Source organism: Oerskovia gallyi (genome assembly GCF_014836745.1).
In the GTDB taxonomy this organism is placed as follows: Bacteria; Actinomycetota; Actinomycetes; order Actinomycetales; family Cellulomonadaceae; genus Oerskovia; species Oerskovia paurometabola.
Map to the genome: position 1 here is coordinate 36,024 of NZ_JACSQE010000009.1, position 57,279 is coordinate 93,302.

Sequence of the window (57,279 nt, forward strand, 5' to 3'; positions counted from 1 at the left end):
ACCGAGTCCGGCTCCGCCTCGCCCGGCAGCCGCGCGGAGGCGGCGAAGAGCCCGGCGGGCCGGGCCGCGGGGGGGGGGCCCCGGGGGGGCCGCCACGCAACCGCCGGGCCACCTGGCGTCCCGGCGCTCCCCCGGCGCACCGTGGCGCCCGGGCACCCCGCGAGAGCTCGTCCGACGAAGCCGCCCGCGCAGCCGACGCTAGGAGGCGCCACCGACACGGTCGGTGTGACCGAGCGAGAGCCCGGGGGCGACGCGGTCACGCACGATCCGCTTGAGGACCGGCACCTCGGGGAAGCCCTTCTTCTCCTTGCGGTCCCACACGAGCTCGTCGCCCACGTGGACCTGGAAGATCCCGCCCGTGCCGGGCACCAGGGCGACCTCGGTCAGCCTCGTGCCGAAGGTCGTCAGGAGCTCCTGCGCGAGCCAGGCGGCACGCAGCATCCAGTTGCACTGGGTGCAGTAGGTGACGGTCACGCGGGCCGGGGTCACGTCGGTCTGTTCGTCCACGGGCCCAGCGTGCCAGAGGCGGCGCCGACCTCGCGTCACCCGACCACGAGCATCACCGCGAGGACGGCCATGACGAGCGCGATCACGCCGTCGAGCACGCGCCACGCGACGGGTCGCGCGAAGACGGGTGCGAGCACGCGCGCCCCGAAGCCGAGCGCCGTGAACCACACGATGCTCGCGATCCCCGCCCCGACGCCGAAGACCCAGCGCCCGTCGTGGCCGTACCCGGCCGCCACCGAGCCGAGCAGCAGGACCGTGTCGAGGTAGACGTGCGGGTTGAGCCAGGTCAGGGCGAGGGCTGTCCCGACGGCGGCGCCCGCCGACATCCGCAAGCCCCCCTCGGCCGCTTCGAGGGTCGCGGGGCGCACCGCGCGCCGGGCCGCCTGCACCGCCAGGACCAGCAGGAACAGGGCCCCGCCCCACCGCACGACCGCGAGCAGCACGGGGGCGCGCGAGACCAGCAGCCCCAGGCCCGCGACCCCGGCCGCGATGAGCACGAGGTCGGAGAGCGCGCACACCAGCACCACGGGCAGGACGTGCTCGCGGCGCAGGCCCTGGCGCAGCACGAACGCGTTCTGCGAGCCGATCGCGACGATGAGGGACAGTCCGGTGCCGAGGCCGGCGAGAAGAGGAGCGAAGGAGAGCACGTCCTCCACGGTAGGCACGGCCTGGTGTTCAGTACAGCGAATGTTTCTGTCGAACCTTAAGATCTGCTCATGGTGGACCTCCAGCCCGACCAGCTCCGCGCGCTCGACGCGATCGCGACCACGGGCACCTTCGACGCCGCCGCTCAGCACCTCGGCGTGACCCCTTCGGCGGTCAGCCAGCGCATGCGCGCGCTCGAGACGGCCGTGGGCCAGGTGCTCGTCCGTCGGGGCCGGCCCGCGACGCTCACCGCGTCCGGTGAGGTGCTCGTCCGGCACGCGCGCCACCTCGCGCTCCAGCACACCGAGGTCCTGGCCGAGCTCGACCTGACCTCGGGCAGCACCCCCGAGCTCACGCTGGTCATCACGGGCGACGCCCTGACGACGTGGGCGCTGCCCGTGCTCGCCGAGGCGTCCGCGTGGGCGCGGCTGGAGATCCTGCGCGAGGACCAGGACCACTCGATCGACCTGCTGCGCGACGGGACGGCCGTCGCGGCGATCACGTCGGTCCCGACCGCCGTGCCGGGCTGCCGTTCGACCCCCCTCGGCCGCATGCGCTACCGCCCGACGGCGAGCCCCGCGTTCGTCGAACGGTGGTTCCCGGACGGTCCCACGACGGCTGCCCTCGCCGTCGCGCCCGTGCTCGTCTTCGACCGCAAGGACGACCTCCAGGACCGGTACCTGGGTCGCCGCCCGGGAGGCCCCCGACACCACGTCCCGGCCTCGCACGAGTTCCTGCGCGCGGTCGAGCTCGGTATGGGCTGGGGCATGCTGCCCGACCTCCAGAGCCACGACGCCGAGGTCGCCGGGCGTCTCGTCGGGTTCGACGACGCCGCGAGCCTGACCGTCCCGCAGTACTGGCAGCAGTGGCGCCTGCACTCCCCCACGCTCGACCGGGTGGCCGCCGCCGTCCGTGAGGCGGCGGCCACCCACCTGCGGTGACCTCTGGCCCCCACCCGGGGCCCCCCGCGCAGGGCAGACTTGTCCCGTGCCCCCTCTCCCCAGCGACGCCTCCCTGCCCGACGACGCCGCCCACCCCGACGCGTCGGCCGACCCTTCGCTCGCCGCCCGGGACGTCCTGCTCGCCGGGCTCGAGCGCTTCTCGCCCGACGCGCAGCCCGGCCCCGAGCACCGCACCGACGGCGCCACGCGTGACCCCGACCCGACGCTCGTCGCGGTCGACGCGACCGACCGCCTGCTGCTCGACGAGGGCGCGAGCGCCCTCGCGTCCGCCGGGACGGGCGAGGTCGTCGTGATCGACGACCGGTTCGGGGCGCTGACGCTGGGCGCCGCGGTGGCACATGGCCTGACGGGCGTCCGCGTGCACCAGGACGCCGTCACGGGCGAGGTCGCGCTCGACCGGAACGCCCGGGGGGCCGCACGCCGTGCCTTCCAGGGGCTGGACGCCACGTTCACGCACCTGCCGCTGGGCGAGGACCTGCTGCGCGGCGCGCGCGTCGTGCTGCTCCAGCTCCCGCGCTCGCTCGCGGCGCTGCGGGACGTCGCGGAGCACGTCGCGCGCTTCGCGGACCCTGACGTGGTCCTGCTCGCGGGGGGCCGGATCAAGCACATGACGACGGCCATGAACGACGTCCTGGCGGAGTCCTTCACGGACGTGCGGGCGAGCCTGGCACGGCAGAAGTCCCGCGTGCTCGTGGCCCGCGGTCCCCGCCCCGGCGTCGACCTCACCTACCCGGTCATGGAGCACCTGACCGAGCTGGACCTCGACGTCGTCGCGTACGGTGCGGCGTTCGCAGGTGCGAGCCTCGACCTCGGGACACGCTTCCTGCTGGGGTTCCTGGACCGGGTCCCGCCGGGGGCGCGCGAGGCCGTGGACCTGGGCTGCGGCACGGGCATCCTCGCCGTGTCCTTCGCCCGTGCGCGTCCGGACGCCGCGGTCGTCGCGACCGACCAGTCCGAGGCGGCCGTCCGCTCGGCCCGTGCCACCGCGATCGCAGCCGGTGTGGGTGAGCGGGTCCGGGTGGTGCGCGACGACGTCGGGTCCTCGCTCGCGGACCGCAGCGCCGACGTCGTGCTGTGCAACCCGCCCTTCCACCAGGGCGCCGCCCTGAGCACCGACGCGGCGCACCGCATGTTCGCGACCGCGGGCCGCGTGCTGCGGCCCGGCGGCGAGCTGTGGACCGTGTACAACTCGCACCTGCGCTACCGGCCCGCGCTCGAGCGCGCGGTCGGGCCCACGACGCAGGAGGGCCGGGACCCGAGGTTCACGGTGACGCGCAGCGTCGCCCGCTGAGAACCCGGGGCCCCGGCCCGTCAGGCGCGAGGGATCGAGGTCACTCGACCCCGACGACGTCCACCACGAAGACCAGCGTGTCCGTGCCGCCGATGCCCGCCTGCGGGACGCCGCGCATGCCGTAGCCGTGCTCCGGCGGGACCGAGAGCAGGATGCGCGAGCCGACGTTCTGGCCCACGAGGCCCTTGTCCCAGCCGCCGATGACCGCACCGGTCCCGATGGGGAAGCTGATCGTCTCGCCGCGGTCGTACGACGTGTCGAAGATGCCGCCGTCCCAGACCTGGCCCAGGTAGTGCACGACGATCGTGCGGCCGGCCATCACGACCGGGCCGCTGCCCTCCTCGAGGACCTGGACCTGGAGGCCGGCGGGAGCGCCGCCCTCGGGGAACGTCAGGACCGGCTTGTCGCCGAACGAGCCGGACGCGGTGGGGAGCTGCGTGCTCATGGTGCTACCTCTCGGTGGAGTGTCGGGGGTCGGGGACAAGCCTAAGCGCGAGCCGTGCGGCCGGCCCCGCCTGACAACCGCAGCGCGCGGGCGCACGCTGGACGGATGGACTCCTTGGACGACGAGGCCGACACCGCCCGCCCCGTCGACACGACCGACCTCGACGCACCCGTGACGCACGCGGGCGGGGCGCAGGTCCCCACGGGCAGGCGCTCGGCGTTCCCCGGGATCGCGGAGTACGCGTTCCTGTCGGACTGCGAGTGCAACGCGCTCGTCGCGCCGAGCGGCGCGATCGAGTGGATGTGCGTCCCGCGGCCCGACTCGCCCAGCATCTTCGCGGCCGTCCTCGACCGTGGCGCGGGTTCGTTCCGCGTCGGGCCGTACGGGGCGCGCGTGCCCGTGGCGCGGCGCTACATCCCCGGCACGCTCGTGCTCGAGACCACGTGGCAGACACCCACGGGCTGGCTCGTGGTGCGCGACGCGATGCTGATGGGGCCGTGGCACAACGTCGACGAGCGCTCCCAGACGCACCGCCGCACCCCCACGGACTTCGACGCCGAGCACATGCTGCTGCGCACGATCCTGTGCGTCAACGGGACGGTCGACGTCGAGGTCGTGTGCGAGCCGCTGCCCGACTACGGGCGCGAGGCCGCGCGGTGGGAGTACGACGGGCAGACGTACCAGAGCCTCGTGACGCGCGTCGCGCACGCCTCGACGCCCGACCTGCGCCTGAGCAGCAGCCTGCGCCTCGGCGTCGAGGACCGCCGCGCGCAGGGGCGCACGCGCATGGCCGCGGGCGACAAGGCGTTCGTCGCGCTGTCGTGGTCCGACCGCCCCGCGCCCACCACGTGGCCCGACGCCGCCGACGCCATGGGACGCACCGAGCAGTACTGGCGCGACTGGATCACCCAGGGCGTCTTCCCCGACCACCCGTGGCGCTCGTACCTCCAGCGCAGCGCCCTCACCCTCAAGGGCCTGACCTACGCCCCCACGGGAGCGCTGCTCGCCGCCGCGACCACCTCGCTGCCCGAGACCCCGCACGGCGAGCGCAACTGGGACTACCGGTACGCGTGGGTGCGCGACTCGACGTTCGCCCTCTGGGGGCTCTACACCCTGGGCCTCGACCGCGAGGCGAACGACTTCTTCGCGTTCGTGCACGACGTGTGCCGTGACGACCGCGAGCTGCAGATCATGTACGGCGTCGGCGGCGAGGACCGGCTCGAGGAGAGCACGCTCGACCACCTGTCGGGGCACGAGGGCGCCCGGCCCGTGCGCATCGGCAACGCCGCGTACGACCAGAAGCAGCACGACATGTGGGGCGCCGTCCTCGACTCGGTGTACCTGCACGCCCGGTCCCGCGAACAGCTCCCCGAGTCCCTGTGGCCCGTCCTCAAGGCGCAGGTCGAGGAGGCCGCGAGGCACTGGCACGAGCCCGACCGTGGCCTGTGGGAGGTCCGCGGGGAACCCCAGCACTTCACGTCGTCGAAGGTCATGTGCTGGGTCGCGCTCGACCGCGGTGCCCGCCTGGCCCGCATGTACGACGAGCAGGACTACGCCGACCAGTGGCAGAAGATCGCCGACGAGATCCGTGCCGACGTGCTGGAGCACGGCGTCGACTCCCGAGGCGTCTTCGTGCAGCGCTACGGCTCCGACGCGCTCGACGCCTCGCTCCTGCTCGTGCCGCTCCTGCGGTTCCTGCCCGCCGACGACCCGCGCGTCGCCGCGACGGTCGACGCGATCGCGCACGAGCTCACGGTCAACGGCCTCGTGCTGCGCTATCGCACCGACGAGACCGACGACGGGCTCTCGGGCGAGGAGGGGACGTTCACGATCTGCTCGTTCTGGCTCGTGTCCGCGCTCGTCGAGGTCGGGGAGCTCGACCGGGCGCGGGCACTGTGCGAGCGGCTTCTCTCCTTCGCGAGCGAGCTCAACCTGTACGCCGAGGAGATCGACCCGCACTCGGGGCGGCACCTGGGGAACTTCCCGCAGGCGTTCACGCACCTGGCGCTCATCAACGCGGTGGTGCACGTGGTGCGGGCCGAGGAGCGGCGGGACGGGACGGGTCACTTCGAGGCCGCCCACCGAGGTTGACCGACCCGCCCGCCGAGGGTGACGAGAACCCGTGCTCCGTCCCCCTTGCACACCCTGGCTAATGGTATTAGCCTTTGGGCTATGAACACTCGCCAGACCGTGGAGCTCCTCCCCCGTCCCGAGGGCCGCCTCGCCTACACCGTGACCGGCACCGGCCCTCTCGTCGTCGCCGTCCCCGGTATGGGCGACCTGCGCTCGACCTACCGCGACCTCGTCCCCCCGCTCGTCGAGGCCGGCTACCGCGTGGCCGTCATGGACCTGCGCGGGCACGGCGACAGCGACACGACCTTCCGCACGCACGGCGACGTCGCGACCGGCCAGGACCTCCTGGCCCTCGTCGAGCACCTGGGCGGTCCGGCCGTGCTGGTCGGGAACTCGATGGGGGCCGGCGCCGCTGCGTGGGCGGCCGCCGAGGCGCCCGACGCCGTCGCGGGCCTCGTCCTCCTCGGCCCCTTCCTGCGAGACCCCGCCACGGGGGCCGCGAAGGCCGCCGCGAGCAGGCTGCTCTACCGCGTCGCGCTCGCCCGTCCGTGGGGGGCCGCCGCGTGGGCGGGCTTCTACTCGACCCTGACCAAGGGCCGCAAGGCGCCCTGGCATGCCGAGCACGTCGCCGCGATCCGTTCCTCGATGCGCGAGCCGGGCCGTCTGCGGAGCTTCCGCGACCTGGCCCTGGCCCTGACGCACGCGCCCGTCGAGGCGCGCCTCCCCGAGGTCCACGCCCCGGCCGTCGCCTTCCTGGGTGCGCTCGACCCCGACTTCGCCGACCAGGGCGCGGAGCTCGCCTGGATCCAGGAGGCCGTCGGCGCCCAGGGACACCTGGTCCCCGGGGTCGGGCACTACCCGCAGCACCAGGCGCCCGACGTCGTCGTGCCCGCGACGCTCGCGTTCCTCGCCGGCCTGCGCGACGAGGCCCAGGGTTGGGACGCCCGTGGCTAGGGCCGGGTTGAGCCGCGAGGGCGTCACGGCCCTCGCCCTGCGCGTCGTGGACCACGGCGGAGCACAAGGGTTCGCCGACCTCACCCTCGCGAAGGTCGCGGCCGCCGCGGGGGTCGCGACCCCGAGCCTCTACAAGCACGTCGGCTCGCTCGCCGACCTGCGTCGGTCCGTCGCGCTCGTCGCGGTGAACGACCTGACGCGCGCGACCGCCGCGGCGACGATCGGGCGCTCGGGCCCGGACGCGCTGTCCGCGCTCGCGCGGGCCGTCCGCGACTTCGCGCGCGAGCACCCGGGCCGCTACGCCGCGATCCAGCTCTCGCCCGACCTCGGCGCCGCCGACGACGACCCGCTCTCGCTCGCGGGCGCCGAGACGATCGCCGTGATCGTCGCCGTGCTGCGCGGCTTCGACCTCCCGGAGGACCGCACGATCGACGCGATCCGCGCCGTGCGGTCCGCGGTCCACGGGTTCGTCTCGCTCGAGCTCCAGGGCGGCTTCGGCCTGCCCGACGACGTCGACCACAGCTTCGAGGTCCTCGTCCGTCTGCTCGTGGCCGGGATCGAGGACCTCGCCGACGTGTCAGAACCAGCATGACCCCCAGGCCTCGCTCGTCCTGACGACGAGCGGGCCGCACCCACCGAAGGAGAGCCGCCATGACCGCACCGTCGATCGACCGGACGCACCCCGACCTGGGCCTCGTCCGTCCCCGTACCGGAGCCGTCCTGCTCGCGGTCGCGGGAGCCCTCTTCCTCGCGTTCCCTCTCCTGCGCCCGTGGGTCCCCGAGGACGTCGCCACCCCGGAGCTCGCGGCGGCGTTCGCCTCGGGACGGTGGATCGCGGCGCACCTGTGCGGCGCGGCCGGGTTCTGGCTGCTCCCGGCCGCATTCCTCGCGCTGCGCGGACGGCTCGCCGGGACGCGGGGCCGGGCTCCGTCGTCGGGCGCGGTCGTCACGAGCTGGCTCGGCGCCGGGCTCGTCCTGCCCTACTTCGGAGCGGAGATCTTCGGTGTCCACGCGATCGCGCGCGGCGCCGTCACGACGGGCGCCCTCGACCTCCTGCCGGCGATCGACGCGGTCCGGACGCAGCCCGTAGCGATGACCCTGTTCGGCGCGGGGTTGCTCCTCGTGGGGGCGAGCGGGGTGCTCGCCGCCGTGGCGGCGTGGCGTGGCGGACTCGCCCCACGATGGGTGGGGATCCCGCTCGCCGCGGGCCTGGTGCTGTACCTGCCGCAGTTCTTCACGCCCCCGGCGGGGCGGATCGCGCACGGGGTGCTGCTGGCCGTGGGGTGCTGGCTCGTGGCGTGGTCCCTGCCCTCGAACGCCGAGGGCGACCGCCACCGACGCCGAGGGTGACATCTGGTGTCACCCTCGGCGGCCGGGCACGTCACCCTCGGCGGACCGTCGGACCGTCGGACCGAGGCACCCGAGGGGGCGTCAGTGCGCCAGGAAGCCCAGCAGGTCGTGGCGCGTGAGCACCCCGACCGGGTCGCCGTCGTCGATCACGAGCAGCGCGTCGGCGTCGTGCAGCGCGGCCCGGATGGCAGCGACGCCCTCACCTGCCCCGATGAGCGGGAACCGCGGCTCCATGTGCTTGTCCACGCGGTCGGCGAGAGATGCCCGCCCGGAGAACACGGCGTCGAGCAGCGTCCGCTCGCTCACGGCCCCGGCGACCTCGCCGATCTTGACGGGCGGCTCGGCCCCGACGACGGGCATCTGCGAGACGCCGTACTCGCGCAGGATCTCGATCGCGTCGCGCACGGTCTCGCCCGGGTGGGTGTGGACGAGGCTGGGGAGCTGCCCGCTCTTGGAGCGCAGCATGTCGCCCGCGGTCACGCCCTCCTCGGCGTCGAGGAACCCGTAGGACCGCATCCAGGAGTCGTTGAAGATCTTGGACAGGTAGCCACGTCCGCCGTCGGGCAGGATCACGACGATCACGGCGCGCGCCGCGGCCTCGGGGTCCTCGTCCTGGAGGCGGCGGGCCAGTCGCAGCGCCGCGACGACAGCCATGCCGCACGAGCCGCCGACGAGCAGGCCCTCCTCGCGGGCGAGCCGGCGGGTCATCTCGAACGAGTCGGCGTCGCTCACGGCGATGATCTCGTCGGGCACGGTCGGGTCGTACGCGGCAGGCCAGAAGTCCTCGCCCACGCCCTCGACGAGGTACGGACGACCGTCGCCGCCCGAGTAGACGGACCCGGCGGGGTCGGCGCCCACGACGTGCACCCGCCCACCGGCCGGACGCGACGCCGACACGTCCTTGAGGTACCGGCCGGTCCCGGTGATGGTGCCGCCCGTCCCGACCCCTGCGACGAGGTGCGTGACGCGGCCGTCGGTGTCGGTCCAGATCTCGGGGCCGGTGCTCTCGTAGTGGGACGCAGGGCCGTTCGGGTTGGCGTACTGGTTGGGCTTCCAGGCCCCGGGGATCTCGGCGACGAGCCGGTCCGAGACCGAGTAGTAGGAGTCGGGATGGTCGGGAGCCACGGCGGTAGGGGTGACGACGACGCGCGCGCCGTAGGCGGTCAGGACGTCGCGCTTGTCCTGGCTCACCTTGTCGGGGCAGACGAACACGCAGTCGTATCCCTTGCGCTGCGCCACGAGCGCGAGGCCGACCCCGGTGTTCCCCGAGGTCGGCTCGACGATCGTGCCGCCGGGCGCGAGCTCCCCGGAGGCTTCGGCCGCCTCGATCATCTTGAGCGCGATGCGGTCCTTCACGGACCCGCCAGGGTTGAGGTACTCGACCTTGGCGAGGATCGTCGCGGAGAGGCCGTCGGTCACCGATCCGAGCCGGACCAGGGGTGTCCCGCCGACGAGGTCAGAGATGTGGTGTGCGAACTTCATGCACCGATCATGCGCTGCCGAGGGCCATTCCGCCGAGCACGGCGCACAACGCGACGCTCACGCCGAGGATCACGACGAGCAACGGACGGTCCGCGGCGTCGCGTGCGAAGTACCGCCCGACGGCGGCGCTCAGCCCGCCCGCGACGGCCAGGTAGAGCACCGACGCCAGGGCGATCCCGCTCGTCGCGGTGGTCGGGTCGCCGGTGGCCGCGCCGAGCAGCGAGCCCAGCACCATGAAGCTCCAGATCCCGACCCCCAGGAACCCGAGGACGAAGAAGAGCGTGGTCGCCTTGCGGTCGTCCCACTCGCGCGAGATGCGGTGCCCGAGCCAGGCGAGCACCGCCCCGGCCGTGAGGGTCACGAGCAGGATGACGACGGCGGAGACCGTGACCCAGGCGACGGCGTTGGGGGCGCTGCCACCGACCAGGAGACCGTAGGGGACCTGGAGGACGAGCAGCGTGAAGGCGGCCAGGGCGAGGCCGGCGGCAAAGACCGGCACCCGCGTCGGAACGGGTTCCGATGCGGGTGCCGGGGACTTCTTCCGGGAGTCGGCCAAGGTCAGTCGCTGCTCTGCAGGATCGCGAACAGGCGCAGGAACTCGAGGTACAGCCAGATGAGCGTGACCATGAGCCCGAACGCGGCCGACCAGGCGAACTTGGCGGGCACGCCCGCCTCGACGCCACGCTTGATCGAGTCGAAGTCGACGATGAGCGACGCAGCCGCGAGACCGACGGCGATCAGGCCGATCGCGATGCCCCAGCCACCCCCACGGGCGCCCCAGCCGTCCAGCACGCCCGTCATGATGAGGACCATGTTGACGAGCGAGAAGGCCAGGTAGCCGACCATCGCGATGAGCAGCCAGCGCGTGAACTTGGGCGTGACCCGCACCTTGCCGGACTTGAAGAGGAACAGCGCCGCGGCGAAGGTCACGACGGTCGCGAGCACGGCCTGCAGGACCACGCCGTTGAGCTGGACGCCGTTGATGACCATGGAGTCGTAGTACTTGCTGATGCCGCCGAGGAACGCACCCTGCGCGACCGTGTAGGCGACGATGAGCGCGGGGCTCGGGTTCCGCTTGAACGCGTTGACCAGACCCAGGACGAGGCCGATGATCGCGCCGCCGATCCAGATGAACGGCATGGTGTCGACGAGCTGCCAGCTACCGGCCGCGACGACGACGAGCAGGGCGAGCAGCCCACCGGTCTTGATGATGACGTCGTCGTACGTGAGGCGCTTGGTGTCCGCGGTGGTAGCGGTCGGCGCGTTGTACATGGCGTCGAGCGTCGCGGCGTCGGCGGTCTGCGCGCCGTAGCTGCCGTACTGCGCCTGCTGGGGCGGGGTGCCGTACGCGGGGTTCTGCTGGACGGTGCCCGCAGCCCCCTGGCCGGTGCGCGCGCGCTTCGGCTCGCCGAAGATGGCGCTGTTGTTGAAGACGGGGTTGCTCATGCTTCCTCCTGGTCGCGGCGTCCAGTGCCCTCTGGCGAGGCGGGTGTCGCTGGCCGTGTTTCCATCCTATGCAACGAGCGGGTTCGCGCCGGTGTTCCCGGGGGTTTCATCCGACTTTTCCGGCCCTCGCGGGCCAAGATCGCTCGACCGGCCGACGGGCGTCATCCTTGCGGCGTACGGAGCCACGCCGAGAAGATCGACCGTGAGGGGGCATCGCGGGCAGGGCCTGGCTCTCTAGGCTGGGGAGGTACCCAGCCACCATCCGCAACCCACCCGAGGGGCGAGCATGATCGAAGCACGAGGCCTGACCAAGCGGTACGGGCCCAAGACCGCTGTCGACGGGATCTCCTTCACCGTCCAGCCCGGCCAGGTGACGGGCTTCCTGGGCCCGAACGGCGCCGGCAAGTCGACCACGATGCGCATGATCATGGGGCTGGACCGTCCCACGGCCGGTTCCGTGACCGTCAACGGCAAGCCGTACGTCGCGCACCGTTCACCCCTGACCGAGGTCGGGGCGCTCCTGGACGCGAAGGCCGTGCACACGGGCCGCAGCGCCTACAACCACCTTCTCGCGATGGCGGCCACGCACAACATCCCCAGGACCCGCGTGCAGGAGGTCATCGAGATGACCGGCCTGCAGTCGGTCGCGAAGAAGCGCGTCGGCGGCTTCTCGCTCGGCATGGGCCAGCGCCTGGGCATCGCGTCCGCGCTGCTGGGCGACCCCAAGACGCTGATCCTCGACGAGCCGGTCAACGGCCTCGACCCCGAGGGCGTCCTGTGGGTCCGCAACCTGGCGCGCTACCTCGCCTCGGAGGGCCGCACGGTCTTCCTGTCGAGCCACCTCATGAGCGAGGTCGCGCTGACCGCGGACCACATCATCGTGATCGGCAAGGGCCGGATCATCGCGGACGCCCCGGTCAAGGACATCGTCGACGGCGGCGCTCAGCACACCGTGCGCGTCCGGACCCCGCAGGCCACGCAGCTCGCCGAGCTGCTGACCCGCGACGGAGCGACCGTCACGTCCGACGAGCCGAGCCTGCTCCAGATCACGGGGGCCGAGGCCGCCGGGATCGGCGAGCTCGCCGCCGCCTCGGGCATCGTCCTGCACGAGCTCACGCCCGTCACCTCCACCCTGGAGGAGGCGTACATGCTCCTCACGGCCGACGCGGTCGAGTACCAGACCGAGTCCGCCGCCCAGCACATCGGCCACGGCGTGGACGTCGCGGCCGGCGCCCAGATCTCCGAAGGAGCCAAGCGATGACCGCCGCCACCGTCTCCGCCGCCCAGCCGACGGCGAAGCGCACCACGTCCGCCCGCCTCAGCGTGGGCGGGGTCCTGAAGTCCGAGTGGATCAAGTTTCGTTCGTTGCGCTCGACCTGGTGGACCGTGGGCTCGACCGTGGTCGTCATGGTGCTCATCAACCTGGCGACGGCCGCGTCGCTGAACTTCGCGGCGAGCCAGCCGGGCATGGCGGAGCAGATGGGCAACATCTCGACCGTGCAGGCGCTGGTGTCGGGCTACGTGTTCGCCCAGCTCGCGGTCGCGGTCCTGGGTGCGCTGATCATCACGGGTGAGTACTCGACGGGCATGATCCGTTCGACCCTGAGCGCCGTCCCGACCCGCCTGCCCGCGCTGTGGGCCAAGGTCGCGATCATCGGCGTCGTGACGTTCGTCGTCGGGCTCGTCGGTGTCGCCCTGTCGTACGTGGTGACGGCCCCCATCCTGTCGGGCAACGACCTCGTGCCGGACCTGGGCGACCCGGTGGCGCAGCGCGTCGTCCTCGCGTGCGCCGCGTACCTCACGCTCGTCGCGATCCTCGCGGTCGGCGTCGGCACGATCATGCGGCACTCGGCGGGGAGCATCTTCACGCTCGTCGCCCTGCTCTTCGTGCTGCCGCTCGTGACGGCCTTCCTCTCGCAGGACTGGGTCCAGGACATCGCGAGGTTCCTGCCGATGAACCTCGGCACCGCCATGATGGCGATCACGGAGGCCGACGCCGGTGGCGTCGACGTCCTCACCCCGGGCGGGGCGACGATCGCCATGGCGGCGTGGGCTGCGGTCTCGCTCGTCGCGGCCGCCGTCGTCCTCAAGCGTCGGGACGCCTGACCATCCCTCGCACCGCGCACAGCCCGGCGCCGGACCACGAGACCCGTGGTCCGGCGTCGGGCGCGGTGCGTCCTGAGGGGGACGACGTCCCGGGTGCCGCCGGCGGCACCCCGGCCGCGGCCCTCTCACCCCGGGCCCCCCTCCGGCCCCGGCCCGGCAGCGCCGCGGTGTTCACCGAGCTCGACGCCCGCAAGCTCGGGCCGGTACGCCGGTACTTCGTGCGCCACCCGGTCGTCATGGACTGGTTCGTCGCGGCCTGGTTCGCGGTCCCGGGCCTGCTGGTCGCCCTGCTGTACCCGGAGCCGCGCTACGGCGTCGCGGTCGCGACGCTCGCGGGTGGCGCGGCACTGCTGTGGCGCCGCCGCTACCCACTGTGGACCGCTGCAGCCATCGGTGCCCTCGCGATCCTGACGCTCGCGCTGACGGGAGACTCCGCAGGCTTCGAGCTCGCCACCGCGTTCGCCGTCTACGCGGTCGCGACGACCTACCGACCGGCCGTGGCGTGGAGCGTGCTGGGCGTCCTGGTCCTGACGGTCTGCACCGCGGAGATGCTCTGGTACGACTTCACGGTGAGCGAGACGGGCGCCGTGGTCCGCGCCGAGGTCGGCAGCGGCGAGCTCACGGGGCAGCGCGTCGCCACGATCGCGATCACGATCACGTTCGCCCTGCTGGGCATCGCGATCGGGTCGAGCGTGCGAGGTCGTCGCCTGCACGTCGCCGACCTCGTGGGCCGCGCGAACGCGATCGCACGCGACCGCGACCAGCAGGCGCAGCTCGCGGCCGCGGCCGAGCGCGCGCGCATCTCGCGCGAGATGCACGACGTCGTCGCGCACTCCCTGACCGTCATGGTCGCGCTCGCGGACGGGGCCAAGGCGCTCGGCGCGAAGGACCCCGAGCTCGCGGGGCAGGCCCTCGACGAGCTCACCGAGACCGGGCGCGCGGCCCTCGCCGACATGCGCCGCGTCCTGGGGGTCCTGCGCGACCCCGACGGCACGGTCGCCCCGCTGACCCCGACCGCGGACGTGCCGAGCATGGAGGACATCGCCGAGCGGTTCCGGCACGCGGGCCTGCCGGTGCGCCTGGTGCGCGTGGGCGTCCAGCCCGACCCGGACCCGGGGCTGCGCCAGGCGGCGCACCGGATCGTGCAGGAGTCGTTGACGAACGTCCTGCGGTACGCGCCGCTGACCCCCGTGGTCGTGGTCGAGATCGCCCGGCGTGACGCGGGCGCGCCCGACGGTGGAGACTGGCTCGAGATCACGGTCACGAACAAGGCGGGACGCGCCCCGGGCGGCACGGCCCGCGACGGGGCGGACGCCCGCCCGCTGCCTCCGGGCATCACGGGCGACCAGCCCATCGGCACAGGAAGAGGGATCATCGGGATGCGCGAACGTGCGGCCGTCTACGGGGGCACGGTCACGGCCGGGCCCACGGCCTCGGGGTGGGAGGTCGTCGCCCGGCTGCGCCTCGACGGCGCCACGCAGCCCCGGTCCGACGGCGGAGCCGGGGTCGCGCTGTGACCCTTCCCTACCCGGGCGACGCGGCGGGCGGCGCGACCGGTCATGACGGCTCGCCCCACGACGCCGCCCACCCGATCCGGGTCCTGCTCGTCGACGACCAGTCGCTGCTGCGCATGGGCTTCCGCATGATCCTGGCGGCCGAGGACGACATCGAGGTCGTGGGCGAGGCGAGCGACGGCGAGACCGCGTTCGCGCAGGCCACGGCGCTGCGTCCCGACGTGATCCTCATGGACGTGCGCATGCCGGGCGTCAACGGGATCGACGCGACCGAGCGGATCGTGTCCGCGCTGCCCGAGAGCCGGGTCATCATCCTCACGACGTTCGACCTCGACGAGTACGCGTTCGCGGCTCTGCGCGTGGGCGCGAGCGGGTTCCTCCTCAAGGACGCGCGGCCGGCCGACCTCGTCGGCGCGATCCGCAACGTGGCGAGCGGCGACGCGGCCGTCTCCCCGCGCATCACGCGCCGCATGCTCGAGATGTTCGCGGGCTACCTGCCGGAGAACTCGCAGAGCCAGGGCGCCGCGGCTCCGGGCCACGGGGTCGACGACCCGCGGCTGCGCGAGCTCACGGCCCGCGAGCTCGAGGTCTTCGCGGCGCTCGGCGAGGGACTGTCGAACGCCGAGATCGCGGCACGCTTCGTGGTCTCCGAGGCCACGGTCAAGACGCACGTCGGGCGCGTGCTCGGCAAGCTCGGCCTCCGGGACCGGGTCCAGGCCGTGGTGCTGGCCTACGAGACGGGCGTGGCGCGCCCGTCCTGAGCGGCGCCGTCGGGCCCCGAGTGGTGCGGGCCGCCGCCTGCGGGCATGGTCGTGGAGGGGAGCGTTCGGCTCCGTCGTCCACGACGCGGGAGGCAGCCACCATGCCCGACCACCACGACCCGTTCTCGACCGGCTTCTCCGGCGACCACGGGCGAGACTTCGAGATCCGCAGCGTCCTGGGCGGCGCGTACAGCGGCGCGGCTGACGTGGGCGAGGTCCTCGCGGCCGTCGCGCAGGTGCGCGACAAGGACCATCAAGGGTGGTTCGACGCGTGGCACTCGCTCGGCGACCGGGTGGCGCGGCTCGCTTCCGACGCCGCGGCGGCCGGGCACGGGACGAGCGCCGCGGCCGCCTACCTGCGGGCGTCCGCCTACTACGCGGCCGCGGTCAACGCGGTCGCCGCGCTCGAGGACGAGAGCCGGCTCGTGCCCACGTTCCACGAGCACCGCGCCGCGTGGGACCGGTGGGTCGACGCGAGCGGGCTCGTCGTCGAGCGCCTCGCGGTCCCGTACGAGGGGACGACCCTGCCGGGGTACTTCTTCAGCGCGTCCGACGCGGCGTCGACCGCCGCGATCGCGGCGGACCCCGGACAGGTCCGACCGCGGTCGACGCTCGTCGCCGTGAACGGCTCGGACGGCTCGCTGACGTCGATGTGGACCGCGTGCGTCGCGGGCGCGCTGCGCCGGGGGTATCACGCGTTCGTGTTCGACGGCCCCGGGCAGCAGTCGATGCTGTTCGACCAGGGCACACCGTTCCGGCACGACTTCGAGGCAGTCCTGACCCCTGTGCTCGACACGCTCGTCAGCCGCGGCGACGTGGACGAGGGACGCATCGCGGTGTACGGGTCGAGCCAGGCCGGGTACTGGGTGTCCCGCGCGCTCGCGTTCGAGCACCGGCCGGCTGCGGCCGTCGTCGACCCGGGGGTCGTCGACGTCTCGGCGTCATGGACGGGCTCGATGCCCAAGAGCCTGCTCAAGCTGCTGCAGGAGGGCAAGGACCACGCGTTCGACCGCGACATGGAGCTGGGCCTGCGCCTGTCGAAGGCCACCGCGGCCACGTGGCGCTTCCGTGCCCGCCCGTACGGGACCGACGGCTACGCCGCGACGCTCCGCGAGGTCCAGAGGTACGACGCGCGGGACGTCGTCGGGCAGGTCACCACTCCCCTGCTCGTCACGTCGCCCGAGGGCGAGCAGTTCTGGCCCGGCCAGTCCGAAGAGCTCGTGCGGCTCACGCCCGGCGTGTCGACCCTGGTGCGGTTCACCGCCGCCGAGGGCGCGAACCTCCACTGCCAGCCCCTCGGGCGAGCCCTGACCGAGCAGCGCGTGTTCGACTGGCTCGACGAGACGCTCGCACCCCGGCTCGTCGGGGACGACGACTGAGCCTGCCCCGGACGCGGGAGGCCCGCCCGTTCGTCGAACGGCCGGGCCTCTCTCGTCCCGGAGCGGGTCGGGTCAGCTGCGCGCGGCAGGTTCCGCCGAGGTCTCCGCGGCGTGTCGGCCCACGAGCTCGGCGGCCTTCGCCTCGTGCTTCGCCTCGCGGCGGGCCGCCCGCTTCTCGCCCGCACGCTCGGCGAGCGTGTAGAGCACGGGCACCACGACGAGCGTGAGCAGCGTCGAGGACAGGAGCCCGCCGATCACGACGAGCGCGAGCGGCTGCGAGATGAACGAGCCGCCGCCCGTGATCCCGATCGCCATGGGCGTGAGCGCGAAGATCGTCGCCGCGGCCGTCATGACGATGGGTCGCAGCCGCTTGCGCGAGCCCTCCATCACGGCGTCGTCCAGGCCGCGCCCCTGCGCACGGTACTGGTTGATGAGGTCGATCAGGACGATCGCGTTCGAGACCACGATCCCGACGAGCATGAGCATGCCGATCAGGGCGGGCACCCCGAGCGGCGTGCCGGTCGCGAGCAGCAGGAGCAGCGCACCGGTCGCGGCGAACGGGATCGACACGAGCAGGATGAACGGCTGCAGCAGGCTGCGGAACGTCGCGACCATGACGAGGTAGACGATCGCGATCGCGACCAGGAGCGCGAGGCCCAGGTCGGCGAACGCGTCGGCCTGCTGGGTCGCGACGCCGCCGAGCTCGACCGTGGCGCCGCCCGGCAGCTCGAGGTCGTCGATCGCGGCCGTGAGCGCCGTCGTGAGCGTGCCGAGGTCCTGGCCTGCGGGCGTGACCGCGATGGTCGCGCTGCGCTCGCCGTTGACCCGCGAGATCGAGGTGGGCACGTCGACCTCCTCGATGCTCGCGATCTGCGTGAGCGGGACGACGCCCGCGGCCGTGGGCACGACGAGCGCCTGGAGCTCGTCGACCGTGGCGGGAGCCTGCCCGACGGCGACGCGCACCTGCACGGGCCCGTCCCCGAGGTTCACGGTCCCCACGGGCGAGGGCGACATGAGGCTCGCGACGGTCCCCGCGACCTGGGTCTCGGTCAGCCCGACGGCGGCTGCCGCGTCCCGGTCGACCGTCACCTGGATCGTGGACTGGGCGCTCGCGAGGTTGTTGGTGACCTCGGACGCACCCTCGGTGTCCTCGGCGACCTGCTGGACCTGGTCGGCCGCGGCGGCGAGCGTCTCGGTGTCGGGCGCGCGGACGACGAGGTCGACCGTCGAGCTGCCGAACGCGGCGTCGGCCCCGGCGACCGTGATGCCCTCGGAGTCCTCGCCACCGAGGTCAGCGACCGCGTCCCGGACCTCCTGCTGCGCCGCCACGCCGTCGGCGTCCGCGTCGAGCGTGAGCGAGAACGTCGCCTGGGGCGAGCCGCCCCCACCGAAGAACGCGGCCTCGGGGCCGCCCGCCGAGCCCACGGTCGTCTGGACCGTGTCGACCACGTCGAGGCCCAGGAGCACGTCCTCGACCTCACGCGCCGCGGCGTCCTGCGTCGCGAGCGACGTGCCCGGGGCGAAGGTCTCGGTGACCGTCAGGGTGTCCTGGCCCGAGTCCCCCAGGAAGTTGGTCTCGAGGCGCGGCACGAGCGCGACCGTGCCCGCGAGCACCGCGACCGCGATGGTCAGGGTGATCGCGGGGTGGCGCAGCGCGGCGCGCAGCGTCGGCAGGTAGCCCCGCTGCCACAGCCCGCGACGCTCCTTGGCCTCGGCGACCTCGCGCGCCTGGTCCGCGAGGACCTTGGCCTGCTCGGGGTCGGCGGGGACGACAGGAGCCTTGATGAACCAGTAGGCCAGCACCGGCACGATCGTCAGGGCGACGAACAGCGACGCGGCCATGGCGATCGCGACGGTCATGGCGAACGGGCGGAACAGCTCGCCGACCATGCCGCCGACCAGCGCGATGGGCAGGAAGACCGCGACGGTGCAGACGGTCGAGGCCGTGATCGCGCCGCCGACCTCCTTGACCGCCTTGAGGATCGCGGCGGTCTTCTGCTCGCCGTAGGACAGGTGCCGCTTGATGTTCTCGATGACGACGATCGAGTCGTCGACCACGCGCCCGATCGCGACCGTCATGGCACCGAGCGTGAGGATGTTCAGGGTGTAGCCGGTCGCGTTCATCACGATGAACGTCACGAACAGCGAGAGCGGGATCGAGACGGCCGAGACGAGCGTCGAGCGCAGCGACGTGAGGAACAGCAGGATCACGACGACCGCGAAGACCAGGCCGAGCAGGCCCTCGGTCGCGAGTCCCTCGATGGACTCCTCGATGAAGGGCGCCTGGTCGAACACGACCTCGACGCGCACGTCCTTGGCCTCGAGCGCACCGTTCATGTCCTCGATCGCGCTCTGGACGGCGTGCGAGACCTCGACCGTGTTGCCCGCCGGCGTCTTGGTGATCGCGACGGCGAGCGCGGGCTCGCCGTCCAGGCGCGAGTAGGAGGTCGCGGGCTGCGGGGCCACGGTGACCGTGGCGACGTCGCCGAGGGTCACCGGTGCGCTCGGCGCGCCGGGCGCCGTCGGGCCTGCTGCGGCCGGCGCCGACGGCGACGCGACGAGCGGGAGGTCGATCAGGTCGTCGGTGCTCGTGACGGCCGTGCCGACCTGGACGGACAGCGTGCGGTCGCCCGCGGCGACCGTGCCGGCGGGGACCACGACGCCGTTGTCCTGGAGGATCGTGGTGACCTGGGCCGGGCTGAGCCCGGCCGCAGCGAGGGCCGCGACGTCGAGGTCGATCGTGACCTGCTGGTCGGCGATGCCGCTGACCGCGACGCTGCGCACGTCGGTGACCTCTTCGAGGGCGGGTACGACGACGCTGTTGACGGTGTCCGCCAGCGCGGTCTCGTCGGCGCCGCCCGAGACCGCGAGCTGGACGACGGGGAGGTCGTCGACCGAACCGGTCACGACGGTCGGGTCGACGTCGGCGGGGAGCTGGCTGCTCACGCGCGTGACCGCGGTCTGCAGCTGCTGCGCGGCGAGGTCCATGTCGGTGCCGTACGTGAACTGCACGGTCGTCACGGACATGCCGGTCGAGGAGCTCGACGTGACGTCCTCGACGCCGTCGACCCCCCGGGCGGCGGTCTCGAGCGGTGCGGTGACCTGCTGCTCGACGATCGCGGGGGCGGACCCGGGGTACACGGCGACGACGGCGGCGGTGGGGATCTGCAGGCTCGGGATGAGCTCCTGCTTGAGCGATCCCATGCTGACGACGCCGAACACGGCTATCGCGATCGTGGCGAGCGCGACGACGGCGCGGTTCGCCAACGACGTTCGGGCGAGACGGAACACGGGGCCTCCAGGGCGCGGTGGATGGTCACGACGTCGTCGTCGCAGAGTCGTTAGCCTAACGCTAAGCAAAACGGGAGAGTTCCCTCGTCTCGCGGACCGGTTGGCCGCGTCCTGAGCCCGCCCCCGACCGCTCGACCGCCGCCGAGAACGCCTCCGATAGAGTCTCGCCGTGACCTCGGACCCCCCTGGCGATCGCGCCCGGCTCCAGCGCGAGCTGATCGACGCGCAGCACACCCTCCAGGAGCTCGTGCTCGCACGCCGCCTCGAACCGCTCATGCGCACCCGCCTGACCGCTCAGCAGATGCGCGCCCTGGGGATCCTGCTCATCGACGGAGAGCGCAGCACGGCCCACCTGGGCGACGTCCTGGGCGTCAGCCCCGCCACGATCTCCGGGATCGTCGACCGGCTGGAGGCCGCGGGCATGGCCTCCCGGCGCCCCGACCCCGAGGACGGCCGGGTCCGGCTCGTCGCCGCGACCGAGCGCGGGGCGGAGGCCGTGCGCAGCATCGTCGCGAGCGACGCGCCCGCTGGGCCCGAGACGCTCGAACGCCTCACGCTCGACGAGCTCGAAGGTCTCCGGCTCGGGCTCGCGGGGCTGCTGCGCGTCGTCCGCGAGAGCGGCGACGAGGTCGAGGGCAGCACGAGCACCGGGGGCGGCCCGGCCGCAGCGGCCTCGGGCGAGGCGTAGGCGGGAGGCGAGCGGCGCCGTCGGGCCGGCCTGCACACCCCTGCCCGACGACGCCGCGCCTCCCGCTCAGATCTCGCCCAGCGCCTCCTCGGGGGCGCCCTCGACGGCTCGGGCCCGCCGGTTCCAGCGCGACCACAGGACCGACTCCCCCAGCTCGCCCGCCATCCGGTGCGCGGTCGCGAGGAACGCGACGACCCCGACGAGCAGCACCACCGCGCCGACCCAGTACGGGACCGACAGGCCGACCGGGTGGAGCAGGCCGGCGATCACGGGCGCCGGGGCCGCGAAGCCCCACCGGACCAGGTTGAACGCACCGGTCGTGACGCGACGGTCCGGGCTGCCGAGCGCGAGCGAGAGGTCCGTGAGGTTCGCGTTGGCGATGCCCATGAACACGCCCGCGACGACCAGGACGACGATCGAGCCGGCCGTGCCGAGGTCGAGCGCGAGCGCGACCGTGGCCAGGAGCACCCCGACGACCGCGACCCCCATGGTCTGCACCGCGCCGACCGTGTGCGCGAGCTTGTGCCCCACGACCAGGATGCCGAACGCGAGACCGATGCCCCATGCCGTGAAGACGAGTCCGAGCGGGATGACGTCGAGCCCCAGGAACACCGGGGTGTAGCCCAGGATGATGAAGAAGACGAAGTTGTAGGCCGCGGTCACGATGCACAGCGCCCGGAAGCCCGGCTTGCGGAAGAGCGCGAAGACCTGGCCCACGTGGAGCGGCACGGGCTTCTCAGCCGGGTCCTTGAGGCGCGTGATCGACAGCGCGAGCGCCACGATCATGAACAGGCCGCACGCGAGGAACGGGATGCGCCACGAGAACTGGCCCAGCAGGCCACCGATGAGCGGGCCGACCGCGAAGCCCAGGCCCACGCACGTCTCGAACAGCCCCACGACCCACTCGCGGTCGTTGGCGAGCGAGACGAGCAGGACCATCGCGGTCGCGAAGAACATCGCGTTGCCCAGCCCCCACAGGCCGCGCAGCGCGGCGAGCTGCCCGATGTTCTGCGAGAGCGCCGCGAGGATCGCCGCGACGGCGACGAGGCTCACGCCCGCGCCGAGGATCTTCTTGTAGCCGAACCTGCCCGTCGCCAGGACGGCCGGGATCATGCCGATCGCCATGACCGCGATGTACGCCGTGAACAGGAGCTCGATCTGCCACGTGCTCGCGCCGATCTCCTGGCCGATGATCGGCAGGATCGGGTCGACCACCGCGATGCCGGCGATCGCGAAGAAGGCGGTGAGGGCGGTCGCGTAGATCGCGGTCTTGTTGGGCTCGTTCCTGGTGGTGGTTCTGGACACACGTCCCCCGAGAGTCTGGTGGGTGCTTGATGGGTGCGGTCGGCGCGGACGCGCTGGTCTGCGGGCCCGCGGCGAAGCCGGTCGCGATTTATCTGCATCATGCAGGTAACTCCCTGTAGAATACACCCATGACAGTTGCTCGGGGTAACAGTTCTGGGGACGGGCCGACCGAGAGGCCAGGCGACGGGCCAGATCTCGCCTCGCAAGAGGTCCTGTCGACCATCGAGCTCGAGCTCGCCCAGCTCCTGCGGCGAGCCGAGCGCACCACGGCCGCCGGGCGGGCCAAGGCCGTCCGCGCGGGCGGCCCGCCGAGCGGCACGCTCGACCGCTCGGCCTACCTCCTGCTCCACGACCTGCTCGTCGGGGGGGCCCAGAACGTCAACACCCTCGCCGACCACCTGGGCCTCGACGCCTCGACCGTGACCCGTCAGGTCGTGGCCCTGGAGAAGGCCGGGCACGCACGCCGCACGCGCGACCCCGCCGACGGGCGCGCCGTCCTGGTCGAGGCCACGCCACGAGGGATCGAGGAGCTGGCCCGGCACCGCGAGATGCGCAGCGAGCTCTACGCCGAGGTCCTGGCCGACTGGTCCCGGCTCGACCGCGCCCTGCTGGGCGAGCTGCTCGAACGACTCAACGACGACCTGGACACCTACAAGCGCAGGGGGCGCGGATCGGTGGACTGAGGCACGTCCTGGAGCGGGCACCGCTTCCAAAGAACCAGTTGCAAAGAAACTCTTGCAAAGAGAGCTTTGCATCGCTACGGTGGTGCCATGCCCACGAACCACGACCCCGAGCAGGCAGCCGAGCCCCACACCCAGCGGGCCGTCGGCCCTGACGCCCTCAAGGCGCTGTCGCACCCGTTGCGGATCCAGATCCTCGATCTGCTCGGCCACCACAGCGCACTGACCGCGAGCGGACTCGCCGAGCTGCTCGGCGAGTCGAGCGGTGCGACGAGCTACCACCTCCGCCAGCTCGAGCGCCACGGGTTCGTCCAGGAGGTCCCCGGCCGCGGCACCGCGCGCGAGCGCTGGTGGGAACGTGCGCCCGGCGGCTTCACGATCGAGCTGCCCGACGACGAGGCCGGGACCGGCGACGGCACCCTCACCGCGACGATCACCGTCAACCGCGAGTTCGAGGCCATGCGCCAGCGCAAGATCATGGACTTCCTCGACAACGCCCGCACCCTCGACCGCGCCTGGCTCGAGTCCGGCGCGACGCTCGCCACGATCAACATGTGGCTCACCAAGGAGCAGCTCGCGGAGGTGCAGGCCGAGTGGCAGCGCTTCAGCGACACGGTCCTCGACCGGTTCGCCGGCCAGCAGGACACGCCCGGGGCCCGCCCCGTCCAGGTCCACTTCAACGCGTTCCCCCTGATCAACGGCAAGGAGAACCCCTCATGAGCACCTACGCCCCGACCCGTTCAGACCTCCGTTCACCGTCGCTGCGCGCCCTGCGCCCGAGCGACCGGCTCCTCGTCGCCGCCGGTGCCCGGCTCACGACATGGGGTGAGCACCGCGCCGCCTCGCACGCGCAGCGGACAGCCCGGCACGCGGTCCTCGACGCCGCCGCCGAGGACCGCGCCCGCCTCGCCGCCCGCCAGCACTCGGGCCGCCCGATCGCCTGACCGTCTCCCGCCGTCCGTCGCCGCACCCGACCGCGGGACGGACGACCGAGCAGCCGTCTGCCCTCGGCAGATCCGCCCCGGGCAGATACCCGAGCCCCGGCCCCCTCCCCAGAGGCAGGGTCGAGGCATGACGAACCAGCCACCGCTCCTGCGGACCGAGGCGGCCCCGCCGCCCACCTCCCCCTTCGACGACCAGCTCGCCTCGCGCCTGCTGCACCAGCGCATCGTCGTCCTCGGCACGGCCGTCGACGACGCCGTCGCGAACCGCGTCTGCGCCCAGCTCCTGCTGCTCTCGGCCGAGGACCCGCGCACCGACATCGCCCTCTACATCAACTCGCCCGGCGGCTCGGTGAGCGCGGGGCTCGCGATCTACGACACCATCCAGCTCGTCCCCAACGACGTCAGCACGCTCGCCATGGGCTTCGCCGCGAGCATGGGCCAGTTCCTGCTGTGCACGGGCACCGCGGGCAAGCGCTACGCGCTCCCCCACGCGCGCATCATGATGCACCAGCCGTCCGCCGGGATCGGGGGCACGGCCGTGGACATCGCGATCCAGGCCGAGAACCTCGAGTACACCAAGGGCCTCATGCACCGGCTCACGGCCGAGCACACGGGCCAGACCATCGAGACCGTCACGGCCGACAGCGACCGCGACCGCTGGTTCACGGCCTCCCAGGCCCTCGCCTACGGCATGGTCGACCACGTCGTCACGTCGGTCGACGACGTCCGCCCCACCGCGCACTCCCGGAAGGTCGGCCTCTGATGTCCAGCTACACGATCCCCACGGTCGTCGAGCGCACCCCGCTCGGCGAGCGCGCGTTCGACGTCTTCAGCCGCCTCCTGTCGGAGCGCATCGTCTTCCTCGGCACCGAGATCGACGACGGCGTCGCGAACGTCGTCATGGCCCAGCTCCTGCACCTCGAGTCGGATGCCCCCGACCAGGAGATCGGGCTCTACATCAACTCCCCCGGCGGCTCGATCACCGCCCTCATGGCCATCTACGACACGCTCCAGTTCATCCGCTGCGACGTCTCGACGATCTGCATGGGGCAGGCCGCGTCGGCCGCCGCGGTGCTGCTCGCCGCGGGCACGCCCGGCAAGCGGTTCGTGCTCGAGCACTCGCGCGTCCTGCTGCACCAGCCCTCGGGCGGCGCCGAGGGCACCATCTCCGACCTGACGCTCCAGGCCCAGGAGATCCTGCGCCTGCGCGAGGAGACCGAGCTCGTCCTGGCCCGGCACACGGGCCAGACCGTCGAGCGGCTGCGCGCCGACACCGACCGCGACCGCATCTTCACCGCGCACCAGGCTGTGGAGTACGGGCTCGCCGACGCGGTCGTGACCTCCCGCAAGCTGGCCGTGGCCGCGTAGGTGAGCGGCGCCGTCGGGCCTATCTCCTGCCCGACGGCGGCGCTCACCCAAGCGCCCGGGTGCGCCCTACTTCTTGCGGCCGAACCAGCCGCGGCGCTCGGGCTGCGCGGGTGCGGGCGGGGGCGCAGGGACCGGCTCGGGTGCGGCCGCGAGCGACGCGGACAGGCCGCTCAGGCGACCGCGCTCGTCGAACGACACGGTCACCTCGCCGTCGCTCGCCCCCACGAGCGCCGTCTGCTCGTCCTGCCAGCGGATGTCGAGCCCGCGCAGGACCGCGTAGGCCCGCACGGCCCGGCGGTGGTCGGCCACGGCCGTGCTGCCGATCCCCTCCGGGACCACGCGCGCGACCCGCGCGACCGTCGCGGGCGGCAGCTCGAACCGCGGGTGCGTCACGAGGAACCACGCGCACGTGCCGCCTCCCGTCGGCCCGGCGAAGTGCGTGAAGTGACCGGTCACGGCCTTGGCCGCGAGCGCGAGCCGGTACGGGACGGCGTCCGTCAGGAGGATCTCCGGCGTGCTCAGCTCGAAGATGCCGCCCGTGACCCCGCGCTGGTGCACGTGCTCGGCCGCCGCGACGACGCCCTCCGGGAAGTGGTTCACGTTGTGCCAGCCCCACAACCAGCTCTGCGTCGCGGGTGCCGCCGTGCCCAAGAAGTGCGCCCCGCACACGAGCGGGATCTCGCTGTGGAACGTGAGCGTGCCGGCCTCCAGGTCCGCGTCCCACGCGGACTCACCGCCCAGGTCGGCGAAGTGCGCCTGGTGCTCGGCGGACAGGATCACGGCGCGGTCGACGAGGTCCTGGAGGGTGGGCGCCGGGTTCGTCTGCGACATCCTGACAGCACACCACCGACGGCCGCTCGGCGCGCGGCGAAACGGACAGATCGCCGCCGCTCGCGGCGGGATTCACCCTGGGCGGAAACCGACGGCGCTCCGACCTCTCAAGCGGCGAGCAGCAGGACCGTCGTCGTGGGCGTGCCGCTCGTCACCGAACGGGCCGGTGGCGCGGACCGCCGCGGCGACGCGGCGAGCGCATGCAGCTCGCGCACGGCCCGCGGCTGCGAGGAGAGGCTGCGGCGCTCGGCGCCCGCCCGGCGGCTCGCCTCGGCGTCGAACTCGTCCTGGCTGCGCGCCAGGAGGTCCACCACGCGCAGGCCCAGAGCGCGGCAGATCGCGGCCAGGACCTCGGACGACGCCTCCTTGCGACCGCGCTCGACCTCCGACAGGTACGCCGTGGAGACCTGCGCCGCGAGGGCGACGTCGAGGAGCGTGCGCGCCTGCTCGGTGCGCTCGGCACGCAGGATCCCACCGACGACGTGCCGCAGCAACGGCTCGGCGGTCCGGCGCTCGAAGAGCACCACCTGGCCTGCGGCTGCCATCGCGTGCTCCCTCGTCGCGGGTCGTGGGGCGCGGGTGCGCCGTCCCCTCAAACTAGCGCCGCCCGCGCCCACGGACGCCAGCGAAAGAGGCTCGTCTGCTGCTGGCGTAACGTGGGAACGGCTCCGAGGAGACCTTCGCGAGAGGCGGCCCACCGATGTTCCGCACGCTCTTCCCCATCCTCACCACGACCGACCTCGACCGGTCGCTCGTCTTCTACCGCGACCTGCTTCGCGGCACGGTCACCTACCAGTTCCCCGACGACGGACCACCCGTGTACGTCTCGGTCGCCGTGGGCGACGCGTCGCTGGGGATCGGGGTCGACCGCGAGAGCACCGACGTCGGCCACGCGCACCTGTGGGTCACGGTCGACGACTGCGACCAGGCCGTCTCCCACCTGGCCGCGGCGGGGGTCGTCGTGGTGTCCCCGCCCGCGGACCAGCCGTGGGGCGAACGCGTCGCCCGCGTGCTGGACCCCGACGGGAACCAGGTGTCGCTCGGGCAGGAGGCCGCCGAGGACCCCGAGCCGGATGGGCCGACGGGTTTGTCGTAGTACCCCCGCGTCGCGGTGCCCCCACTGGGACTCGAACCCAGACTGCGCCGATTTTAAGTCGGATGCCTCTGCCGATTGGGCTATGGGGGCCGGGGGTGAGGATATCCCGGCGGAGGTCGGGCGGACAGGCGGGACCAGGTTGCCGGTCCCCGCCTTCGACGCTCGGGACGGTGACCCGGGCCGCTACCGCGACCCGGCCAGCGCCCAGCGGATCGCCTTCGTGACCGTGCGGCCGCCGGACCGCACCAGCACCGACTCACCCCGCACCGGCCATCGCACCGGGATCATGCGCCGCGACCACGGGGGCAGCGACGCGACCGAAGCCGCCCCCAGCGCCGCGTACGGGCCCCGGGCGAGGAATGGCAGAGGGGGCTCGGACAGGAGGAAGCGAGCGACGTCGTCGGACTCGGAGGTCCTCGCGAGCTGCGGGCGGAACTCCTCGAAGGCCCTCGCCAGCTCGGCACGCGAGCGCGGCGGGTCCACGGCCCCGAGCCGGTCCGCGATCGTCGCGGCCTGGGCCAGGTACTCGTCGCAGCCCGCGGCGTCGAGCGGGCGCTCTCCGTAGCGCTGGTGCGCGGCGAGGAAGCTGTCGGCCTCGGCGACGTGGACCCAGCGCAGCAGCCACGGGTCGTCGGCCGCGTACGGGCGCCCGTCGGAGGCCGTGCCGCGCACGCGGACATGCACCGAACGGACGACGTCGATCGCCTGCTGAGCGTGCTCGACCGTCCCGAACGTCGTGACCGCGAGGAACGTGCTCGTGCGGGCCAGACGCCCCCACGGGTCGCCCCGGTACCCGGAGTGCGCCGCGACCGCGGCCATCGCGAGCGGGTGCAACGACTGGAGAAGCAGCGCACGCAGGCCGCCCACGAACATCGACGCGTCGCCGTGCACGCGCGCGATCGCCGAGTCGGGCGGGAACCAGCGCGGGCCCGGGGTGTCGTGGATGCGGGAGCGCTCGGCCGGGCCGTCCGGGCCCGCCACACGTTCGAACAGGACTCGGCCTGCACGGGACCTCAGGTCGTCGACCACGCGAGTGCTCACCCGACCATTGTGCGCCGCGATGGATTCACGTGAAACGGGTGGCCCGGTCCGAGACGGGTGCCCAGGACAGCGGCCGGAGCACCCGTCTCGGCCCGAACCACCCGTCTCGCGGCTACCGGCCGCCCCGGGGGCGCAGCAGAACGCCGTGAGGGCGGTCCCACCAGGGACCGCCCTCACGGCGTGTGCAGAGCTGCGAGCAGGCTCAGGCCTTGGTCGCGGCCTTCTTGGTCGCCTTCTTCGCGGGCCCGTGACCCTCACCGGCAGCGGCGGCCTCGGCCGGAGCCGCCTTGGCGCCGGCCTCTGCCCCGCCGTTCTCGGCCTCGGCGGCCGACGACACGGCCTGCTGCTTCACGGGCTCGCCCGCACCCTTGGGCGGCACGGACGCCTGGCGGAACTCCGCGCGCGGGTCGTGCAGCGAACCGAGCGAGACGAGCTCGCGGCCCATGAGGAACTGGCCCATCCAGCCGATCGCGATGCGGATCTTGCGGTTGCCCGTGGGCATCGCCATCACGTGGTAGCTGCGGTGCATGGCCCAGGCCAGGAAGCCCTTGAGCTTGAAGATGCCGAACAGCTCCGCGACGCCCTTGTACAGGCCGAGCGAGGCGACCGTACCGACGCTCTTGTGCTTGTACTCGACGGGCTCGTCGCTGTGCAGGATCGCGACCAGGTTGTCGGCGAGGCGCGTGGCCTCGCGGATCGCGTGCTGCGCGTTCGGCGGGCAGAACTTGCCGGGGTTCAGCAGGTCCGGGACGGCGGCGCAGTCGCCTGCGGCCCAGGCGTCGGGGATGACGTTGCCGTCCTCGTCCGCGACCTGGAGCGTCGGGAGCACGATCACGCGGCCGAGCTTGTCGACGGGCAGGTCCGAGCTCTCCTTGAGGACCGGGTTCGCCTTGACGCCCGCGGTCCACACGATGGTGTCGGTGTCGAACTCGACGCCCGTCGAGGTCACGACGTGGCCGTCGACGCACGACGACAGGAACGTGTTGAGGTGGAACTCGATGCCGCGCTTCTTGAGCTCCTCGAGCGCGTACAGACCCATGGGCTCGGAGACCTCGGGCAGGATGCGACCCGAGCCCTCGATCATCACGAAGCGCAGGTCCTCGGGCTCGATCGTCGGGTAGTTGCGGGTCGCGTAGCGCGCCATGTCCTCGATCTCGGCGATCGCCTCCATGCCCGCGAACCCGCCACCGATGAACGCGAACGTGAGCATGCGCTTGCGCAACTCCTGGTCCCAGGTGGACGACGCGACGTCCATCCGGTTGATGACGTGGTTGCGGACCGCGATGGCCTCTTCGACGTTCTTGAAGCCGATCGCGTTCTCCGCGAGGCCCGGGATGGGCAGCGTGCGCGAGACGGAGCCGAGGCCGACGATCAGGTGGTCGTAGGAGACCGAGTAGTCGTCGCCCTCCTCCGGGTGGATCGTGATGCTGCGGCCGGCGTGGTTGATCTCCACGACCTTGCCCTGCAGCACGTCGACGCCCTTGAGGGCGCGGCGGTGAGGGGCGACGACGTCGCGCGCGTCGATCGAGCCCGCGGCGGCCTCCGGCAGGAAGGGCGCGTACGTCATGTACGGGCGCGGGTCGACGACCACGATGGCCGCCTCGCGCTTGCCGAGCTTCTTGCGGAGACGGCGCGCCGAGTACAGACCGACAGAGCCGCCACCCAGGACGATGATGCGAGGGACCTTGCGGGGACGCGGCGAGGCAGCGACGTCCGCGTTCTGGGCAGGGGTGACCGAGGTCAGGTCATTCTGAGGCATGAAACCAGAGTATTACTGTCTTCAACTTCTTGGTGAACATCTGTCCGATTGGTGAGCGTGACAACCTTCACAAGCGCCCGGGAGGCCGCCCTTTTGGGGTGTTGCTGCGGTTTCGGAAGGTGCTGGCCGAGGTCGGCCAGGCAAGCGGCGAAGGTTGCCTGACCGCCCTCGGGTGAGGTACGGGGAGTCATCCGCCCGACGGCGCAGCTCCCGTCGAGGCTTCGAGCACCGGCGTTCCGGTGGCCGGAGAGGGCGTCCCCGGTACGCGGGCGGAGGGTGCGGTGGTCCCGTCGACCGACTGGTCCGCGGGCCCCTCGCCGCTCGTCGGACCCTCCGGGGTGGTGGGCGCCCCCGGGTCGGCCGGGGCCGTTCCGGCATCAGGTGCGGTGCCGGGAGCGGGGGCCGACGCGCTGCCACCCGTCGAGGGCACCAGGAGCGGCTGCGCCTGGAGGAACGGTGACGGCATGGACCGAGGCTGCTCACCCTCGAGCGGGACCGGACGCTCGGAGCCGTCCCACTCGACCGCGTCCTCGGGCAGACCGCGCAACGGGTAGACGTTCCAGCGCTCACGACCGTCGGTCGAGAACGACGGCTGGAAGTACCACCCCTGCTCGAAGTCGGGGAGCGTCCACGGCTGGGTGGCGTCCTCGGCAGTGATCGTCCGCACGGCCCGGCCCTGGTCGTCGAAGATCTGGACGTCCTGGAGGGCGCGCCCGCTCGCGTCGTAGACGAACAGGTTGCTCACGGGCGAGCCGTCGACGAAGACCCCGCTGTCGCCGTACCCGGCGCGTACGCCGCTCGCACCGAAGATGCCGGACGAGCTGTCCCGGACGCCATCGTCGTAGCCCAGCTGGTACGACGCCGAGGAGCCCGCCGGCAGCCCGTTGAGCTCGGCGTTGGTCCCGAAGGCCGCACTCACGAAGAACGGCACGGCCACGAGGACCGCGAGGACGTCGACCGCCCTGCGCAAGGGGCGCATGCCGCGCCAGCGCAGCCACCGGCCACGGCCCCACTGCACGCTCACGACGATCGCGAGCACCAGCAGGATCCGCCAGTAGGTCGCCTGCGGCACGAGCTCGAAGCTCTGCGGCCGGTGGAACCCGGAGTAGGCGACGAGCACCACGACCCACGCCCGCAGCACCCACCACGCGGGCCGCAGCACCGCGGCGAACTCGAGGAACGCAGACCACTGCGCGGAGGAGGTCAGGGGAGCCCACAGGGACCTCCACTCCGACATGAACCGCCTGCCGTCCGCGGCCAGGCGATCGCCGAGCCCGCGCCGTGGACGAGGCCCCGGAGCGGCAGGATCCAGGCCCGCGGCGGACCGGAGCTCGGCCGCGTACCCGGCGGCCGGACCGAAGTGGGCGGCGACGTCGAGGAGGGTGGTCGCTCCGCCGTCGGGCAGGTCGCCTCCCTCCGGGAGCGGACGCAGCGCACCCGGCATGTCGGCGAGCGCCTCGGCGAGGTCCGCCTCGAGGCCGTCGGTGAGGTCGTCGACCTGCTCGGGCGACAGGTCGGCGAGGTGCGCGCGGACGTCCGCGGCGTAGCGGCGGACCTGGTCGAGGATCACGGCCTCGGGGCTCAGGGTCGTGGACATCATGCGGCTCCTTCCGAGGTCTTGAGGAGGCCGGTCAGCGTGCCGGAGAACTCCTGCCACTCCTTGCGCTGGGTGTCGAGCATGGCCCGGCCCTGCGCGTTGATGCCGTAGTACTTGCGGTGCGGGCCCTCGTCCGAGGGGACGACGTAGCTCGTGAGCATCCCGCCCGCGTACAGGCGGCGCAGCGTGCCGTAGACCGACGCGTCCCCCACCTCCTCGAGACCTGCGGCCCGCAGGCGCCTCACGACGTCGTACCCGTACCCGTCCTCGTCCGCGACGACGGCGAGGACCGCCGCGTCGAGGACGCCTTTCAACAGCTGTGTGGTGTCCACCCTGACTCCCTGCTCGCCCCGACTCCTGTGCGGCAGACACTACTACGCAACCCGCACTACCGGACAGAGTGAACTACCGCGTGTCGCACACCTACCGACCCGCATCCGCCGAGCCGCTCCCGCCCATCCGCGGCCGCGGGCGCCGAGAAGTGAGTAGACGCCCCTGGATCGCTCGATCCAGGGGCGTCTACTCACTTCTCGGCGGGACAGGGTGCGCGTCCACAGAGTGCGCCCCGGACACCCGTGTCCACAGATCGCCCGCTCCAGCCCCCTCACCCGCCCGCAGCGCGGCACAGTGCCCGCATGCGCACCGACGAACCGTTCACCGTGGCCGAGGGCCGGGCCTCCGGACTCTCCCCGAAGATGCTGCGCCACCCACGCCTCGCGATCCCCACCCGAGGCCTGCGCGTCGCGGCAGAGCATGCCGACGTGCTCTCCGTCCGGGCCGCCGCCGTGATGCGATCCGCGCCGGTGGGCTCGGCGATCAGTCACGGCAGCGCACTCCGCCTTCACGGCGTCGACCTCCCCTGGCAGGTCGCACGCGACGACCGTGTGCACCTGAGCGTCCCCAGCAGAGCCGTCGTCCCGCGTCGCACCGGATACGTGGCCCACACGCACGACGCCGACGCCGGTGCGGCACCTGGACGGGCTGCTGGTCGTCACCCCCGAGCACGCGTGGCGACAGCTCGCCGGAACCCTGCCTCTCGACGAGCTCGTGGTTCTCGGGGACTCGCTGCTGCGCCGCAAGTCCCCGGCCTCGACGCTCGGGCAGCTGCGGGAGACCGTGCGCGGCACGCCGGCTGGTGCACGCGGAGTCGCACGGATGCGGACCGCCCTCGACGACCTCCGCACTGGGACCGACTCGCCCATGGAGACGCGAACCCGACTCGTGCTCGTCCGCGCGGGCCTGCCGTGCCCGCAGGTCAACGTCCCGGTCCTCGACGAGGACGGCCGTTTCGTCGCCCTGCCTGACATGGTCTACGTCGCCGAGAGGGTCGCGATCGAGTACGACGGCGACGTGCACCGCACCGACGCCCGGACCTGGCGCCGGGACGTCGCGAAGAGGCAGTGGCTCGAGGACCTCGGGTGGCGGACCGTGGTCGTCACGGCCGACGACGTCTACCGCCACCCGGCGCGTCTCGTGGCGCGCGTTGCCGCGCTGCTCCGGTCTCGCACAGTCCCCGGCCCCGCCGAGAAGTGAGTTGGCGCCCCTGGATTCGGCGATCCAGGGGCGCCAACTCACTTCTCGGCGGAGGAGATCACGCGATCGACAGCGCGATCCCGTCCAGGATGTCGTGCTCGCTCGTCACGACCGACGTGAGCTCGCCGCCCGCGGCCGCGACGTCGTCACGCACCCGGCGCACGACCTCGGCCCACACGAGCGCGCCCGCACCGATCACGTCGATACGGCCCGGGTGCATGAAGCCCAGCGCCTCGCGCTCGGCGCGCGTGCGGCCCAGCAGGTCCTCGCACGCGGCGAGCGTCTGGTCGACCGTCAGCACCGCACCGTCGATCCGGTCGCGGTCGTACCGCTCGAGCCCGAGCGCGTGCGCGGTCACGGTCGTGACGGAGCCCGCGAGCCCCACGAGCGTCGCGGCCTTGCCGAGCGGGACGGTGAGCGACGCCGTGTCGAGCGCGACCCGCACGTCGGCCCGCGCCGCCGCGATCTCCTCGGCCGTCGGCGGGTCCGAGCGCAGGTGACGCTCGGTCATGCGCACGCAGCCCACGTCCATGGACCACGCCGCCTCCGGTGCGTCGGTGCCGAGCACGAGCTCGGTCGACCCTCCCCCGAGGTCGACGACCACGAACGGGCCGGGGTGGTTCGCCGCGACCACGCCCGTCGCGCCACGGAAGGACAGCTCGGCCTCCTCCGTCCCGGACACGACCTCGGGCTCGACGCCCAGGCGGGCCAGGACGCCCTCGACGAACTCGCCGCGGTTCTCCGCGTCACGGGTGGCCGACGTCGCCACGAACCGGGTGCGCGTCGCACCGAGATCCTCGATCACCCGGGCGTACTCGGCCGCCTGGTCGAGCGTGCGGGCCAAGGCCTCCGGGGCCAGGCGTCCCGTCCGGTCGACGCCCTGACCGAGGCGCACGACCTCCATGCGACGGTCGAGCTCGGTGAGCACGCCCGTCTCGGGGTCGACGTCGGCGACGAGGAGGCGGATCGAGTTGGTGCCGCAGTCGATCGCGGCGACGCGAGAAGAAGTCATGACATCAAGGGTGCCACCCGCCGGACCCGCGGCGGTCTCGGACGCCGCCCGTGGACGGTCGGCGTCGCGAGCGTCACACCGCGACGGCCGCGAGCCCGCCCGCGGGCCGCCCGCTCAACAGGTGCAGCGGTCCGCGCGCCAGGTGCCCGAGATCATGACGAGTGCCTCGTCACCCAGCGGGTTCACGCCGGGCCCGGCCGCGAGCGCGTGGCCCACGAGCACGTGCAGGCACTTGACCCGCACGGGCATGCCGCCCGCCGAGATGCCCGCGATCTCCTCGACGTGCCCGAGCGACTCGCGCGCCGCGAGGTAGTGCTCGTGCGCGCGGACGTAGGCGGCTGCGAGCTCCCCGTCCTGCGTCAGGCGCTCCGACATCTCCTTCATCACGCCGTTCGCCTCGAGCGTCGAGGCGCCCGCGACCGCGCCGGGGCCCGTCAGGTAGTACGTCGTGGGGAACGGGGTGCCGTCGGGCAGGCGCGGCGCGGTGTGCACGACGAGCGGGCGACCGCACACGCAGCGCGCGGCGATCCCCACGACGCCGCGCGCCGGGCGGCCGAGCTGCTCCTGCAGGACCTCCAGGTCCTCGGGTGTGACCTCGGGGCGCGAGCGGTCCGCCTCGGGGACGGCCGGGGCGTCGGCGCTGCGCGCGGGACCGCGGTCGGTCACCGGTGCCGCGTCACGGGCTGCGGCGTCGGCTGCGCCACCGTGGTCCACGGAGTCCGGGGCGGAGGAGGTCGAGTCGTTCACGAGAGGTTTCCGATCTGCGGCGTGCGGTGCTGGTCCGGCGCCGGGAGCCGACGCCCTCCCATTGTCCCCGGTCGAGCGGCCGGATCGGCAATCGGCCCTCACCGGGACGCTCGAAGGACCTGAGGGCGTGGCGGACCTGGCCGAGCCCGTCGTGCGGACCATGGCTGCCGGCACGCTCGCCGAGCGGGTGCGGCACGGCGCCTACGGTGTCGGGGCGTCCGTGGCCGGAGGCCCGTCGCTCCCCTGCTCGACCGGCGAGTCGCCGGGAGCCGGCTGCTCCCCCGCGAGCTGCACGGACCGCCACAGCGAGGTGTACCAGGGCGCGCCGTCGTTCCCCTCGACCCCGACAGGACCGTCCGTGATCTTCCGTCCCGTCTCGGGATCGAGGTCGTCGACCACCGTGTCCGGGTCGATGACCCGCCACGCACGCTCGCCCGGCATCACATAGCTCAACCGGTCGCGCGCCTGGGCGATCACGTACGCCTCGTCGTCCCAGCGGCCGAGCTGGACCTGGAGGTCGTCGCGCTCGGCCTCCGCGGCCGCGACCTCGGCCCGCAGCGCGCGCAGCTCGCCCGTCTGGTTCACGTAGGCGCGCAAGGTCGGCAGGAGCAGGACGACCGCGAGGAGCACGACGACGGCGATCACGAGCGAACGGACCGTCACGACCTCGGGCAGCAGGAGGCCGTTGCGGCTGCGTCGACGGTCCGCGAGCGCCGGGGCCCGTGTCGAGGCGGTCGGTCGCGGGGTCCGCGGGGTCCGCGCCGTGCGTGCCGCGCGCGTCGTCGTGGAGGTCGAGGACTTCGAGGAACCACCCGACCGGCCGCCCGTGCCCGAGCCTCCCGAGGTGGCCGACGGCTTGCGCGGCGCTGCGGGCTTGCGCCCCGCGCCGGTCGCGGGCCCCGAGCCCTTGGCAGTGCTCGCGTCCTTGCCCGCCCCCTTCGCGGGACCGGCCTTCGGGGCACCCGTGCCGGCCCCGGACCTGCTGGACGTGCCCGCGTCGGAGCGCGACGTCGTCGGGCCGGAGGTACCCCGTGCGCGGCCCGTCGACGAGCGACCGTCGCCGCGTGCGCCTCCGCCTCCGCGCCCGCCGCCCGGGCGCGGCGACGCGCCGGGCGTGGACGGACGACGGTTCGTGGGCATGGAGCCGATTGTGCCGTCCCCCGCAGCCGCTCGTGCGCAGGGTCCACGGCGTGCCGGGGCAACGTGGCCGGATCCACACCAAGCGTTCACAACCAGAGCGGTCCTCGACGGCCTCGACGGCACAGCACGGACGCCCCGTGGTTCCGAGGAACCACCGGGCGTCCGGGTGCCGCGCGACAGCCGGACCGGGGTCAGGCCGTGCTCAGCGGGAGAGCGTCAGCTCACGCCTTCCAGCGCGGGAACGCCGAGGCGCCGGCGTAGCGGCCCGCGTCGTCCAGGGCCTCCTCGATGCGCAGGAGCTGGTTGTACTTGTTGATGCGCTCGCCACGGGCGGGAGCACCGGTCTTGATCTGGCCGGCGTTGACGGCGACGGACAGGTCCGCGATCGTCGTGTCCTCGGTCTCGCCCGAACGGTGCGAGACCATCGCGGTGAAGCCGTTGCGCTGGGCGAGCTCGACGGCGTCGAGCGTCTCCGAGAGCGTGCCGATCTGGTTCAGCTTCACGAGCAGCGAGTTCGCCGACTTGAGCTCGATACCCTTGGCGAGACGCTCCGGGTTGGTGACGAACAGGTCGTCGCCGACGATCTGCACCTTGTCGCCGACCTCGGACACGAGCTGCGACCAGGCGCTCCACTCGTCCTCCGACAGCGGGTCCTCGATCGAGACCAGCGGGTAGTCCGCCACGAGCTGCTTGTAGTAGGCGATGATCTCGTCCGAGCTCGTCGCCTTGCCCTCGAACTGGTACGCGCCGTCCTTGAAGAACTCGGTCGCGGCGACGTCGAGCGCGAGGCCCACGTCGACGCCCGGCTTGAAGCCGGCCTGCTCGATCGCGACGAGGATCAGGTCGAGCGCGTCGCGGTTGCTCGGCAGGTTGGGGGCGAAGCCGCCCTCGTCGCCGAGGCCCGTCGCGAGGCCCTTGCTCTTGAGCACGGACTTCAGGGAGTGGTAGACCTCTGCACCGGTGCGCAGCGCCTCACGGAAGGACGTGGCGCCGATCGGGGCGACCATGAACTCCTGGATGTCGACGTTGGAGTCGGCGTGCGACCCACCGTTGAGGATGTTCATCATCGGGACGGGCAGGACGTGCGCGTTCGGGCCACCGACGTAGCGGTACAGGTCCAGGCCCGAGCTCTTCGCGGCGGCCTTCGCGACCGCGAGCGAGACACCGAGGATGGCGTTCGCGCCGAGCTTGCCCTTGTTCGGCGTGCCGTCGAGCTCGATCAGCGCCTGGTCGATGAGGCGCTGGTCCTCGGCCTCGAAGCCGAGCAGCTCGGGGGCGATCTCGTCGATGACGGCGTTGACCGCGCCCTCGACACCCTTGCCCAGGTAGCGGGACTTGTCGCCGTCACGACGCTCGACGGCCTCGAAAGCGCCGGTCGAGGCGCCCGAGGGGACGCCTGCGCGGGCAAAGGTACCGTCGTCGAGCACGACCTCGACCTCGACGGTGGGGTTTCCGCGCGAGTCGAGAATCTCGCGTGCTCCAACGGCTTCGATGCTTGCCACGGTTGCTCCTTCAGCTGCTTCCAGGTCCGGAGCGCAGGGCAGGCGACGATGGCGGTCGGGCGCGTCCGGGGTTGTCGCAACCCAGCCTAGTGGTCGGGAACACATAGTGCTTCGGGCGTCGCCTCGTGGACACGATCGCCCGCATGTCGGCCGTACGTGGGCGCCGGGCTCGCCGAGGGTGACGTGTGCACCCGCCGGGGGTGACAGGTCGGGACGCCGACGGTGACCCGACGCGGTGCCGAGGGTGAGGCCGAGGGTGAGGCCGAGGGTGACGCTCGGGTCACCCCCGGCGGGCGTGCCCGTCACCCTCGGCGGAGACGATCGCCCGCTCGACCTCGCGCAGCGCGACCCGCAGCGCCGTCTCGGCGTCCACCCCGTCGGCCTGGGCGCGGCGCACGACCTCGAGCAGCTCGTGCCCGTACGCCCGTTCCGCGTCGCCCGGCGTGCCCGACGGCGCCGCTCCCCTCCGGTCCTCCGCCTCGCCCGGGGCGACGGGAGGGACCGACGCGACGACCGCCGTCGGGCCGGTACCCGCGACGACCTCCCCCAGCCCGGCGCGCTGCGCGCGGGACAGGACCTTCTGGGCGCGGGCGAGCGCACCCTGCGCGAGCGGGATGCCCTCGAGGACGGAATCGCGCTGCTTCTCCTGCTGCTTGATCTCGTCCCACTGCGCATACAGGGCCGCGTGGCCGTCACCCGTGGTGACCGCGGTGTCCGCGAACACGTGCGGGTGACGCCTGACGAGCTTGGCGACGAGGTCGGCCGCGACGTCGTCGACCGTGAACGGGGCGACCGGGTCCTCGCTCGCGATGCGCGCGTGGAACAGGACCTGGAGCAGCAGGTCCCCCAGCTCCTCGCGCATGCCCGCACGGTCGCCCGTCTCGATGGCCTCGGCGAGCTCGTGCGCCTCCTCGAGCAGGTAGCGGACCAGGGTCTCGTGCGTCTGCTCGCGGTCCCACGGGCACCCGCCGGCCGAGTAGAGCCTGTCCATGACGGCGACGGACTCGCGCAGGGGGTCGACGGGACCGGGGTGGTTCGGCTCGCTCGTGGTCATGCGCCCATCGTAGGGAGGCGGACCGGAGGGCCCCTGGACGGGAGCCCTCCGGTCTGTTGCCTGGCGGTCTGCTGCCCGGCAGTGCGGGGGCCAGCGGCGCCGGAGGGCCGGCTACCTCCAGGTGTCGGTGAGGGTCACGGCCCCGTTCGGTCCGACGGTCGCCGTGCGGTTGGCGCCGCTCTCCCAGACCACGGTGCCCGCGCCGTCCTTCTTGACGTACTTGTACTCGAAGGTGGTGCCGGCGGGCAGGTCGAGCACGACCTTCCACACGGGGTACGTCGCGGAGGACAGGGGCTTGGCCGCGGCGGGAGCCCACGAGCCGAGGGCGGGGATGCTGCCCACGACGTAGACGTTCTGCCCCAGGACCGTGGTGGCGTCGACCGAGAAGCTCGCGTCGCCGTCGGTCTCGCCGGGGCCGCCCCCGGTCCCCGCGCACGGGTCACCCACGGTGACGACGCCGCCCGAGACCTGGACGTGCTGCCCGGTCAGGGCGTAGTCCTTGCCCCCGTTGCTGTCCCAGGTGCCCGAGCCGTTGGTGAACGCGGCGGTGACGGCCGCCCCGTTCGCGGGGACCTGGCGCGAGACCCAGCCCGTGCAGGCCGCCGTCATGTCGACGCCGGGGGCCGTGGTCCAGGCGCCCGCACCGACCTTGTAGTGGACCTTGTACGCGCTCCACCCCTTCGAGGTCGAGTAGTAGACCGTGGTGGCGGTGGTGGTCGGGCAGTCGACCGTGCACGGCGTGCCGCCGGTCTTGCCGACGTGCAGCGCGAGGGCCCCGTACGCGGGCACGGTCGCGGTGAAGGTCCCCGAGGCGCTCACGGTCCGCGTCACCGAGCAGTCCTTCGTGGCCACGACGTCGCAGTAGGTGCCCGCGGGCAGCGACGACTGGTAGGTACGCGTCACGGCGGAGGCCGTGTTGTTGATCGCCACGTAGCCCTTGGCCCCGCGGCCGAACGCGATGTTGTTGTTGCCGTCGTCCCACCAGTTCGTCACGGACGTGCCCTCGACCGTGTTGTGGAAGCCGACCATGCCGGCGATCTCGGTCCAGCGCTGCGTGCAGGTCCAGGCGCTGTTCGAGCAGCTCGCGTCGGGGACCGAGGCGCTGGTGGCGCCGGGAGCGCCGGCGTCCTTGTCGGTCCACGTGTAGCCGGTGTAGACCGCGGGCGAGCCGTAGGGCCAGGAGAGCATGAACGCGTTGGCGAGCTTGTACTTGGCGCCCCACTTGTAGCTCATGGTCTCGCCGTTGCGCTCGGTGTCGTGGTTGTCGACGAAGACCCCGGCACGGTCGGAGGTGAGCAGCCCGTTGCCGATCTCGTCGAGGCTCGCGATGCTGCCGTCGAAGCGGCTCTTGAGGGTGCGGGCGTAGTTGAACTCGTGCGAGTCGCCGCTGCCCAGGTACTCGGAGGGCTGGACGGGCTCTCCCCCGGCCCCGATGACCTCGTGGACCCAGTAGACGCTCGGGTTGGTCAGCTTGGCCTTGATGGCCTCGAGGTCGGCGGCGGGGATGTGCTTGGCCGCGTCGATGCGGAAGCCCGCGACGCCCAGGCCGAGCAGGTCGTTCATGTAGCCCGCGATCTTGCCGCGCACGTAGTCGGAGGACGTCCGCAGGTCCTGGAGCGAGACGAGGCGGCAGTTCTGGACGTTGTACCGGTCGCCGTAGTTGGTGATGTCGGCGCGGCAGTCGTTGAAGTCGTTGTACCCGTAGGGCACGCCGGGGAAGCTGTCGACCGAGTAGCCGGTCCCGCCCGTGCCCGTGCCCGACCCGGTGTCGGCTCCCGCCATGTGGTTGACGACCGCGTCGACCACGATGCCCACGCCGGCGGTCCTGCAGGTGTTCACCATGTTCTGGAACTCGGCACGGTTGCCGAGCTTGGACTCGATCTTGTAGCTCACGGGCTGGTAGGAGGTCCACCAGGCGGTGCCCTGGATGTGCTCCTGGGGCGGGGAGACCTGGACGTAGCCGAACCCGGCGGGCCCGATCGTGCTCGTGCACTCGGCGGCGACGGCGTCCCAGGTCCACTGGAACATGTTGAGGACGACGTTCCCGCGGCCGTTCTCGGACGCGACCACGGGGGAGGGCGTGGGCGCCTTGGCCGCGGCGGGCACGGCCCCGGCGACGAGCCCCGACGTGACCACGGCGAGCGCCGTGAGCCCGGCGAGAAGTCTGCGCCGCGGCTTCGTGCGGACCGGTCTGGTTGTTCGGCTGAGCATCATTGCTGCGTTCTCCGTTTCGGTGCTGCGCACAGCCCCGCATCGGCGCGTGGCTGCCCGTCCTTCGCCCCGGCGTCGGCGCCGGCACGTCTACCGCTTCCCCTGCCATCGCTCCGGTCCGATCGACCGGCCGAGCCCACCCCCCTGCCACTTTGCAGAGATTTGCGGGTTCTTGCTGAAAGATTACACAGACGGATGGGACGTGTCAGCCCTTTCGGACACGCAAGAAGGTTGCAGGTCGCTCACGGCAGCGTCGGCACCGCCGCGAGCAGCTCGCGCGTGTACGCAGCGGCCGGACGGGTCAGCACCTGGCGCGTGGGGCCGGCCTCGACGACCTCTCCCCCGCGCAGCACCACGGTCTCCTCGCACAGCTGCCCGACGATCGCCATGTCGTGGCTGACCAGGACGAGCGTGAGCCCCAGCTCGCTCTGGAGCCGGCGGAGCAGGTCCATGACCTGCTCGCGGACCGACACGTCGAGCGCACTCACGGGCTCGTCGCCCACCAGGACCGACGGCGAGGGCGCGAGGGCTCGGGCGATCGCGATGCGCTGACGCTGGCCGCCCGAGAACTGGGCCGGGTACTTGGTCCGGGCGTCGGGGTCGAGGCCCACCCACCCCAGCACCTCGTCGACGCGCGCCGACACGTCGCCGCCGATCTTGAGCGAGCGCAGCGGCTCGGCGACGATCCGGGCGACCGTCATGCGCGGGTCGAGCGACGTGCGCGGGTCCTGGAGGACGACCTGGACCTCGCGCCGGTACCGCCGCATGAGCGCGCGGTCCCGGCGGTCCAGGGGCGCGCCACGGTAGGAGACCGTGCCGCGGGTCGGGCTGTCGAGCCCGAGCAGCAGGCGCAGGAGCGTCGACTTCCCCGCGCCCGACTCCCCCACGATCCCCACGCTGCGGCCCGCCCGGACCGCGAGGTCGACGCCCGCGAGCGCCGCCGTCGGAGGCGTGCGGCGCGATCCGCCGAACTCGCGCCACACCCCGTCGAGCGCGACGAACGGTGGGGCGTCACTCCCGGGGTTCCGGTCACCCCCGGCAAGCTGGGCGTCACCCTCGGCGGGCTGGTCGCTCATCGGTCCTCCTGGGTGATCGGGTGCAGGGCGGTCGGGTGCAGGGTCGGCAGGTGGGTCACGGCGCGCGCGGCGGCGAGCAGCGAGCGCGTGTAGGGGTCCTCGGGCGAGTCGAGGGCGCGGGCCACGGTCGTGGCCTCGACGACCTGCCCGTGCCGCATGACGACGAGGTCGCGCGCGACGCGGGCGACGACCGGCAGGTCGTGCGACACGAAGACCAGGGCCGTCCCGGTGCGTTCGATGAGGTCGTCGAGCAGGTCGAGGATCTCGGCCTGGACGGTCACGTCGAGCGCGGTCGTGGGCTCGTCGGCGATGAGCACGTCGGGCTCGCACGCGAGCGCCATGGCGAGGCACGCGCGCTGGCGCTGGCCACCGGAGAGCTGCCAGGGGTAGGACCCGAGGATGCGTTCGGTGTCGTCGAGGCGCACGAGGCGGCACAGGTCGGCGGCGAGCTCGGCGGCCCGTGCGCGCGAGACCTTGCGGTGCAGGCGCAGCGGCCCGGCGATCTGCCGGCCTATCGTCATGAGGGGGTCGAGCGCCGTGAGGGGCTCCTGGAAGACCATGGCGATGCGCGCCCCGCGCACGCGGCGCAGCGCGCGCTCGCCGAGCGTGAGTAGGTCGGTCCCGTCGAGCAGGACCTGCCCGGTCGCGGTCATGCCGTCGGGCAGCAGCCCGAGGATCGCGGCCGCGGTGAGCGACTTGCCCGAGCCGGACTCGCCGATCACGCCGAGCCGCTCGCCGGGGGCGACGTGCCAGCTCACGTGGTCGAGCAGCACCCGGCCCGACGACGTCCGTACCGTCAGGTCGCGCACCTCGAGCCCGGTGGTGCTCGTCGCGGGAGTCGCGGTCATCGGGTCCCTCGCGGTCATCGGTCGCCTCGCAGGCTCGGGTCGGTCCGTTCGCGGATGCCGTCACCCAGGAGGTTCAGGCCGAGCACGGTCCACGCGATGAGCAGCCCGGGCAGGATCGCGCCGAGCGGCTGGACCGCGACGGACTTCTGGGCGGCGCTGAGCAGCCGCCCCCAGGACAGGGCGGTCGGCGAGCCGAGCCCCAGGTAGGACAGCGACGCCTCGGCGAGGATCGCGCCGCCCGCGAGCAGCATGAGCTGGACCAGCAGGGTGGGGGCCACGTTGGGCAGGACGTGGCGCAGGATCGTCCCCCACCATCCGGTGCCCGACGCCGTCGCGGCCGTCACGTAGTCCTCGCGCAGCACGCGCGCGGCGTTGACCCGCGTGACGCGCGCGATCACCGCGGCCCCCGAGATGCCGATCGCGACGACGGCCGAGGTCAGCGACGCACCGCGGACCGTCACGATGAGCATGGCCAGCAGCAGCGTCGGGAAGGCGATCATCAGGTCGATGACGTTGAGGAGCGCGACGTCGGCCCACCGGGTGGTCGCCGCAGCGACCACGCCGATCGCGATGCCCAGCACGCCCGCGATGACGACCGACGCGATCGCCACGGTCATCGCGACCGTGGCCCCGCCCATGAGCTGGCTCAGCAGGTCGCGTCCGAGGCGGTCGGTGCCCGCCCAGAACTGGGCGCTCGGTCCCTCGAGCCGCCCGCCCGTGCCGGCCGCGCCCACCCCCACGTCGTACGGCGTCCAGAAGACCGCGACGACACCGACCACGGCGACCAACCCGACCATGACCAGACCCGCGACGAACGACGGGCTGACGCTCCGCCGTCGGGCACGCTTGGCACCACCGTCCCCGGGCGACGGCACGAGCACGCCCTCCTCCCGCGCCGGGGCCAGGCGCCCGGATCCTTCGACGACGGGGATCTCCCCGCCCAGGTCGATGCTCATCGTGCGCCTCCGAGGGCAGAACCGGCACGCAGCCGGGGGTCGATGCCGCGCTGGGCGAGGTCGACCAGGAAGTTCGTGACGAGGACCAGGGCCGTCAGGCCCAGGACGAGGGCCTGCACGACAGGCAGGTCGCGCCCAGCGACCGACGACACCAGGAGCGTGCCGAGGCCGGGCAGCGCGAAGACGTTCTCCACGACCACGGCCCCCAGGAGCGAGGTCGCGAGCTCGATGCCGAGGATCGCGACGACCGGGACCGCGCCGTTGCGCAGACCGTGGCGCGCCAGGGCGTGCCACCGGCCGTAGCCGAGCGATCGGGCGGTGCGGACGTAGTCCTGGTCCAGGACGTCGAGCGTCGCCGACCGCACGTAGCGCACCATGACGGACGACATGGCGATCGCCACGGTCGCCACCGGCAGGACCAGCGACCGCACGGCCGCCGCGGGGTCCTCCCAGCCCTGGCGCGGGAACCCGCCGGGCGGCAGGACCCCCGCCTCGAGCGCGAAGACCCACACCAGGATCACGCCGACCCAGAAGACCGGCACCGCGACGCCGAGCTGGGACACGGCCGAGACCGCGACCCCCACGACGCCGCGGCGCTTGACCGCCGCGACCACCCCGAGCGGCACCGACACGACCACCGAGACCGCGAAGGCCGCGAGGCTCAGCGGCAGCGTGATCGGGAGCTTGCTCGCGATCAGCTCCCCCACGGGCAGGCGCGAGACGAACGACGTCCCGGCGCTGCCCGAGAACAGTCCCGCGACCCACTGCCCGTACTGCGTCCACAGGGGCTGGTCGGTGCCGAGGTCGGCACGCAGCTGGTCGAGCTGGTCGCTCGTGGTGCCCACGCCGAGCGACGTGCCCGCGCTGTCCCCCGGCAGGAACCGGAGGACGGCGAAGACCACGACGCTCGCGAGGACCAACGACAGCAGCAGCGTGCCGACGCGCGTCAGGAGGTAGCGGGACATGGGTGCTCGGTCAGCCTTCCCGCACGATGTCGGCGACGTAGAAGCTCTCCGTCACCTGGTTCACCGGGAAGCCCGTGATCTCGGCGCGCGCGACCCGGATCTGCGGGTCGAGGTACAGCCAGGCGCTCGCCGCCTCCTGCCCGATGGTCTCGTTGACCTTCGTCAGCAGGGCCGTCTGCTCGTCGGCCGTGGCCGCCTGGTCGGCGTCCGCGACCCACTGCTGGACGTCCTTGTTGTCGTAGCCCCAGTAGAAGTCGGGGTTCGCGTACCAGACGACGTCGCGCGGGTTCACGTGCCCCATGAGCGTGGTCTGGAAGTCGTGGTCCGTGTAGACCTTCTGGTACCAGGTCGCGTCGTCGACCGGGTTGAGCGTGAGCGTGACGCCCACGGCCTTCAGGTCCGCCTGGAGGAGCTGGGCGATGGTCTCGGACGGGTCGCCCGCGACGTAGTCGACCGCGATGCTCAGGTCGCTCACGCCGGCCTGCGCGAGCAGGTCCTTCGCGGCCTGCGGGTCGTACGCGTGCACGTCGGCCTGGTCGACGAACCACGGATCGGTCGGCGGGACCATCGAGCCGATGACCTGGCCGCGCCCGTCCCACACGGCGTCGAGGATCTTCTCGCGGTCGATCGCCTTGTAGAGCGCCTGGCGCACACGGACGTCGTCGAACGGCGCGACACGGTCGTTGAACGCCCAGATCTGCTTGGTCGTCGAGGTGCCCTCGGTGATGGTGAACTCGTCGTTCCCCTCGAACTGCAGGAGCTGGTCCGGGGAGTCCTCCGCGATGACCAGGTCGAGGTCGCCGGTCAGGAGCGCGTTGTTGAGCGCGGTCGTGTCCTGGAAGAAGCGGAACGTGACGCCCGAGTTCTTGGCGGGCTCGCCCCAGTAGGCGTCGTTGCGCTCGATCGTGAGGTGGTCGCCCTGCGTCCACTCGACGAAGCGGTACGGGCCCGTGCCGTTGTCGCTCGTCAGCTCGGTGTCGCCGTCCCGCACGATCGTGACCGACGCGAGGTAGAACGGCAGCGACTGGCTGCGGCGCGACAGTTCGAGCTGGACCGTGGCGTCGTCGGGGGCCGTGATCGCGGAGATGACCGACAGGTCGTTCTTGCGCGCGCTCTTGGACTCGGGCGCGATGGTCTGCGAGATGCTCCACACGACGTCCTGCGCGCTCAGCGCGGACCCGTCGTGGAACGTGACGCCCGGCTGCAGGTGGAACGTGTAGACGAGGCCGTCCTCGGACACGTCCCAGTCCTTCGCGAGCGTCGGGACCACCTCGCCGTCGACGTCGACCGAGGTCAGGCCCTCGAAGACGTTGCGCGTCATGGTCTGCGAGACGCCCGAGCTGCCGCCGACGTTGCGGACCAGTCCGGTGGGCTCGTTGGTCGAGCCGATGACGATCTCGGCGTCAGCGCCTGCCGCGGCGCTGCTGCTCGCGCTGCCGGACCCGCCCGAGCCGCACGCGGCGAGCAGGAGGGTCGTCGCCAGGACCGCGGCGGCTGCCTTGAGGGTTCTCATGGGGGTTCTTCCGTTCCAGGAGGTGCAGCGGGGCTGCACGGGGACCACCCCGCTCCCGCGACCTGGGTCACGGGACGAGGTGGTGAGGGGTTCGTGGAGCGCGGTCGTCCGACGCGTGGCGGGGGCCGGGGCGGCGGAGACCGGGAGGGGCTCGGGCGTCACGAGCACGGCCGACGGTGCGGGGCGCTGCGATCACGGGGCACGACGACGCGTGCGACGGGAGAGCCGGAGGATCAGACCTGTGCGTCAGGGGCGGTCACGTCGGGGAGCACCCGCGACGGACGCCGCCTGTCAGCGGCTGTTCAGAGACAGCGACAACAGCGGGCGGCGCTCGTCGAGCCGTGCCGTCCGGTGCTGGGGGTGCGCGTGGAAGCGCTCAGGTCGAGAAACATGATGCGACAACTATCTCACCGACCAGGCGGTATGGATGCGCACGACCGGTGTGGCGGTCGTCACGTCCCCGGTCCCGCTGCTAGGGTCGCCGAGCCGAGCGTGAGCTCGCCTGGGTCGTCGATGGAGCACTCATGCTGCGTGTCACCGTGCCTGTCCGGGTCCTCGTCCGCCGCCTCGCGCTGGCGATCGCGATCCTGGCCGTCCTGCACCTCCTGGCCAACTTCCTCGAGAAGGGCGCCGACCTGCACGGCGGCGTGATCGAGCCGCTCGTCCACTACTTCAGCATGGACGAGGAGGTCAACGTCCCCACCTGGTTCACCGTGGTCCTGCTGGCCTCGACGGGACTCGTCACGGGGGACCTGCTGCACGTCGAGCCCGTCCCGGCGCGACGGTGGGCCTGGGGGCTCATCGCGTTCGTGCTCCTGTACCTGTCGATCGACGAGATGACGAGCTTCCACGAGCACCTGGGCACCTCGCTCGAGGAGCACTTCCGGAGCATCGCGGACCTGCCGTTCAACGGCTGGATCGCGTTCTACGGCCCGCTGGCGCTCGTCGTGGCCGCGATCGTCGTCCCGCTCCTGTGGGGACTGCCGAGCAGGTTCCTGCGCCCCATGGCGCTCGCCGGGGTCCTCTACGTGGCCGGTGCCGTCGGCTTCGAGGCGATCGCGGGGCTGCTGGAGGACCAAGGCTTCGACCGGGCGACGTTCGTCGGGCAGCTCGCGGTGCTCGGCGAGGAGAGCCTCGAGATGGTCGCGGTGCTCGTGTTCCTCGTGGCCGTGGTGCGCTACCGCGACGCCCTCGACGGGGGCCTCGCCGCCGTCGAGGGGCGCTCGTCCTCGGCGGGGGCGCCCGACGGCGGGACCACACTTCATCCTTGACCCTCTCCCGCCTAGGCGCCCACGATGCAAGAGCGGCCTCTCGACGGGGCCGCGCACCAGCGGCAGGGGACCTCGATGACGACTCCGGCGGAGACGAGCAGCGCCCCGCGCCAGCTCCCCTCCCTCACGGCGATCCGCGCGGTCGCCGCCGCGGCGGTCCTGGTGTTCCACCTGGACTACTGGCAGGTGCTCGACATCCCCGGGGCGTACTACGGCAGCACCGGGGTCGCGCTGTTCTTCGTGCTCTCGGGCTTCATCCTCACGTGGACCGCCAACCCCGCGCTCCCCCGCAGCGGCTTCTACCTGCGCCGCGTCGCGCGGATCTACCCCGACCACCTCGTGACGCTGGTCGCGGCCCTCGTCATCGCCCTGGTCCTGGGCAGCCCGCCCGTGACCGGGCGCATCATCGGCGCCAACGTCCTGCTGCTCCAGGCCTGGTCCCTGGACCCCACGGTCGTGTACGGGCTCAACGGCGTCGCGTGGTCGCTGTCGTGCGAGCTCGCGTTCTACCTCGCCTTCCCGTTCCTCCTGCCGCTGCTGCGGCGCTGGTCGCCACGGACCCGGCTCGTGGTGACCCTCGTGGCGCTCGCGATCCCGCTCGTCGCGACGGTCGCGGCCCCCACGACGTACCAGGTGCTCTACCACTTCCCCCTCGCCCGGTTCCCCGAGTTCGTGCTGGGCGTCGTCGCGGGGCTCGCGTTCGTCGAGGGCCACCGGTCACGGGTCCCGTGGGCCGGGGTGCTCGGGATCCTCGCCGCGGTGCTCGTCGCGGCCGAGCTCACGCACGCGACCGAGGCCGTGGCCCGGGTCGCACTCGTCCTGCCGTTCGCGCTGTTCCTCATGCTCTGCGCCGAGCGCGACCTGCGGGGCCGGCGGTCGGTGCTGACGCACCGCGTCCTGATCGTCGCGGGCTCGGCGTCGTACGCGTTCTACCTGGTGCACGAGCTCGTGATCCGTCGGGTGCTCGACACCCCCCTGACGGGGGTGCTCGCCGCGGTCGTCATCACGGTCGCCGCCGCGGTGCTGGCCTACGCGCTCTACCGGTTCGTCGAGGAGCCCGCCCGCCACCTGATCGTGAACCGCTGGGGACGGCGGCGCACCCCGGCCCCGGCGGCCGCACCGGAGACGGCTACCGCTTCGCCGTCCCCACCGACGCCGCCGCGCTGACGTCGCCGGTGATGACCGCGTCGATGAGCTGGCGCGCCCAGGCGAGCACCTCCATGCCCCGCAGCGGACGGCCTCCGATGCGCGCCGTCGTCGGGAAGGGGACGAGGAACGCGCGGATCGCGGGCTTGAGCATGGTGCCCGGGTAGAGGCGCTTGAGGCGCAGCTCGGCGGACTCCGGGAGGTCGACGGGCGCGAAGCGCACGAACTTGCCCTGCGCCGTGACGTCCGCGAGCCCGACGCGGCGCGCGTGGTTGCGGAAGTCGGCCACGGCGAACAGGGCCTCGACGACCTCCGGGAGCGCGCCGTAGCGGTCGACGAGCTCGGCCCGCACCTCGGCGAGCGCGGGCTCGTCCTGGGCCGCCGCGATCTTGCGGTACGCCTCGAGGCGCAGGCGCTCGTGCGCGATGTAGTCGTGCGGGATGTGCGCGTCCACGGGCAGCTCGATCGAGACCTCGGGGGCTTCTTCCTCGACCTCGCCCTTGAACGACGCCACGGCCTCCCCGACCATGCGCACGTACAGGTCGAACCCGACGCCCGCGATGTGCCCCGACTGCTCGCCGCCCAGCAGGTTGCCCGCGCCGCGGATCTCGAGGTCCTTCATGGCGATCTGCATGCCCGCGCCGAGGTCCGTGTTGGCGGCCATGGTCGCGAGGCGGTCGTGCGCGGTGTCGGTCAGCGGGCGCTCGGGCGGGTACAGGAAGTACGCGTACGCGCGCTCGCGCCCACGGCCCACACGACCGCGGAGCTGGTGGAGCTGGGACAGGCCCAGCATGTCGGCGCGCTCCAGGATGAGGGTGTTGGCGTTGGAGATGTCGAGGCCGGTCTCGATGATCGTGGTGCAGACCAGGACGTCGAGCTCCTTCTCCCAGAACGCCGTGATCGTCTGGTCGAGCTGGGCCTCGCCCATCTTGCCGTGCGCGACGCCGATGCGGGCCTCGGGGACGAGCTCGCGCAGGCGCTGGGCCGTGCGGTCGATCGTCTCGACCTTGTTGTGCACGTAGAACACCTGGCCCTCGCGCAGCAGCTCGCGGCGGATCGACGCAGAGATCTGCTTCTCCTCGTACGCGCCCACGTACGTGAGCACGGGGTGGCGCTCCTCGGGCGGGGTCGCGAGCGTCGACATCTCACGGATGCCCGTGACGGCCATCTCGAGCGTGCGCGGGATGGGGGTCGCGCTCATCGCGAGCACGTCGACGTTGGTCCGGAGCTGCTTGAGCGTCTCCTTGTGCTCGACGCCGAACCGCTGCTCCTCGTCGATGATGACCAGGCCCAGGTCCTTGAACTTGATGGACCCCGAGATGATGCGGTGCGTGCCGATCACGACGTCGACCGACCCGTCCTTGAGCCCCTCGACCGTCTCCTTGGACTCGGCCTCGGTCTGGAAGCGCGAGAGCGCCTTGACCGTCACGGGGAACGCCGAGTAGCGCTCGGCGAACGTCTGGAAGTGCTGCTGGACCAGGAGCGTCGTGGGCACGAGGACCGCGACCTGCTTGCCGTCCTGCACGGCCTTGAACGCCGCGCGGACCGCGATCTCGGTCTTGCCGTACCCGACGTCGCCACACACGAGCCGGTCCATGGGGACCGGCTTCTCCATGTCGGCCTTGACCTCGTCGATCGTGACGAGCTGGTCGGGCGTCTCGACGTACGCGAACGCGTCCTCGAGCTCGCGCTGCCACGGGGTGTCGGGGCCGAACGCGTGCCCCTGCGTCGCCATGCGGGCGCTGTAGAGGCGGATGAGCTCGCCCGCGATCTCCTTGACGTGCTTGCGCGCCTGGCTCTTGGTCTTGGCCCAGTCCGAGCCGCCCATCTTGTTCAGGCTGGGCGACTCGCCGCCCGTGTACTTGGTGACCTGGTCGAGCTGGTCGGAGGGCACGAACAGGCGGTCGCCCGGCTGGCCGCGCTTGCTGCTCGCGTACTCGATGACGAGGTACTCGCGCGTCGCGGCGTTGCCGCCCGTGCCGAGCGTGCGCTGCACGAGCTCGACGAACTTCCCCACGCCGTGCTGCTCGTGCACCACGTAGTCGCCCGCGCGCAGTGCGAGGGGGTCGACGACGTTGCGCCGCCGCGAGGGCATCTTGCGCATGTCGCGCGTGCTCGACCCCTGGCGCCCCGTGAGGTCCGACTCGCTGAACACCGCGAGCTTCAGGTCGGGCGCGACGAAGCCCGGCCCCACGGGCGCGGGCGTCACGAGCACGACGCCGCCCTCGGGCTCGGTGTCGATCGACGCGACCAGGCGCGCTGCGGTGTCGACCGCGGACAGCTGCTCGGTCATGCGGCGTGCGGGGCCGTGACCCTCGGTCGTCAGGACCAGGCGCCAGCCCGCGTGCTGGAGAGAGCGCAGGTCGTCGAGCGCCCGCTCGACGTCGCCGCGGTAGGACTCGACGTTGCGCGCGGGCACGGTGAAGGTGGTCACGCCGTCCGTGCCCATGCCCGACGTCGGGCCCTCGCCTCCCGGGAGCGCCTCGCCCGGGTGCGCCTCGCCGTCGGGGGTGGCGCCCTCGTCGAGGCCGAAGGGGCTGAGCGTCCACCACCCGAGGCCGCGACGCTCGGCGACGTCGTGGACGTCGGCGAACGTCTCGAACGACGCGGCCGAGAGGTTGATCGGGGTCGAGCCGCCCGCGGCGGCACCCGTCCAGGCGGCGGCGAGGAACTCCTCGGTCGTCGCGACGAGGTCGTGCGCGCGTCGGCGCACGCGCTCGGGGTCGTTGATGATCAGCAGGGCGTCGTCGGGGACGAGGTCCAGGACAGGCAGCATGCGGTCCACGAGGACCGGGGCGAGGGACTCCATGCCCTCGACGGCGATGCCGGCCGCGAGCTTGTCGAGCATGTCGGTCGCGCCGGGGAGCGTCTCGATGAGCTCGGCTGCCCGGGCGCGCACCGCGTCCGTCAGGAGGATCTCGCGGCACGGCGGCGCCCACACGCCGTGGTCCGCGATCTCCAGGCTGCGCTGGTCCGCGACCGCGAACCAGCGGATCTCGGTGACCTCGTCGCCCCAGAACTCGACGCGCAGGGGGTGGTCCTCGGTGGGCGGGAAGACGTCGAGGATGCCGCCGCGCACCGCGAACTCGCCGCGCCGCTCGACCATGTCCACGCGCTGGTAGGCGGCCGCGCTCAGGCGCTCGGCGACGTCCGTGAGGTCGGCCGTCTCGCCCGTGCTGAGCTCGACGGGCTCCAGGTCGCCGAGGCCCTCGACGACCGGCTGCAGCAGGGCGCGCACCGGCATGACCAGCACGCGCACCGGGCCGGACTGGCTGATCTCGCTGGTCGGGTGCGCGAGGCGCCGGAACACCGCGAGCCGCTTGGCGACGGTGTCGCTGCGCGGTGACAGGCGCTCGTGCGGCAGCGTCTCCCACGCGGGCAGGACCGCGACCAGGTCGCCCAGCTCGTCGGGCAGGTAGGCGCGCACGCTCGCGGCGAGCTCGTCGGCCTCGCGTCCCGTCGCGGTCACGACGACGAGGGGGCGGGAGCCCTGGGCGGGGGCGCCCTTCTCTGCCCCGGTGGTCTCCCCGGTCGCGGTCGCCCCCGCCATCGCGGCGAGCAACGGCGGGCGCACGCCCACCGGTCCGACGACGTCGACCGCGCCCCGCAGGCGCACGTGCTCGACGACCGCACGCGCGGTCGGGTCGGCCAGGAGGGCGGGCAGGATTCCGGTGAGGTTCATGAGTTCCTTCGAGCAGAGTCACCGACGGCGTGGGCGTCCACGGGCGCAGGCCCGGGCAGGGGTGGACGTCGTTCGACGCGACCCGCAGCGAGGCGCGGGCGCGCCGGAACAGCACGAGCGGCCCGGACCGAGGTGAAGACGGTCCGGGCTGAGGGTGCGAGCACCAGGTTACGCCGAGGGGGTGACAGGGGGCGCGGTGGTTCGTGAGATGGCGGGTGGGATCAGAACTGCGCGCGGCCGCGACGTGCGAGGCCCCCGCGTGCGTTGTCGAGGCGCACAGTGCTAGAGCCTAGAAATCTGCTCCCGGGCAATGTCGAGCAGCCCCGGCGCGGCCATCTCGCACCACCGATCCACGTAGTCCAGGTCAGGCAATGGAAAGAAGGCATCACGGTTCGTCAGTCGCCACTCTAGATACCTGGAATCATCTAGATACGGATCCTCTGAACGGTTCGCCAGCGGCAGCACAACCCGAGCCGCACTCTCCCGCAGCAGCTCGCGGTCAGGCGCGGAGAGAACATCGAGCAGCATCGTCGTCTTGTAGACGGTCGTCGCGATGTTGTACATCTCCCATCCCACCGGCCCGTAGCCCCCCTCCGCACCGACGCAGGCCATCTTTCTCATTTCGCCACCATCGATCAACGAGAACATCCGACCAACGGTCTCAAATCGCAGCCACACGGCGGCACCCTTGCCCTGGTCGTTCGACCTCACCCACCCCGAAGGCGCGCCGCTCAACCTCTTCATCCCCAGCGCCTTGAACTGACCGTCGAGTCGACGCATCACCGCAGTTCTCGCCGCCGCGCGACTGAGTAGTTGTGACGCCATCAATACCTCGCCAACACCCTCTGCATGCCATCTCCGCTCTGAGGAACCGCTACCAGCAGTGGTTCATCCTGCGTGATCCCGTTGCAGTTCGGCGCGAGTTGGCTGCAACACGACGATGAGCCGCCACGCTTCGTTGCCTAACCCCGCCGCTCCCGCACCCACCTACGGACCCGCCCCGCCGCCACGATCGCCGACAGCAGCACCCGCGACGGCCAGCTCCCCACGGCGCACGTGACCGAGACGAGGTCCACGCGGTCCGGGTAGAGCAGCGTCTCGTCGGGGTACCGGCGCGGGTCGATGCAGCTGTCGACCAGAACCGTCCCGGGCACCTCGGCCAGCAGGCGCATCCCGAGCAGCCGTCCCCACGCCCCGGGTGAGTGCGCCGACCAGGCCGGGTCGTAGGCGTCGGAGATCGAGAAGACCACACCGTCGCGCCGGACGCGCACCGCGAGGTACACGGGCGCCCCGGCCGGACCGACCCGCAGCACGTGCGCCTCACCGCGCTCGCGGTACGCCTCGACCAGGCCCGTGAACCACGCCGCGGCGCCGGGCACCACGCGCCGGGCCTCCCCTCCCTTGGCCCGGTCGCCCTTCCAGCCTGCGGCCTCCAGGTCGAGGAACTGCTCGACGACGTCCGGCTCGTCCGTCGCGTCGACGATCCGCAGCTCGTGCCCGAGCTCCTCGACGAGGTGTCGCCGCCCGCGCCGGAGGTTCTTGCGCCGCGAGGTGGACAGGTGCGGACCGAGCACGTCGCCCGCCTCCTGGCCCGCCCCTGACCCCGGCCCCGGCCCCCGCACCGGCCCCTGCCCCTGCCCCGGCCCCGGCCCCGGCCCCGGCCCCGGCACGAGCGCACCGCGCGAGATCCGGTCCCACTCGCGCACCGGCATCCCGGCACGGGCGAAGGCCTCCAGCAGCAACGTCGTCGTCTCCCCCGACGCCCTCAGCAACGGCAGGTCGACCGCCTGGCCGAGCGCTCGCCGTCGGGCATGGAGGGCCTCGACCAGCGACGCGACCGCGAGCCGCGGGCGGGCCGCGTCCACGAGGGGCGCGCGCAGCGCCGCGAACCGCTCGACGAACGGCCCGTCGAGGCTCGCGTGCCGCGCGGGCCACAACCGGTTCCGGCCCACCGTCTCGAACGGGAGGAACGCGAGCCAGCCCGACCCGTCGGCCACGACGAGCGCCATGACCGCACGCCCGCCCCCCAGCCCGCGCGCGGCCGCGCCCAGGACGGCGGGCTCGAAGTACGGGTTGGGCTCGAGCGAAGAGTCCGCGAGGCGCTGCCAGGCCGCGAGGTCGTCGGCGCCCAGGTCGGCGACGCGCACGATCCGGCTCGCGACGTCGGCCCCCGTCGCCCGGGCCTTGCCCGGGGCACCCGCAAAGGTCGTCACCGGAAGCGCCGCACCACGCGCGCGGCGGCGCGCATGACCCGCATGGTCAGGCGCGCGACGACGCCCCCCGTGACGACGGTCGACGAGACCATCGTGAGCCGGTCGGGGAACAGGTCCGTCGCGTCCTTGTACAGCGAGGGGTTCATCGAGCTGTCGAACACCTCGACGTCCGAGTTCTCGTCGAGCCACGACAACGCCATCATGCGCCCGATCGCGCCCGGTCCGTACCGGGCCCACTCCTCGCTGTACACGTCGAAGTAGCCGAACGCCGTGGACCCCGTGCACACGATCACCGCCATGTGCAGCAGGACCCCTCCGGCGACGAGAGCGAACACGTGCGCCCGCCCGGTCTCGGCGAAGCCCGCGAGCATCTGCGTGAACCACTCCTGCCCACCCCGGCGGCTCCGGAACCCCATGCCGCCGCGCGACGCGTCGCCCTTCCACCCCTGCTGCTCGAAGTCGAGGAACGCCTTCGCGATCTCGGGGTCGTCCCCCCGGTCCTCCAGGACCAGCGTCTCGCCCACCGCGCGCTCGAGGCGCCGGCGGCCGCGCGCGAGCGACTTGCCGCGAGGCATACGCTCGGCCCAGCTCCCGGACTCCCCCTCGTCGAACCGGACCGCTCCGCGGGGGTCGCCACCCCACGTGTGCACGGGGACGCCTCGCTCCCGGCACACCTCTTCGAGCCGCCGGCCGACCCGCCCGTCCTGCACCAGCAGGTGCAGGTCGATCGCCTGCCCGAGCTCGCGGCGTCGCTCGTGGAACGCGTCCACCAGCGCCTCGACGGCCTCGTCGACGCGCGCTCCGTCGACCAGCGGCGTGCCCAGCGGGCAGTACAGCGCCAGGAAGTCCGACCCGGTCGAGGCGTGCCGCCACGGCCAGTGCTTGTCGCCCGGGACCATCTCGAACGGGAGCGCGGCCCACCAGCCGCCTGGCTGGGCCCCACTGAGGTCCCCGACACCCGGGCCCGCGGCCCCGCCCGGGACCTCGTCGACGACCAGGAGCCGCAGCCCGGACCCACCGCTGAGCTCGCGCACCGCGGGCACCAGCATCTCGGGCTCGAAGTACGGGTTGGGCTCGGCGGCGCGGGCTGCGAGCGCCCGCCACGCCTCGATCTCCTGATCCGTCAGGTCGATGATGCTCAGCACACGACTACGTGCCATGAAGGACCCTCTGTCGTCCGGCGATCGCTTTCCCTGGACCTCGCGAGATCGGTGCCCGGGGCATCTGCAGTACGACGGTAGACACCGAACGACGCCGGGGCCACAGTGGGAGCACTGATTTCACCCGACCGGATTCCCCACCGCGCGCCGTCGTCGTCCGACAGTGATCGCAGCTGCCCGCAGGCGCCTCCCAGGGGTCGCCCGACGCACTCCCAGGAAGGCTGCCCGTGACCACGGACGAGCTGCACGACGTCGGCACCCGCCGCGGGCGGTCGGCACGCGTCCCGCTCCTGCTCGCCGGGGCGATCCTGCTGGGCGCGGTGTTCGCCGCGACGTACGTCGTGACCGTCCGCACGCTCACGGGGCAGCAGCTCGACAACGGCGCGTTCGTCTCGTGGCAGCAGCTCAACCCGTTCCTCGGGTCGTTCGCGCAGGTCCTGCGACCGGCCCTGCCCGTGGCGCTCGGGGTCGTGTGCGCGGTCCTCGGGGTGCTCGCGCTGCGGGCCCGCCGGTGGCGGGGCGTCGCGCGCGCCGTGGCCGTCGTGGTCGTCACGGTCCCGCTCGCCCGCTGGCTCCGCGACGGGGCGCTCGACCGGCCGGACCTCGCCGACCTCGCCTACCCCCAGAACACCCTGCCCTCGGGGCACGTCGCGGTGACGGCCGCGCTGTGCGTCGCGGTCCTGTTCCTGTGGCCGCGCCGCTCGGGAGCGCTCGTGGCGTGGGCCGTGGTCGTGAGCCTCGTGGCGTGCGTCGCGTCGCTGCTCGAGCACGCGCACCGCCCGAGCGACGTCGTCGCCTCCCTCGCGCTCGTGGGGGCGCTCACGTGCCTGGTGCTCGCGCTCACGCAGCGCCGGACGCTGCCGGTGGCCTCGTCGGGCTGACGAGGTCGGTTCGCGGCCGTGCCGTGCTCTCGCCGGGCCGCCCCTGAGTGATCCTCAGGGCGCGACGCGCCATCGACGACTCGCCCGAGACCTGTGGGAGAGCGTCACCGACGCGAGGGCAAGGATCACCACCGCCGCGTTGGCAGCGAGGGTGCCCGTCCAGGTCGTCGGCGGGATGCCGAGAGTGAAGCTGGCGGCGTTGAACACCGTGTGGCTGAGGATGCACAGGAACACCCCGTTCGTACCCGACACCCTGAAGATCGCGCCGTAGAGGAAGCGGAACGCCATGATCTGGACCGCGAACATCCAGAAGTCGATCAGACCAGACTCGTGGTTCGTGCCAGGAATGAAGAAGAGCGGCACGTGCCAGAGGAGCCAGACGACCCCGACCACCAGCGAGGACGTGACGAATCCCCACCGCCGATCGAGCCCGGGCTGCAGCGCGGTCATCCAGCCGGCCTCCTCCATGCCGCCGATGACGAGATTGCCCGGCAACGACAGGAAGAACATGAACCACGGAACTGCGTGCACGGAGGGACCGGAGACCAGCAGGTGGAGCGAGAAGTACACCGCGAGCGCGAAGAAGGCGAACAGATACCCCGCGGGGCGGCCCCGGGCTGCGAACACGACCCTCAGCCACTCCCAGAGACCCGAGACCTTGCGGTTCGCTCGCAGGACGACGTAGGAGGCGATCGCGGGCGAGAGGATGTAGATCGCGAACGGCACGTTCGCCAGGAGCTCGGGAACCGTGGTGACGACGTTGTTCACCTCGTAGCCGAAGCGGGCCGCCACGATCAGCCCACCGGAGAGCCCATAGGCGATCAGAAAAGTGAGCGCCATGAACTGCCGAGCGA

52 protein-coding genes and 1 tRNA gene (1 of these 53 cut by a window edge) are annotated in these 57,279 nt (G+C 72.7%); 22 read left to right on the forward strand and 31 right to left on the reverse strand.

Annotated features, from left to right (window positions below; translation table 11 throughout):
• Positions 1–198: 198 nt before the first annotated feature.
• Positions 199–507 (reverse strand): SelT/SelW/SelH family protein, encoded by a 309-nt coding sequence (locus H9640_RS12055; RefSeq protein WP_318243762.1) that lies wholly within the window; start codon positions 505–507, stop codon positions 199–201.
• 35 nt (positions 508–542) lie between these two features.
• Positions 543–1,154 (reverse strand): LysE/ArgO family amino acid transporter, encoded by a 612-nt coding sequence (locus H9640_RS12060; RefSeq protein ID WP_191790948.1) that lies wholly within the window; start codon positions 1,152–1,154, stop codon positions 543–545.
• Positions 1,155–1,223: 69 nt separating this feature from the next.
• On the opposite strand from H9640_RS12060, the gene H9640_RS12065 reads away from it, so the two are divergent.
• Both H9640_RS12065 and H9640_RS12070 read left to right on the forward strand, forming a co-directional pair.
• A complete protein-coding gene (locus H9640_RS12065; protein ID WP_191790949.1) occupies positions 1,224–2,093 on the forward strand; it encodes a LysR family transcriptional regulator ArgP in 870 nt (289 codons plus the stop codon).
• 253 nt (positions 2,094–2,346) lie between these two features.
• Positions 2,347–3,405: a class I SAM-dependent methyltransferase gene (locus tag H9640_RS12070; protein ID WP_225227149.1), complete on the forward strand. Its 1,059-nt coding sequence runs from the start codon at positions 2,347–2,349 to the stop codon at positions 3,403–3,405.
• A 40-nt stretch (positions 3,406–3,445) separates the two neighbouring features.
• On the opposite strand, the gene H9640_RS12075 is transcribed toward H9640_RS12070, so the two are convergent.
• Positions 3,446–3,850 carry an FKBP-type peptidyl-prolyl cis-trans isomerase gene (locus tag H9640_RS12075; RefSeq protein ID WP_191790950.1) on the reverse strand — a complete coding sequence of 135 codons (405 nt, stop codon included), beginning with the start codon at positions 3,848–3,850 and terminating at the stop codon, positions 3,446–3,448.
• Between the two features lie 105 nt (positions 3,851–3,955).
• On the opposite strand from H9640_RS12075, the gene H9640_RS12080 reads away from it, so the two are divergent.
• From H9640_RS12080 to H9640_RS12095, 4 genes are all read left to right on the forward strand, one after another.
• Positions 3,956–5,941 (forward strand): glycoside hydrolase family 15 protein, encoded by a 1,986-nt coding sequence (locus H9640_RS12080; RefSeq protein WP_191790951.1) that lies wholly within the window; start codon positions 3,956–3,958, stop codon positions 5,939–5,941.
• An 81-nt stretch (positions 5,942–6,022) separates the two neighbouring features.
• On the forward strand, positions 6,023–6,877 hold the full coding sequence (locus H9640_RS12085; RefSeq protein ID WP_191790952.1) for an alpha/beta fold hydrolase: 855 nt from the start codon (positions 6,023–6,025) through the stop codon (positions 6,875–6,877).
• Positions 6,878–6,884: 7 nt separating this feature from the next.
• Positions 6,885–7,469: a TetR-like C-terminal domain-containing protein gene (locus tag H9640_RS12090; RefSeq protein WP_225227124.1), complete on the forward strand. Its 585-nt coding sequence runs from the start codon at positions 6,885–6,887 to the stop codon at positions 7,467–7,469.
• A 59-nt stretch (positions 7,470–7,528) separates the two neighbouring features.
• Entirely contained in the window at positions 7,529–8,227 is a 699-nt protein-coding gene (locus H9640_RS12095) for a hypothetical protein (protein WP_191790954.1), read from the forward strand.
• An 81-nt stretch (positions 8,228–8,308) separates the two neighbouring features.
• On the opposite strand, the gene H9640_RS12100 is transcribed toward H9640_RS12095, so the two are convergent.
• From H9640_RS12100 to H9640_RS12110, 3 genes are read right to left on the reverse strand one after another with little or no spacing between them, the layout of a single operon-like run.
• Positions 8,309–9,709: a cystathionine beta-synthase gene (locus H9640_RS12100; RefSeq protein ID WP_191790955.1), complete on the reverse strand. Its 1,401-nt coding sequence runs from the start codon at positions 9,707–9,709 to the stop codon at positions 8,309–8,311.
• A 7-nt stretch (positions 9,710–9,716) separates the two neighbouring features.
• Entirely contained in the window at positions 9,717–10,208 is a 492-nt protein-coding gene (locus H9640_RS12105; RefSeq protein WP_191790956.1) for a hypothetical protein, read from the reverse strand.
• A gap of 59 nt (positions 10,209–10,267) precedes the next feature.
• Positions 10,268–11,155 carry a Bax inhibitor-1/YccA family protein gene (locus tag H9640_RS12110; RefSeq protein ID WP_191790957.1) on the reverse strand — a complete coding sequence of 296 codons (888 nt, stop codon included), beginning with the start codon at positions 11,153–11,155 and terminating at the stop codon, positions 10,268–10,270.
• 286 nt (positions 11,156–11,441) lie between these two features.
• Here H9640_RS12110 and H9640_RS12115 point away from each other — a divergent pair, with 286 nt between their 5' ends.
• From H9640_RS12115 to H9640_RS12135, 5 genes are all read left to right on the forward strand, one after another.
• Complete coding sequence (locus H9640_RS12115) at positions 11,442–12,416, forward strand: ABC transporter ATP-binding protein (protein ID WP_191790958.1); 975 nt, start codon at positions 11,442–11,444, stop codon at positions 12,414–12,416.
• Entirely contained in the window at positions 12,413–13,261 is an 849-nt protein-coding gene (locus H9640_RS12120) for an ABC transporter permease subunit (RefSeq protein ID WP_191790959.1), read from the forward strand. Before H9640_RS12115 ends, H9640_RS12120 begins: the two co-directional genes overlap by 4 nt.
• A gap of 167 nt (positions 13,262–13,428) precedes the next feature.
• Entirely contained in the window at positions 13,429–14,778 is a 1,350-nt protein-coding gene (locus H9640_RS12125) for a sensor histidine kinase (RefSeq protein WP_191790960.1), read from the forward strand.
• A 113-nt stretch (positions 14,779–14,891) separates the two neighbouring features.
• The gene (locus tag H9640_RS12130; protein ID WP_191791084.1) at positions 14,892–15,536 is read left to right on the forward strand and encodes a response regulator; all 645 of its coding nucleotides are present in this window, start codon (positions 14,892–14,894) and stop codon (positions 15,534–15,536) included.
• Positions 15,537–15,637: 101 nt separating this feature from the next.
• Positions 15,638–16,915, forward strand: a complete 1,278-nt coding sequence (locus H9640_RS12135) for an alpha/beta hydrolase family protein (RefSeq protein WP_191790961.1) — start codon at positions 15,638–15,640, stop codon at positions 16,913–16,915.
• Between the two features lie 72 nt (positions 16,916–16,987).
• On the opposite strand, the gene H9640_RS12140 is transcribed toward H9640_RS12135, so the two are convergent.
• Complete coding sequence (locus H9640_RS12140; RefSeq protein ID WP_191790962.1) at positions 16,988–20,206, reverse strand: efflux RND transporter permease subunit; 3,219 nt, start codon at positions 20,204–20,206, stop codon at positions 16,988–16,990.
• A 169-nt stretch (positions 20,207–20,375) separates the two neighbouring features.
• On the opposite strand from H9640_RS12140, the gene H9640_RS12145 reads away from it, so the two are divergent.
• Positions 20,376–20,894 carry a MarR family winged helix-turn-helix transcriptional regulator gene (locus H9640_RS12145; RefSeq protein ID WP_191790964.1) on the forward strand — a complete coding sequence of 173 codons (519 nt, stop codon included), beginning with the start codon at positions 20,376–20,378 and terminating at the stop codon, positions 20,892–20,894.
• Between the two features lie 66 nt (positions 20,895–20,960).
• Here H9640_RS12145 and H9640_RS12150 read toward each other — a convergent pair whose 3' ends face one another.
• A complete protein-coding gene (locus H9640_RS12150) occupies positions 20,961–22,199 on the reverse strand; it encodes an MFS transporter (RefSeq protein WP_191790965.1) in 1,239 nt (412 codons plus the stop codon).
• A 128-nt stretch (positions 22,200–22,327) separates the two neighbouring features.
• On the opposite strand from H9640_RS12150, the gene H9640_RS12155 reads away from it, so the two are divergent.
• From H9640_RS12155 to H9640_RS12175, 5 genes are all read left to right on the forward strand, one after another.
• Positions 22,328–22,882, forward strand: a complete 555-nt coding sequence (locus tag H9640_RS12155) for a MarR family winged helix-turn-helix transcriptional regulator (RefSeq protein WP_191790966.1) — start codon at positions 22,328–22,330, stop codon at positions 22,880–22,882.
• A gap of 87 nt (positions 22,883–22,969) precedes the next feature.
• Positions 22,970–23,599: an ArsR/SmtB family transcription factor gene (locus tag H9640_RS12160; RefSeq protein WP_191790968.1), complete on the forward strand. Its 630-nt coding sequence runs from the start codon at positions 22,970–22,972 to the stop codon at positions 23,597–23,599.
• On the forward strand, positions 23,596–23,823 hold the full coding sequence (locus tag H9640_RS12165; protein WP_191790969.1) for a hypothetical protein: 228 nt from the start codon (positions 23,596–23,598) through the stop codon (positions 23,821–23,823). Before H9640_RS12160 ends, H9640_RS12165 begins: the two co-directional genes overlap by 4 nt.
• 127 nt (positions 23,824–23,950) lie before the next feature.
• A complete protein-coding gene (locus tag H9640_RS12170) occupies positions 23,951–24,586 on the forward strand; it encodes a ClpP family protease (protein ID WP_191790970.1) in 636 nt (211 codons plus the stop codon).
• Positions 24,586–25,191: an ATP-dependent Clp protease proteolytic subunit gene (locus H9640_RS12175; RefSeq protein ID WP_191790971.1), complete on the forward strand. Its 606-nt coding sequence runs from the start codon at positions 24,586–24,588 to the stop codon at positions 25,189–25,191. Before H9640_RS12170 ends, H9640_RS12175 begins: the two co-directional genes overlap by 1 nt.
• Before the next feature lie 66 nt (positions 25,192–25,257).
• Here H9640_RS12175 and H9640_RS12180 read toward each other — a convergent pair whose 3' ends face one another.
• Both H9640_RS12180 and H9640_RS19660 read right to left on the reverse strand, forming a co-directional pair.
• Entirely contained in the window at positions 25,258–26,022 is a 765-nt protein-coding gene (locus tag H9640_RS12180) for a DUF6882 domain-containing protein (RefSeq protein ID WP_191790972.1), read from the reverse strand.
• A gap of 107 nt (positions 26,023–26,129) precedes the next feature.
• Complete coding sequence (locus H9640_RS19660; RefSeq protein ID WP_191790973.1) at positions 26,130–26,567, reverse strand: helix-turn-helix domain-containing protein; 438 nt, start codon at positions 26,565–26,567, stop codon at positions 26,130–26,132.
• A gap of 155 nt (positions 26,568–26,722) precedes the next feature.
• Here H9640_RS19660 and H9640_RS12190 point away from each other — a divergent pair, with 155 nt between their 5' ends.
• Complete coding sequence (locus H9640_RS12190) at positions 26,723–27,118, forward strand: VOC family protein (protein ID WP_191790974.1); 396 nt, start codon at positions 26,723–26,725, stop codon at positions 27,116–27,118.
• Between the two features lie 16 nt (positions 27,119–27,134).
• Here the strand turns inward: H9640_RS12190 and H9640_RS12195 are convergent.
• The 5 genes from H9640_RS12195 to H9640_RS12215 form a co-directional block, all read right to left on the reverse strand.
• Positions 27,135–27,208, reverse strand: a tRNA-Leu gene (locus H9640_RS12195).
• A gap of 93 nt (positions 27,209–27,301) precedes the next feature.
• The gene (locus H9640_RS12200; RefSeq protein ID WP_191790975.1) at positions 27,302–28,159 is read right to left on the reverse strand and encodes an oxygenase MpaB family protein; all 858 of its coding nucleotides are present in this window, start codon (positions 28,157–28,159) and stop codon (positions 27,302–27,304) included.
• Between the two features lie 202 nt (positions 28,160–28,361).
• Complete coding sequence (locus H9640_RS12205) at positions 28,362–29,918, reverse strand: NAD(P)/FAD-dependent oxidoreductase (RefSeq protein ID WP_191790977.1); 1,557 nt, start codon at positions 29,916–29,918, stop codon at positions 28,362–28,364.
• Between the two features lie 187 nt (positions 29,919–30,105).
• Complete coding sequence (locus H9640_RS12210) at positions 30,106–31,518, reverse strand: hypothetical protein (RefSeq protein ID WP_191790978.1); 1,413 nt, start codon at positions 31,516–31,518, stop codon at positions 30,106–30,108.
• Positions 31,515–31,847, reverse strand: a complete 333-nt coding sequence (locus H9640_RS12215) for a PadR family transcriptional regulator (RefSeq protein WP_191790979.1) — start codon at positions 31,845–31,847, stop codon at positions 31,515–31,517. The genes H9640_RS12210 and H9640_RS12215 overlap by 4 nt, the downstream gene beginning before the upstream one ends.
• 631 nt (positions 31,848–32,478) lie before the next feature.
• Here H9640_RS12215 and H9640_RS12220 point away from each other — a divergent pair.
• A complete protein-coding gene (locus H9640_RS12220) occupies positions 32,479–33,048 on the forward strand; it encodes an endonuclease domain-containing protein (RefSeq protein ID WP_191790980.1) in 570 nt (189 codons plus the stop codon).
• Positions 33,049–33,106: 58 nt separating this feature from the next.
• Here the strand turns inward: H9640_RS12220 and H9640_RS12225 are convergent, their stop codons facing one another.
• From H9640_RS12225 to H9640_RS12275, 11 genes are all read right to left on the reverse strand, one after another.
• Positions 33,107–34,060 (reverse strand): Ppx/GppA phosphatase family protein, encoded by a 954-nt coding sequence (locus H9640_RS12225; protein WP_191790981.1) that lies wholly within the window; start codon positions 34,058–34,060, stop codon positions 33,107–33,109.
• A 114-nt stretch (positions 34,061–34,174) separates the two neighbouring features.
• Positions 34,175–34,639, reverse strand: a complete 465-nt coding sequence (locus H9640_RS12230) for a DUF501 domain-containing protein (RefSeq protein WP_225227157.1) — start codon at positions 34,637–34,639, stop codon at positions 34,175–34,177.
• Between the two features lie 369 nt (positions 34,640–35,008).
• On the reverse strand, positions 35,009–35,947 hold the full coding sequence (locus H9640_RS19195) for an FtsB family cell division protein (RefSeq protein ID WP_225227125.1): 939 nt from the start codon (positions 35,945–35,947) through the stop codon (positions 35,009–35,011).
• Positions 35,948–36,168: 221 nt separating this feature from the next.
• A complete protein-coding gene (gene eno / locus H9640_RS12240) occupies positions 36,169–37,449 on the reverse strand; it encodes a phosphopyruvate hydratase (protein ID WP_191790982.1) in 1,281 nt (426 codons plus the stop codon).
• A gap of 280 nt (positions 37,450–37,729) precedes the next feature.
• Positions 37,730–38,503: a MazG family protein gene (locus H9640_RS12245; RefSeq protein ID WP_191790983.1), complete on the reverse strand. Its 774-nt coding sequence runs from the start codon at positions 38,501–38,503 to the stop codon at positions 37,730–37,732.
• A gap of 111 nt (positions 38,504–38,614) precedes the next feature.
• On the reverse strand, positions 38,615–40,714 hold the full coding sequence (locus H9640_RS12250; RefSeq protein WP_191791087.1) for a carbohydrate-binding module family 20 domain-containing protein: 2,100 nt from the start codon (positions 40,712–40,714) through the stop codon (positions 38,615–38,617).
• 242 nt (positions 40,715–40,956) lie between these two features.
• Positions 40,957–41,790: an ABC transporter ATP-binding protein gene (locus tag H9640_RS12255; protein WP_191790984.1), complete on the reverse strand. Its 834-nt coding sequence runs from the start codon at positions 41,788–41,790 to the stop codon at positions 40,957–40,959.
• A complete protein-coding gene (locus tag H9640_RS12260) occupies positions 41,787–42,638 on the reverse strand; it encodes an ATP-binding cassette domain-containing protein (RefSeq protein ID WP_191790985.1) in 852 nt (283 codons plus the stop codon). Before H9640_RS12260 ends, H9640_RS12255 begins: the two co-directional genes overlap by 4 nt.
• 14 nt (positions 42,639–42,652) lie before the next feature.
• Positions 42,653–43,594, reverse strand: coding sequence for an ABC transporter permease (locus tag H9640_RS12265; protein ID WP_191790986.1), 942 nt, complete (start codon positions 43,592–43,594; stop codon positions 42,653–42,655).
• On the reverse strand, positions 43,591–44,559 hold the full coding sequence (locus tag H9640_RS12270; protein WP_191790987.1) for an ABC transporter permease: 969 nt from the start codon (positions 44,557–44,559) through the stop codon (positions 43,591–43,593). The genes H9640_RS12265 and H9640_RS12270 overlap by 4 nt, the downstream gene beginning before the upstream one ends.
• A 10-nt stretch (positions 44,560–44,569) precedes the next feature.
• Complete coding sequence (locus tag H9640_RS12275) at positions 44,570–46,072, reverse strand: ABC transporter substrate-binding protein (RefSeq protein ID WP_191790989.1); 1,503 nt, start codon at positions 46,070–46,072, stop codon at positions 44,570–44,572.
• A 524-nt stretch (positions 46,073–46,596) separates the two neighbouring features.
• Between H9640_RS12275 and H9640_RS12280 the strand changes: the two genes are divergently transcribed.
• Together H9640_RS12280 and H9640_RS12285 are read left to right on the forward strand one after the other, a co-directional pair.
• Complete coding sequence (locus tag H9640_RS12280; RefSeq protein ID WP_191790991.1) at positions 46,597–47,343, forward strand: hypothetical protein; 747 nt, start codon at positions 46,597–46,599, stop codon at positions 47,341–47,343.
• Between the two features lie 75 nt (positions 47,344–47,418).
• Complete coding sequence (locus H9640_RS12285; protein WP_191790992.1) at positions 47,419–48,510, forward strand: acyltransferase family protein; 1,092 nt, start codon at positions 47,419–47,421, stop codon at positions 48,508–48,510.
• Here the strand turns inward: H9640_RS12285 and mfd are convergent.
• The 4 genes from mfd to H9640_RS12305 all read right to left on the reverse strand — a co-directional run bounded on the left by mfd (position 48,473) and on the right by H9640_RS12305 (position 55,544).
• Positions 48,473–52,171, reverse strand: a complete 3,699-nt coding sequence (gene mfd, locus H9640_RS12290) for a transcription-repair coupling factor (RefSeq protein WP_191790993.1) — start codon at positions 52,169–52,171, stop codon at positions 48,473–48,475. The two genes, H9640_RS12285 and mfd, sit on opposite strands and share 38 nt — an antisense overlap.
• Before the next feature lie 282 nt (positions 52,172–52,453).
• Positions 52,454–52,951 carry a hypothetical protein gene (locus H9640_RS12295; RefSeq protein WP_191790995.1) on the reverse strand — a complete coding sequence of 166 codons (498 nt, stop codon included), beginning with the start codon at positions 52,949–52,951 and terminating at the stop codon, positions 52,454–52,456.
• 182 nt (positions 52,952–53,133) lie between these two features.
• Entirely contained in the window at positions 53,134–54,384 is a 1,251-nt protein-coding gene (locus tag H9640_RS12300) for a GNAT family N-acetyltransferase (RefSeq protein WP_191790997.1), read from the reverse strand.
• Positions 54,381–55,544 (reverse strand): GNAT family N-acetyltransferase, encoded by a 1,164-nt coding sequence (locus tag H9640_RS12305; protein WP_191790999.1) that lies wholly within the window; start codon positions 55,542–55,544, stop codon positions 54,381–54,383. Before H9640_RS12305 ends, H9640_RS12300 begins: the two co-directional genes overlap by 4 nt.
• Positions 55,545–55,771: 227 nt before the next feature.
• On the opposite strand from H9640_RS12305, the gene H9640_RS19665 reads away from it, so the two are divergent.
• Complete coding sequence (locus H9640_RS19665; RefSeq protein WP_191791000.1) at positions 55,772–56,425, forward strand: phosphatase PAP2 family protein; 654 nt, start codon at positions 55,772–55,774, stop codon at positions 56,423–56,425.
• A gap of 54 nt (positions 56,426–56,479) precedes the next feature.
• Here H9640_RS19665 and H9640_RS19670 read toward each other — a convergent pair whose 3' ends face one another.
• Positions 56,480–57,279 carry the 3' portion of a CPBP family intramembrane glutamic endopeptidase gene (locus H9640_RS19670; RefSeq protein ID WP_191791001.1) on the reverse strand. 16 nt of this gene lie beyond the right edge of the window, so the window shows 800 of its 816 coding nt (coding positions 17–816); its start codon lies off the right edge, out of view — the gene reads right to left on this strand; it ends in the stop codon at positions 56,480–56,482.

Bases quoted from the DNA above. Each gene is read 5' to 3' on its own strand.
- H9640_RS12065 (WP_191790949.1), top strand. From the start codon at position 1,224: ATGGTGGACCTCCAGCCCGACCAGCTCCGCGCGCTCGACGCGATCGCG.
- H9640_RS12075 (WP_191790950.1), bottom strand. From the start codon at position 3,850: ATGAGCACGCAGCTCCCCACCGCGTCCGGCTCGTTCGGCGACAAGCCG.
- H9640_RS12080 (WP_191790951.1), top strand. From the start codon at position 3,956: ATGGACTCCTTGGACGACGAGGCCGACACCGCCCGCCCCGTCGACACG.
- H9640_RS12085 (WP_191790952.1), top strand. From the start codon at position 6,023: ATGAACACTCGCCAGACCGTGGAGCTCCTCCCCCGTCCCGAGGGCCGC.
- H9640_RS12095 (WP_191790954.1), top strand. From the start codon at position 7,529: ATGACCGCACCGTCGATCGACCGGACGCACCCCGACCTGGGCCTCGTC.
- H9640_RS12100 (WP_191790955.1), bottom strand. From the start codon at position 9,709: ATGAAGTTCGCACACCACATCTCTGACCTCGTCGGCGGGACACCCCTG.
- H9640_RS12110 (WP_191790957.1), bottom strand. From the start codon at position 11,155: ATGAGCAACCCCGTCTTCAACAACAGCGCCATCTTCGGCGAGCCGAAG.
- H9640_RS12115 (WP_191790958.1), top strand. From the start codon at position 11,442: ATGATCGAAGCACGAGGCCTGACCAAGCGGTACGGGCCCAAGACCGCT.
- H9640_RS12120 (WP_191790959.1), top strand. From the start codon at position 12,413: ATGACCGCCGCCACCGTCTCCGCCGCCCAGCCGACGGCGAAGCGCACC.
- H9640_RS12130 (WP_191791084.1), top strand. From the start codon at position 14,892: ATGGGCTTCCGCATGATCCTGGCGGCCGAGGACGACATCGAGGTCGTG.
- H9640_RS12135 (WP_191790961.1), top strand. From the start codon at position 15,638: ATGCCCGACCACCACGACCCGTTCTCGACCGGCTTCTCCGGCGACCAC.
- H9640_RS12155 (WP_191790966.1), top strand. From the start codon at position 22,328: ATGACAGTTGCTCGGGGTAACAGTTCTGGGGACGGGCCGACCGAGAGG.
- H9640_RS12160 (WP_191790968.1), top strand. From the start codon at position 22,970: ATGCCCACGAACCACGACCCCGAGCAGGCAGCCGAGCCCCACACCCAG.
- H9640_RS12165 (WP_191790969.1), top strand. From the start codon at position 23,596: ATGAGCACCTACGCCCCGACCCGTTCAGACCTCCGTTCACCGTCGCTG.
- H9640_RS12170 (WP_191790970.1), top strand. From the start codon at position 23,951: ATGACGAACCAGCCACCGCTCCTGCGGACCGAGGCGGCCCCGCCGCCC.
- H9640_RS12175 (WP_191790971.1), top strand. From the start codon at position 24,586: ATGTCCAGCTACACGATCCCCACGGTCGTCGAGCGCACCCCGCTCGGC.
- H9640_RS12180 (WP_191790972.1), bottom strand. From the start codon at position 26,022: ATGTCGCAGACGAACCCGGCGCCCACCCTCCAGGACCTCGTCGACCGC.
- H9640_RS19660 (WP_191790973.1), bottom strand. From the start codon at position 26,567: ATGGCAGCCGCAGGCCAGGTGGTGCTCTTCGAGCGCCGGACCGCCGAG.
- H9640_RS12190 (WP_191790974.1), top strand. From the start codon at position 26,723: ATGTTCCGCACGCTCTTCCCCATCCTCACCACGACCGACCTCGACCGG.
- H9640_RS12205 (WP_191790977.1), bottom strand. From the start codon at position 29,918: ATGCCTCAGAATGACCTGACCTCGGTCACCCCTGCCCAGAACGCGGAC.
- H9640_RS12210 (WP_191790978.1), bottom strand. From the start codon at position 31,518: ATGATGTCCACGACCCTGAGCCCCGAGGCCGTGATCCTCGACCAGGTC.
- H9640_RS12225 (WP_191790981.1), bottom strand. From the start codon at position 34,060: ATGACTTCTTCTCGCGTCGCCGCGATCGACTGCGGCACCAACTCGATC.
- H9640_RS19195 (WP_225227125.1), bottom strand. From the start codon at position 35,947: ATGCCCACGAACCGTCGTCCGTCCACGCCCGGCGCGTCGCCGCGCCCG.
- H9640_RS12245 (WP_191790983.1), bottom strand. From the start codon at position 38,503: ATGACCACGAGCGAGCCGAACCACCCCGGTCCCGTCGACCCCCTGCGC.
- H9640_RS12250 (WP_191791087.1), bottom strand. From the start codon at position 40,714: ATGCTCAGCCGAACAACCAGACCGGTCCGCACGAAGCCGCGGCGCAGA.
- H9640_RS12255 (WP_191790984.1), bottom strand. From the start codon at position 41,790: ATGAGCGACCAGCCCGCCGAGGGTGACGCCCAGCTTGCCGGGGGTGAC.
- H9640_RS12260 (WP_191790985.1), bottom strand. From the start codon at position 42,638: ATGACCGCGACTCCCGCGACGAGCACCACCGGGCTCGAGGTGCGCGAC.
- H9640_RS12265 (WP_191790986.1), bottom strand. From the start codon at position 43,594: ATGAGCATCGACCTGGGCGGGGAGATCCCCGTCGTCGAAGGATCCGGG.
- H9640_RS12270 (WP_191790987.1), bottom strand. From the start codon at position 44,559: ATGTCCCGCTACCTCCTGACGCGCGTCGGCACGCTGCTGCTGTCGTTG.
- H9640_RS12275 (WP_191790989.1), bottom strand. From the start codon at position 46,072: ATGAGAACCCTCAAGGCAGCCGCCGCGGTCCTGGCGACGACCCTCCTG.
- H9640_RS12280 (WP_191790991.1), top strand. From the start codon at position 46,597: ATGCTGCGTGTCACCGTGCCTGTCCGGGTCCTCGTCCGCCGCCTCGCG.
- H9640_RS12285 (WP_191790992.1), top strand. From the start codon at position 47,419: ATGACGACTCCGGCGGAGACGAGCAGCGCCCCGCGCCAGCTCCCCTCC.
- mfd (WP_191790993.1), bottom strand. From the start codon at position 52,171: ATGAACCTCACCGGAATCCTGCCCGCCCTCCTGGCCGACCCGACCGCG.
- H9640_RS12295 (WP_191790995.1), bottom strand. From the start codon at position 52,951: ATGCGTCGACTCGACGGTCAGTTCAAGGCGCTGGGGATGAAGAGGTTG.
- H9640_RS12305 (WP_191790999.1), bottom strand. From the start codon at position 55,544: ATGGCACGTAGTCGTGTGCTGAGCATCATCGACCTGACGGATCAGGAG.